The organism is Gluconobacter sp. NFX36 (assembly GCF_049887835.1).
Taxonomy (GTDB): Bacteria; Pseudomonadota; Alphaproteobacteria; order Acetobacterales; family Acetobacteraceae; genus Gluconobacter; species Gluconobacter japonicus_A.
Genome location: NZ_JAGEKJ010000014.1, coordinates 1 through 55791 on the forward strand (window position 1 = coordinate 1; position 55791 = coordinate 55791).

Here is a 55791-nt window from a genome sequence, read left to right on the forward strand (position 1 = left end):
TCTTTGGGAAAAAGGGCCGCAGACGATCCATCTGTTCATCCGTCAGCCAAAACAGGTCGCTCATCTCCAGTCTCCTCACAGAGCCTGAATCAGATTTCCTTAATCAAATCAATGGGTCCTGAGCCTAGCAGCGTGCGATGAGAGCATAATGTCACATGAGATACTCTTTTATCGGCTGAGCAGTCATGCAAGTATTTTGAATAGACTCCAGACTGCTTTACTTCGAGGATATCGATATGACGATCTCTAACCTGTCGTCGTTGGACGACATTAGTAAATTTTCACAAGGGCTGGAAAAAGCCGGCATCGACCCGTCAGAGCTTATCCGAATGTTCGATGCCGTGATGGCGCAGGAAGGAGAGAAAAAAAATGTCTCTCTAGCCGCATCTGCTCCCGCACAGGGCTCGGCTTCGCCGGTCGCATCCGTATCGGCAGCTGCGGCGCCATCGGCTACTCCTGTCGCGGTTGCGGACAAGGCTGCGGGAACGGGAGAAAATTCGGTCAGTATCTCCAATACCAGCAATCACGACGAAAAAATCGGTGAGTTCCTGAACGGTGGCTCAACGACAGCACCTGTGGCGGAAATCACGCTCAAGCCTGGCGAGACTGGAAAATTGACTTACGCGAACGGGCAGGGCGGCTTTATGGCGGAGGCAGATTCCTCCGGCGCGTACAAGCCCAGTGCATCGCGCCTCGAGTTTTATGCCGATGCCAAGGGAATAAATAATATGGATGTGAGTTATATCGACGGGCGGAACGCGGCGATTCAGGTTTCTGACGGCAAGGGAAAGAGCGCAGGCGACACGCAGAATATCGCGTCGCAGGCCCCGTCGGATATCGTCAGTCATGACAGCGGCGGCAATGCGACGGTTACTGGCTGGTATGATGGTTCGAGCGCCGCGATGCAGGCTGGGGGGAGCTTCATGGAGCAGAAACTGGGAACTGGGAACGCATATATTCATCCCGATGATGACCAGAAGAGAACGCAATCGGCAAATCCGATGACGATGGCGCAGGACAGTAGCCAGAATTATACAGCCAGTTTCGGCGATGCCTGAAGAAGCCCTGGTACGGTTAAAAAAAACGGGGACGAGAGTCCCCCGTTTTTTTTTGGACAACACAAGATTTATCGTGTGAGTGATAAGTTTTCTTTGTCACGGTGGCTTCATAAATTTTTCATATATTTCTCAATTCTGTAACGACGTATGTCGTATCTTCATTTCGACTTCATTCGTAAAAAATTTATGAAAAAACGGCAATATGTGGCCGTTTCCAGAGGATGGCGTAGGGCCGGACTGACTGCATCTCGGGTCTTTCGTGTTGTTGCGGCCCCGTGCGACACGTCAGGTTCTGATCAGCTTCGTAAAATAACAATGATGGGCAGGAGAGGGCGATATCTGGTTGTCAGGTCGGGACTTCTCTCATTGTGCAGACACTCCGACGATAAATGTCGGGTTCAGCGTTATCGATTTTGTATCGAAAGGTTTTTCTTATGAGCGGCACCACTTCCGATATGAGCAGCACACTGTCTTCGATCATGCAGCAGTCTCAGGCGATGGAAGAACAGAACCTGCAGGAACAGTTCGAGATGTCGAAGCTTTCCAACTCCCAGTCTCTCGCAAACAACTTCGAGCAGACCATGGCCAGCAATGCCAAGCAGGCATTCTCCAAGGACTGATCTGAGCTTTTGGCTTCAGGGAGTTCTGGCGAGTACCGTTCGGAAGCCTCTGGCCACTAGCTTCAGTTTTTTGCCGCTTAACGGCAGCATAAACATTATTTTTACGGAATGAAAAATGTCTGATGTGTCGTTGAGCGGTAACATGACGATTGACGTGCAGACTCTCCAGTCGATGGTGGAGCAAGGGGGCTCGGCTGGCAATCAGAATATTCAGGATTTCGCACGTGCCGTAATGCGTGAGGCGCAGCAAAAAGGGAATGGCCAGGAAGCTCAGGCCGCCTCGAATATTGCAGGCAGCCTCAGCGACGGCACATATAGTCAGGGTGCGAGCAATGATGCCCTCTACGCCAGTCTGCAGGGCCAGTCTGTTGATTCGATTGGTCTCGGGATCGAAAATACACGCAACCGCATCGTGTCCGGTGATTCGTCATCTTCAATCGTCCACGATCTAGACGCACTTGGTACCGAGATTGGCGGAGATGACGGGGCCAAGCTGAAGGCAATCGCTGCTCAGGTTTCCAATGGCACGGCAACTACTACCAGTGCAGTCTCTCTGCTCAACCAGCTGGGGCAACAGCATGGCCTATCAGATGTGACGACGGGATCGAGCTCTGGCGCGTTCACGACAACGCCGCTTTCCATCAACTTGCGGAGCGGCGTGGAGCAAGGTGAGGAAGCAGGCGCTTTCTTCGCCGCCATGTTTGGCAGCCAGCAGCTGAAATTTTCCTCAACTGATGAATTTCCGACACTTGATAAGAATGAAAAGAATGCCTGAGGAAATTGTACGGTAATCGCCAGGCGGCGATCACTGAACTCTCAGGGCATAATAATCACCGAATTACAAATGTAAGGAAATAAACCATGGAAGCTGTCAGCCACCCAACCTCTTCGCACCTCCCGGAAACTGTTCCGACGGAGACTGGGGGGAGAGCCAAGCCCGACGCCACGCATTCGTCCGGTAACAGTGCAGGCAGCGACACGACTGCGATCGAACAGTTTCTCCAACTCCTTCAGCAGGCTGAAGGTTCTGTATCGGGGTCCGGATCTGCAAATCCTAATCTTGGGCAGCTTGGAAGTGCTTTTGGTGGCGGAGACGGTACGCAATCTCCGACCAGCACGGACCCCTCAGCCAATCCTCTGGGTTATGAAGGCAGTCAGGGCGCGCAGGGTTCAACCGCAACCAATAGCACCGGCCAAGCTGACTTCGCCAATGCAGTTACGGATCTGCACAGCAAGGACCAAGAGGCATTCGATCAGTTCCAGAAAGATGCCAATGACGGTAACGGTAACGCAATGGTCAATGATATCATTGCTGACTACAAAAACGGTGACCTCACGAAAGACCAGGCCAACGCTCTGGCGTTGGATGTGCAGCAGGTGGCTAATGTCAATGGCGGTGGCAAAATCAACAAAAAAGAGCGTCATCAATTGCAGGAGGCGCTGGGAAACAATGGTGATGTCATCACGAATGGTCACACCAGGGGCGCGGACTGGTGGAAAGAGCACGGCAGCCAGTTTCTAGATGGACTTGGTCTCGCAGCCCAGGTCGGTACGGAAGTTGCGACAAAAGCCTAAGTATTTGGTCCCGTGGTTTGATGGTTTAAATTGATGATGAATCTTTCTGGCTCTGAAGTCCAGATGGAGGGATCGAAGAACTATTGGTTGATGTACCTTGGTTTTGATTTTGGGCTTTTGGCGTGCTGATTGACGCTATCTGGGGTAGCATTCGATCTGCGTTTTGAGCAGATCGAGTGTTGTCCCCTGCTGAATGACTACGCGCTGGCGTTCAATCTTTCGAGGAAGAGGAAGCGGCGCATGTTGTAGACGATATTGGCCAGGCCGATCCTCATGGTGGCCCGGGTGATACCGATAGTTCGGACGAACAAACCCATTTGCGATTTCTGATCGGCAAAGACATGCTCGACACGCGAGCGGATGACCGACTTTCCAGCATTCGATTTCTGGATATGTTGGGGCATAGGTTTGAGATGCGGCTTTTTTCTGTGAGCCTTCGAGACAAAGCCCTGCTTTTCCATGAAGTCTTCATTGGCTTTTGAGCGATACGCTGTATCAGCCCAGACGCTTGAGGCCGTATTGGCTTTATCCAGCAGCCCCTCTCTTAATCGCGCGCCATCACTGGCAGCGGCATCCGTCGTCTTCCATTTCCGGATGAACCGATACTTCCGGTCGATGGAGACGTGAGATTTGTAGCCAAAGAACGGAATGGCGAGATCACTCGACGGCATGGTTCCGTCATCCTGCCGCTTCGCCTTCGTGAACTTCAGCGTCCAGCGCGCGTGACGGTCCTTGTGCGACAACTTTGCCGGCTTGTCCTGCCAGTCTTCAGGGATACGTCCTGCCCGCAGGTCCGCTTTCTCGACGTTCGTGTTGCGCTGCTTTGGAGCAGCCACCAGTGTTGCGTCCAGGATCTGACCTGACATCGGGAGATAGCCAGCGTTCTTCAAAGTAGCGTCAAAGCGGTCGAACAGTCTTTCAATCGCACCTGCTTGGGTCAGGCGTTCACGGAACAGCCAGATTGTTTTGGCGTCAGGTACACGGTCCGACAGCCCCAATACCAGAAAGCGCATGAAGGACAGGCGGTCGTTGATCAGGTATTCCGTCCGTTCGTCGGACAGATTGTTCAGCGTCTGGATGACCAGAATTTTGAACATCAGCACCGGATCAAACGGCGGTCGCCCGCCCTTACTCCCAGCTGAATACGCCAGAGCCTTCTCCAGCTCCGGGCGAAACACCTCAAACTCCACAGTCCGGGAAAACGCTTCGAGCTGATCACCGAGCCCGCTTAGCCGAGCAAGCCGCTCTTCAACATCAAAAAATCCCGCCTGTTTCATCTTCCATATCCCAATCAACGCACGAGAAATGGAATCACAGAGCAGACCTCAAAACCAGAGGGTTTTTCGAACCCTCCAGGTTAGTGGAAACAAAAAAGGAATATTTTAACATTCACTTATTTTTCAAAAAAAACAAGAATATTAACAAATATGCAGCCAAATTTCTCCGTGTATAAGGACAAATGGGATATCTCTCGACTGTAAAATATATCGATTTTGGTCCGTCATTCACAAATTTTTTTTGAATGTATACTATTCGCGGCCCTGAAAAATAAATTCTTTCAAAGCGACAGGAAGATTATGATTTTCGTGGCCAGATCGGCAAAGCTTTACAAGCGAAAAGCGTTGCAAGGGCGTTAAGGTTGCCCATTTTTGCAGTGGTATAGAGGAAAGTTCTTTCTCCATAATCTGCTTTTGGAGGCACAGGGGCACCGACTGGCTATCCTGCCATTCAGTAGACTGTGGCTGATCAAGAAAAACAGGTTCTTCATTGGTGCGTGTGCGAATCAAGTCTTTCAGGAAACGACGATAGGTCAGCCTATCAGGATCTGATTCTGTCGGACGGTAGCAGAGTTCGTAACGATCGTTGTAACTGAAATGGCTCCATTGGCGGAGACTGAGTTTTATTCCACATTCATCGAGTTTCATGCGCACGCTCATTGGAATGCAGCGAAGCGTATCGGCGAAATCACGTTCGAATTCAAATATCTGTAAATCTGTGCTCATGGTTCTGTCTCCGGAAGATCTGTGTAGCTTAGGAAATAGGGGCCGGTGTGAGCCAGCCAAGTTCGTAAAGCCGCTTCATATTCGCAGGGGTTAACCAACCCTGTGCCTGCATGGCCCGGATCATCCAACTGATTGAAAGATCGACGTCTGAAGCCGAAAAATCGAATTGCATGGCGTTGAGGTTGTGCTGATCAGGCATGATCTTTTCTGTCGCTTCGCGTGGAAGGGCCAGGCCGCCGTTCGCCAGGGGGCTGGAAAGTTGACGAACGATCTCCGCAGAATTGCTGGGGTTCATACAGAAGCGTGTTGCTTCGCCAATGGCGGCCTGCAAAGCTTGCGTCAGCGCCGGCGCACTCTGACCCCAGCGTTGTGTCGTCACGAGAGTTTTCTCCAGATGACCGGTATGGATATTGGCGGATCCAGCTACGATGGATCCGAGACCATGCAGATCGGCTTCCGTTCCCCAAGGTGGGCCCGCACAAAAGCCGTCAATTTCCGTAGCGGCCAGAGCATCTATCATGCGGTCGGGGGGCATGATGACGATTTCCACATCCTGTTCTGGATGGGCATGCAAACTTTTGAGGAAGTCCATCAGAATGAGGAAATGGGTCGAATACAGATGTACTACTGCCAGCTTGGGGCGCCGGCTTAAACCCGTACGCCAGCTTTCAAAATTTCGGTGCTTTGTCACGTCATCCGTTCCCAGGAACGGTGGGAGGTGCTGTCCACGAAGAACAACCGTGTTGCCGCCACGGCTGATAGGGATACCCCGGTGCAGGCCGATTTCCCGACCGCGATGACCCAGCGCCGTCATGATCGCCAAAGGAGGGAAAACCAGCGCAGCGTCCAGTCCATTCCAGACAAGACCATCTGCGATATTGGCCCACGATGGCGAGACTATCAGTTCCGCATCCAGACCATGTTTTTCAAATATTCCGAGATTGCGGGCGATAATCAGAGGGGCGCTATCTGCCAGCCTCAGCAGGCCTATTCTGATGGCAGAACTCATGATGCATCATCCTTGGTGTGAACCCGGAGGTAGTCAGTGGCAACATCCACCAGCTTACGGGCCTGCTGCATGGCTCGGCGTCTGAACCAGCGATAGGCTTCTGCCTCGCTGCAGCGTTCGTTACGCATGAAGATTTTCTTTGCTGTATCGACAGTTTCCCGATCCGAAAGGACCTGTCGGGCCGCTTTCAGCTCGGCTGCTGTTTCCTGAAAGCGACGGTATAGTGCAATCGCCGACCGAAGCAGGGGTTTGACGTCCCGAGGCGGCGTATCCATCACGTTGTAGGAACAGACGCCAGCCGCAAAAGCATCTTCCATGAGCGCTTCGTCATCTTCGTCGACAAACAGGGCGACGGGGCGCTCCAACCCGGAGGAGGATAGCGCCCGCACACTGTCCAGTCCGTCGCGGTCGGCGCGGCAGATGTCCACGAGCACAATGTCAGGAACGTGAGCTTTGACCGCTGAAATCAGACTTTCGTACCCTTCAAGTCGAATGACCTCCAATGAAGAATCAGCTTTCAAAATCTCTGACAGGGCGCCAGCCCGCTGGGAGTTCTCGTCTGCGAGAAGAATTTTCATTGTCATGGAGCTATATCAGTACACATCACGGACGTATCGCCCATTTCTTACAAGGTTACTGACATACTCATCGGCCTGTTCCGTGGACATACCGCCATAGCGGGCTACGATACGGCGCAGGGCGCTATCGACGTCCCTGGCCATTCGCGCAGCATCTCCGCACACGTAGAAATATGCGCCTCCATGCAGCCATCTCCAGAGTTCTTCGCCGTTTTCTTCCATGCGGTCCTGGACATAGATCCGCTGGTCCTGATCACGGGAAAATGCCGTATGCAGATGTGTCAGGCATCCCTGTTCCATGAAGCCTTCCAGCTCCTCGCGATAGTAAAACCCGTTTTCTGCATGACGCTCTCCGAAGAAAAGCCAGTTTCGGCCCGGGCTGTTACAGGCCGCCCGCTCCTGGAGGAAAGCACGGAAGGGGGCAATTCCTGTGCCTGGCCCCACCATGATGACAGATTTGGTATGATCGTCAGGTAAACGGAACTGGGATGTGGTCTGTAGGAAAACCGGGACCTCGGAATCTTCGTGTAAACTTCCCAGCCAGTTTGAGCACAGACCAGGGTAAGGCTCATTATTGACACCCACCGTGATGTGTACGCTGTCAGGGTATGCTTTCAGCGATGATGCGATTGAATAGAGGCGAGGCTGCATCCGGCGGAAAAGGTTCGGGATATCCTGAGCCTGCACGCCGATTTTGGCTGTTGCCAGCAGCTCCGGCAGGTAGCTGGAAGACGGCGCCCCCAATTTTTCCAGCAACGCCGGAGACGGTCGGGACAGATCGAAATGTCTGGTCAGGGCGTCTGCGAGCGACACAGTTCCATGACCTCGCACTGAGACTGTTGTGCCGGAAGGTAGTCCCAGAGAGCTTAGAACGCTCTCAACAGTTGAGTCAGCATTGCAGGGCCAGACCCCCAGAGCATCCCCAGGTTCATAGTGCAATTCTGTCCCGGAGAGATCCAGAACGATCTGTCGTGTTTCCTTGTCGCTGTTCCTTCCCGTCAGGCAGTGATTAAGGCTGATGCGTGCAATCGCAGGGTTGGCTCGGGTGATGGCTGGTGCGTCCGGTAACGGAACGGCTGGGACTGGGACCGTTTTGGCACCCAGGGCAGCCAGAAATCTGTGCTGCCAAGCCTCAACGGTTTCTTCGTAATCGGGCTCACAATCCTGTCGTGGCATAAGCGGGGTTGCGCCGAGCGCGATCAGGCGATCATCAAGAGCCCGACCAAACCCGCAGAAACTGGCGTATGAAGAATCCCCAAGAGCTATCATGGCGTAACGGATATCTTCGCGCAGTTCCTGGGTATTGCGAAGCTCATCCCAGAAAGCACTGGCGCTATCAGGGGCATCTCCGTCGCCGAAGGTGGAAACGACGAAGAGGACCGTTCCGCAAAGATCGGCGGGTTTGCTGGTATCCAGACTCATGGCATCGACACCGTAGCCGCTTTCTTTCAGCCAGACAGCGAGTTCTTCAGCCAGACCTTCTGCCCGACCTGTCTGGGACGCCCACCGAAGAAGAAGCCTTGGTTGGGTACCGGTCGGACTTTCCGAAACAGCAGGATCCTTCGACACAGGGCTGCGGGCATACAGACCAGCCAGAAGGCCATTAATTCTGGCTTTCTGCTCTGTCGGCAAAGGAGCACTCGGGGGAACAAAGGGAAGCTCGTTTGCCGGTGGGGCAAGTTTCAGGCCGTCCATGAATCCCGTCAACCACTGGCGACTTTCAACGGACAGGACCAGGGGTTCCGCTCGAGCGAGGCCAAGATGCTGTGTCAGATAATCAAGCGGCATGGCAGGAGCGTTCTCCTCTGCGGGAACAGAAACAGTTTCGATGCGCGAGAGGGACACTGCGCAGTGTTTGATCCCGGGCTGAAGGGAGACGGGGTCCGTGAAATCGGCCGTGACAGCATTGATTGTCAGATTTTCGCCGAAGCGGTCGTTCCAGTGAAAGGGTGCAAAGCATGTTCCCGGCGCAACGCGGTCAGTTGGACGGGCGGGAAGGATTGCGGTGCCCCGGCGGGAACGGAGTTCGACGGGATCGTCCTTGCACAGGCCCAGCCGTTCGGCATCAGCAAGAGCGATTTCCACGAAAGGGCCGGAATTGAGCTTGTTAAGTCCATCGACCCGACCAGTTTTGGTGAGCGTGTGCCATTGATGCTGGAGGCGCCCGGTGTTGAGCAGGAAAGGGAATTCGTCGTCCGGCTGTTCTTCCAAGGGGAGATAAGGTCGGGCATGAAAAGCCGCTTTTCCGTCGTCAGTGGCGAAAACAGGCGGTTTATTCGGGTCAGGCCGGTAGCGGATCGGATGGCGGGGCAGGGCGTCTCCCGTCTGGCTAGGCCACTGGACGGGACCGGATTTCAGACGGTCGTGGCTGACTCCGGAAATATCGTAGCCTGTCCTGGGATTGGCGAAACGGCTGGCTTCGTCAAAGACTTCAGTAGAAGATGAGAAAGTGAAAGCCTCCTCAAAGCCCATCTCACAGGCGACACGTGCAATGATGTCCCAGTCTGCCATGGCTTCACCGGGCGGAGAGACAGCCTGCCGGGCCAGCGTCATGGTGCGGTCAGAGTTGACCAGCACGCCATCTCCTTCGGCCCATAACGCACCCGGCAGAAGAATATCCGCATAAGCCGCCGTTTCCGTGTCGGCGTAGGCATCCTGAACAATGACCAGATCAGCGGCTTCAAGAGCCGCGGTAACGTTGGCACGGCGTGGCACAGTCGCGACAGGGTTTGTGCAGATGATCCAGCAGGCACGGATTTCACCGCGGGTCATGGCTTCGAACATGGCTATCGCGCCATGGCCACCTGCTTTGCGAATGGTTCCTGCGGGCAGCTTCCATTGTTGCTCGACAAAGGCCCGGTCATCATCGACCAATGCCGAGCGCTGGCCGGGGAGGCCGGGGCCCATATAGCCCATTTCTCGACCACCCATGGCATTGGGCTGTCCTGTGAGGGAAAACGGTCCGGCGCCCGGGCGGCAAATGGCGCCAGTGGCAAGATGAAGATTGCAGATCGCGTTGGTATTCCAGGCTCCTGAAGTGCTCTGGTTCAGTCCCATGGTCCACAGCGTCAGCCACGCATCGGCTTCCGCAATCCATCTGGCGGCTGTTTCGATATCATCTTGTGGAAGGCCGGTAATCCCGGCAACGCGTTCGGGAGAATAATCTGCCAGAAAAGCTGGCATATCGCTCCAGTCCTTCGTTGCACTGGCGATAAAGTCCGGATCTATCGCGTCATCACGAACCAGAATGTGAAGAATGCCGTTCAGCAGGGCGAGATCGGTGCCTGGGCGGATCTGAAGGAACAGGTCCGCCTTGTCTGCCGTAGCGGTCCGTCGTGGATCAACGACGATGAGTTTAGCTCCCTGACGTTTGCGGTCCATCAGGCGCAGGAACAGGATCGGATGGCAGTCGGCCATATTGGCGCCGATCACGAAGAACAGGTCCGTGCAGTCGAAATCCTCGTAGCTTCCCGGAGGGGCATCTGCGCCCAGGGAGAGTTTGTAGCCAGCTCCCGCCGCCGCCATGCACAGACGGGAGTTGGACTCGATATGCTGGGTTCTCAGGTATCCTTTGACGAGTTTGTTCGCCAGATACTGCGCTTCCAGAGACATCTGGCCGGAGACGTAAAGGGAGATCGCATCCGGGCCGTATTCTTCCAGAATCTGCTTCAGGCGACGGGCTGTTTCTCTGATGGCTGCGTCCATTCGGGTGGGAACGGGCAGAGACGTCCTGTGCGGCCGGATCTGCGGCATATCCAGCCGTGTAGACGATGACACCGGTTTGTCGCAGGAACTTCCTTTGGTGCATAGGCGACCACCATTCGTCGGGTGCTCGGTATCTCCGCGCACCTTGACGATCTGATGGTTCTCAACCTCCAGCACGATGCCGCAGCCGACACCGCAATAGGGGCAGACAGAACGGATGTCTTCCCGTGTCATGAACAGTTAAGCAGACAGGCGTTCTGCGATGGTCTCCATAACCCTGGCGCGGATTTCAACCTTGCCTTCGGGGGTCAGACGCGTGTCCCACGTTCGCAGGGATTTGCTGGAATCTTCAAGACAGATCCCGTTTTCCAGATTGAAATGCTGTTTGTAAAGCGGGGAGGCGACAACGAGCTGCCCCCGCAGATCCCCTATGATGCCGCGTCCGATGATATTGGCCTTCGAGAATGGGTCATGGTTGTCCACGGCAAAAACGCGGGCGGATGTGTTTTCCGTTTCCGGCAGATAAAACAGGGCGATCTGCGCACCTTCATACCAGGCAACCACGCCTGATCGTGGGACCAGATCGTTCTTGTCGCACAGGGCCGTCCATTCCACCGGACCCGCGCCTTCCAAAAGGGTAGCCTGATTGGGGGCTGGTTTGACCTGATCGCGCTCGGGAACAAGCTGAACGTTTGGATCGGGGCGGCTGTCATTGACAAAAGTGCGGAAGCGCTTGAGCTTCTCGCCGTCCGTCAGGGCATCCTTCCATTCACAGTGGTATGTTTCGACCACATGCTGCATCTGCTGTTCCAGCTCTTCGGCAATGCCAAGGCTGTCCTTGATGATGACGTCTTTGAGATAATCGAGACCGCCCTCCAGACCTTCCCGCCAGACAGACGTGCGCTGGAGCTTGTCTGCGGTACGGATGTAGAACATCAGGAAGCGGTCGATGTATTTCACGAGCGTTTCTGAATCGAGATCGGTCGCGAAAAGCTCTGCATGGCGCGGACGCATCCCGCCATTGCCACAGACATACAGGTTCCAGCCGTTTTCCGTAGCGATAATGCCCACATCCTTGCTCTGGGCCTCGGCGCATTCCCGCGTACAGCCGGATACGGCGAATTTGAGCTTGTGCGGAGAGCGCAGCCCCTTATAGCGGTTCTCAAGATCCAGCGCCTTACCGACGCTATCCTGCACGCCATAACGGCACCATGTGCTGCCAACACAGGATTTTACCGTCCGTGTGGACTTTCCATAAGCATGGCCCGTCTCAAATCCTGCCTCCAGAAGCTCTCCCCAGATTTCGGGAAGCTGGTGGAGTTGAGCGCCAAACAGATCGACACGCTGGCCACCGGTGATCTTGGTGTAGAGGCCATATTTCTTTGCAACCTGCCCCAGGACAATCAGCTTGTCCGGGGTAATTTCGCCACCTGCAATGCGGGGAACAACGGAATAGGTCCCGTTCTTCTGCATATTGGCCATGAACGTGTCGTTCGTGTCCTGCAAAGGAATATAGAGCGGATCGGTGATCGGCTTGTTCCATGCCGAGGCAAGGATCGAGCCAATGGTTGGTTTGCAGATATCGCAGCCTAAACCGCCATTACCATGGCGTGTCATCAGCTCTTCAAAGCTGCGGATGCCATGGACACGAACGAGGGAGTACAACTCCTGACGTGTATGGGAAAAATGCTCGCAAAGGCTGTGATCGACCTCGATGCCCCGGGCGAAAAGTTCCGTTTCGAACACGCTCTTGAGCAGAGCCGCGCAGCCGCCGCAGCCTGTACTGGCCTTTGTGCTCTGCTTGAGCGTGGCCAGATCGGCGCAACCCGCATCAATGGCGCTACAGATCGAGCCTTTCGTAACGTTGTGGCAGGAGCAGATCATGGCCGTATCAGGCAGGGCGTCCGCGCCCAGAAGCTCTGCCCCTTCACCACGCGGCAGGATCAGTGCGGCGGGGTCAGCCGGCGGTTTGATGCCGTTCTGAACATACTGGAAGATCGTGTCGTAATAGGAATTGTCCCCAACAAGGATCGCCCCTGTCACACGCTGGCCGTCCGCGGACAGAACGAGACGCCGATAGGAGCCATCGGCCTCGCCGATGAAGCGATAGCTCGTGGCGCCGGGCTCCCGTCCGTGCGCATCGCCGATCGAACCTACATCCACACCCTGAAGCTTGAGCTTGGTGGACATGTCCGCGCCCGTAAAGGCGGCGTCTTCTCCGGCCAAAAGGGAAGCAACGGTCCGCGCCATGGTGTATCCCGGTCCGACCAGACCAAAGACCTGATCCTGCCAGAGCGCACATTCACCGATGGCGAAAATGTCCGGATCGGACGTCCGGCACTGATTGTCGATCACGAGGCCGCCCCGTGCGCCCACAGCCAGCCCGCAAGCCCTGCCAAGCTGATCGGTCGGGCGGATACCGGCAGAGAAAACAACCATATCGGTTTCAAAAGAAGGACTGTTCGCAAACACCAAGCGATGACGTTTTTGTTCGCCGGCGACAATCTCTTTGGTCGCGTGGGAGGTTCTCACATCAATCCCAAGCGTCTCAATGCGCCTGCGAAGCGCGCGACCGCCCTCTTCATCAAGCTGGGCCGACATCAGATGCGTTCCAAGCTGCACGACACTGACGTCCAGCCCCAGAAGTTTCAGGGCATGAGCGGCTTCCAGTCCCAGCAGGCCGCCACCAATGACGGTTCCATGGCTGGCTCCTTTAGCGGCAGCGCGGATGATGTCCAGGTCCTCAAGCGTGCGGTAGACAAGACCTGCACTTCCGGTATTGCCTGGTATTGACGGCACGAACGGGACGGAGCCTGTCGCTAAAATCAGTGTGCTGTAGGGAAGAATACCTTCTTCGCTTTCCACGGCCCTGGCGTCACGGTCGATCCGCAAGACAGGAACACCCAGATGCATGATGATGCCGTGAGCCGAGTGAAAATCTTCCTCATGCAAACGCAGGGCCAGCGCATCCTGACTCGTCATGTATTCCGTAAGATGAACTCGGTCATAGGCATGGTGGCGCTCAGAGCCAAAGACATGGATCTGATGCGTTTCATGCAGACCGTGCATGACGAGCTGCTCGGCACAGTAATGTCCAACCATTCCGTTGCCGATGATGATGATGTTCTCTTTCATGGTCATCTGTCCGTTCTCTGAGGCAGTCATGGTCAAAACTTGAATTCGAGAGTCTGCATGTAGAACGCGTCGCTTTTTGCGCCTGCCGTGCGCATGCTGCGAGATGCGATGAAGCCTGCGATGTCGTGAGTCCAGGTCCAATGTGGAGCAAAGTTCCAGGCAAGTTGCGTCTGGGGAGTGGCCCCAATAAAGCCGCCAGATAACCCATTGCGCCAAGAATAGATCTTGCCTGTGCCATACACCGCATCCTGTGTGCTTTCCCGCCAGAAGAAAGGCACATGCAGCTTGATGTGAAGGTTTTTCCGCAGAGCAAATGTCGCCAGAGGCCCCACACCGATCAGGTTCTGGGACGTTACGGACAATGTCACATCGTTATAGTACGGCAAGGGAAAATAAGGGGATGCAAACGTCCCGACTGCGCCATCCTTGCTATGATAGGAGCCGCCGGAAAAAAGATCGGCCTGCAGACCAGCGCTCGGCTTGGTCGCAAGATCAGGACGGTTATACAGCAGGGATGTATTAACAGCATAAGCCCGTACAGCACGGGTGGGCTGCCTTTCCTGTGCTGGCCGAAACTGGCCTCCCTGAAACACACCGCTCAGGCTCGTCGAGAAAGGGCCGATATTTCCCCATAGTCGCATGCCGACATTGTCCCGACGGCTGGAACCTGCCTCTGTACCCGTTGTCGTCGGGATAGATGCTGTGGAGCCACTGTAGAGATAGCCGATGTAAAAGACGTCTGCGAAAAGCTGACTCTTCTTTCCCATGGCTCTGAATGCAGGAAGCGCCGTGGACGTCATGGCGCCATACATCCGGGCACTGTAGTTCGTGCCATCTCCAAAGACAGCATCAGGCAGTTTGTTGGTCTGCATGAAATCAAACAGATCCACCCGAAAACGTTTCCAGATGGCATAGCCACGGATACCATCCCAGGTCTGCTGGGCATTCGTCAGGTCCCGGGCGGACTGCATGAAGACAGGCGTATCAAGGAAGACCTGTCGACCACCAATAATGCCGGCTTTGGCTCCCAGAAGATTGCCCTTCACTTCCAGAATACCCTGCTGGAGATCCAGTCGTTCCCGCTGCACCCCTGTCTGGTATCCGTAGGTATTGGAGCCTCCTGCGACGCCGTACAGGAACTCGGCATAAGCGCGGACATGCGCTCCTAGATGAAGATCGGCGCCATAAAGATTGCGCAGAAGAACCCGGTTGGCGTTGGTCTTGCCTGCCGTTCCCATCATGGGCTGGTTTTCATAGACATAACGGAGGCGTTCTTCCGCGTTCAGAGAAAGCCAGATACTTCCGCTTTCATTCAGGCGAATATATTTCAGGCGGCTGAACCAGTCATTCCTGCGCTGTTCCGGCAGGGTATTAACGATATCGCTCCAGTCTTCCGCCCAACGAACCTGACCAAAGCCCGCCATTGACCCGAAACCGGATGCGGCTCCGTTCCCCGCATTGAAAGCATCCCAGTCCGGGGAGTGCGCGGAGCGGTTTTGCTGGGTGTGAACCGGCGGAGTGACGGCTTTTGTTCTGGAGCGTTCGGACAGATGAACCCCGACATGGGGGTTGGGAGTATCGTCAGCTTTCACGGGGCTGGAGAATGCCAGCCCCCCCAAAGCAAGACCTGCCAGCACGGGCGCATAGGGAAGGGGAGAGAAGACGGAAAGACCAGTCATCAGCCGATCTCCCGCCAGCGATGGTGACACAGTATAACGGCGATGCAGGCAATCAGGCAGATCCCGGCGAAAGCGAGAAATCCCGGCCCGTAAGAATTGACGATCTGTCGGGCTTCCCCCAGTGAGAGCGCCAGGTAGAAGCCGCCGACCCCGCCGGCCATACCGACCAGCCCTGTCAGAATGCCGACCTGACGCGGGAAGCGGGCTGGAACAAGCTGAAAAACGGCGCCATTGCCCAGCCCGAGCGTTACCATCCCCAAGAGGAATACCGGGAATGCGAGATAGATCGTCGGAAGTCCAAGGGCAATGACGCAAAAGCAGCCTGCCGCGACCGCATACAGGATGGTCAGGGCTTTCGTGCCGCCCACACGGTCGGCGAAGGCTCCTCCAACTGGCCGCACAAAAGAGCCTATGAAAACGACAAATGCCGTACACGCACCAGCAACGGTGGGAGAGAGATTGTACTGGTCATTGAAATAAATGGTGAGGAACGACGCAAGACCCACAAACCCACCAAAGGTCACGCTATAGAAAAACATCAGCAGCCAGCTATCGCCGGATCCCAGAACTGGACCCCATGAGCGCAGGCCCGGAGATGCTGGCCGATTGACAGGCTCTCTGGCCAGAATAAGGAAAAGTAGCAGAACGCAGATGAGCGGAAGCGTCGCAAGGCCGATGACGTTGCGCCATCCCACCAGAACCGCCAGTCCGGGCGCAAAAAGTGAGGCCAGCGCGGTTCCTGAGTTGCCTGCGCCTGCAATGCCGAGCGCGGTTCCCTGATACTGCGGAGGATACCAGACGGAGGCAAGGGGAAGGGCAATGGCGAAAGATGCCCCAGCAACGCCAAGAATGCCCGCCAGTCCGAACATCTGACCGTAAGTATGAGGTGCAAGGTACCAGACCAGGGCAAGGCCGAAAATGACTGTAAGCTGTGCGGCAATCGCGACGCGGCGCGGGCCGAACATATCCACCAGGCCCCCAGCCAACACACGAAAGGCGGCCCCGGCCAGCACAGGCGTTGCGACTAGCAGTCCTTTCTGCCCAGCATTCAGGTGAAGGTCATGCGCAATCGCAATGCCGAGAGGACCTAACAAAACCCAGATCATGAATGAGACGTCGAAATATAGAAAAGCGGCCAGCAGGGTTGGTGCGTGCCCGGCTTTCAGGAAACCCCTGTCCACAATACATTTCCAGACGATACATCAAACAGGGATGCGTCATCGCCCATTTAGGGCCAGTGGACCGCCATTGATCCACCCTATGCGTCTCCGTCCTGACCGGACAAACCCGACTCTCCACCGGCACTGATGGAGTATCGTTACATTGTGTGTAGAGACTATATTGCAGAACGATCTGATGTCAAAATAATAAAGTATGATTGGAACGATTCCTTCTGACGGTTAAATTTCGAGTGCTGAGAAATAAATATCCCATAATATCATGCGTAATTTTGGGTTTTTTAAGAGGAAAATAAGTTTTAATGAGCATGCCTAAATTAGTACATCTATATAAAATAATTATAGAAAATATATTTTTATGAAAATACTTTGAAACACTCAAAAATAATATAAATTATCAAAATTATTTTTGTAAGTATTTTGTAATAATTTAATTATTATTTATTTAAATATGTATGAGGCGCCCCCTGCTTGATGGGTTCGACGGAAGACGGATCATCGGAGGATATGTGTGATCAGAACCTGGGGTGGGGCCTCCAGATAGAGGAGTCGAATTTCCTGGATCACCAAGCGAGTGAGCTTTTGCGACATGGCGGCAGGCGCTTTCTGAACGTAAGCGTATTGGCGTGGGAGCGCATAATGGGACATTATGTAACCTCCGTATTCGGGTATTGCTGCGGAATAGGCTACAGAGGCCGCTGTCAAAACAAAATTTTGATAAAAACAACGGTTTGTCAATCGACAATGTCATGCAGTGAGCTTCTTCACGAAACCGCTCACAAGGTGCAGGCTACATTGGCTGTGTGCCCCCGCAACCAATCCCATCATAAATCCCTACACATCGACCGCTGACGCAGATATTTCCGCGTCATATCAGTCGTCTCATTGCGGCCCGACCCTCGAAAAGAAGGCCAGGCAATCACGTACGTCTCCATCACACCAGCCGTTAAGAACATGACCTTAACTCAGAGCTCACAGGGTTCGTCGTCGGGGGGAGATAAACCTTTTTAATTCGTTTTGAGAGTTCTGAAAAACGAAGACGTACGTGACATAGAGACAGCTTCTTTGAATCTGGGCACATTGGACTGCAATTCAGTAAAGGTAAACGGCAGCATTTTCATAACCAGCACGCGAACCTTTCTATCATGCTAAGCGCAACGTATGCTGGCTAGATAAGAATAAAATCAGAACATCGCTTCTTCCAATTGAGTTAAAATTTCTGTTCTTAATTTCTGAAGGGCTGGGTTGTCTCGGTCTCGTGGTTGAGCGTCTTCAATACGGAGATCGGCGATGACGCGCGCTGGACGAGGGCTGAAGATAATCACACGTGTCGCCAGAAGAAGGGCTTCTTCAACATCATGAGTGACCATGAGCGCTGTAAAGCCCTGAGACCTCCAAAGGCGATAAAGTTCAGTTTGCATCGCAAGACGTGTCAGGCTGTCCAGCTTGCCAAGAGGTTCATCCAAAAGAAGAAGACGAGGGTTATTGATCAACGCACGCGCCAGCGCAACACGTTGCGCCATCCCACCCGAGAACGGACGGTACACACTCACGAAACAGTCTGACGGCTTGGCATCAGACAACCAGATCAAGAGTGTGCCGGCCCAGAGAATACATGAAAGACAGGTACTTAAAGAGGGCAGCAGTTTTTTTTGGAGCTCCTTTACTCAAGACCTGAAGTCCATGGATTCTCATATTCTATAAATATATCTACAGAAAAAGACTCTAATCGTTCAGCCCGATCGAAATTCCGGCAAATACGCCAAATCCATCTCCGGGTTGCATTACCGAGAGTTGTTTGCCTCCAGCAATATATCCGGGCACCACAATGGATGCATAATGCTTGTTGGTTAGGTTATTGAACGAGAGGAATACCTGACGATGTTTTCCGGGCCATTCATAACCGATGTTGGCATTGTAAATATGGTAGGATGGGGCAAAGTAGGTATCGTCATAAGACCCGGAAACTTTTGATGAAACCTGAGTATTAAAACCAGCATAAAATCCATTCTTCAGGTCGAGACGGATTTCTCCCTGATAAAAGTGAGCCGGAATGCCCGGGAGTTTATTGTGTCCGAAAACAGCATCGTTTTTGAAATGGAAATCCTGATAGGTATAAGATTGATGTAATCCCAAGGTTCCACCAGACCACTTATACAAATTTGTTTCGAGAGATGCTTCGACACCCTGATGTACGGTTGGAGACGCATTTGAATATGTCGCGTTTCCATAAAGTTGCGACAGAGGGGTCATGACAGACAGGAGTTCATTCCTCACAGAAGAATAATAGTATGTCAGGCTCCATTTATTGCGGAGCCAATCGCCTGTTGTGCCAATTTCATAGGTTGTCGCTGTTTGATTTTCCAGGCTTGCGCCTGTGGCTGTCAGACCTGCAGCAGGTCCGGTTGTATAATTTGCACCAGAAAGCAGTTGCCAGTCGTTGGGGGGCTGAAAACTACGACTTACGTTTCCATAGACAGAAACATGCGGATTAATGACATATCGAAATCCTCCGCGCGGAGTAAAGCCGACAGCCGACGTTTTAAGAGAGCTCTCTGTGGGATATGTGACAGCGGTTGAGCGCTGAACGAAGTCTAGGGCACCTGCGGCGGTTAGCCAGAAATTATGGAAGAGTTCGAAATTATCCCTGATATGGAAATAATTATCCGTGCCGCCGTAGGTGGCGTGCCGAAGTTTCGTGCCAAAAGGAATGCTCGCGTAAGTGCCTGTACTTGTTCTGGTCCGCGTCGTTTGCCAGGCGTCTAGATCGCTATAAGTGTCGATCCCGAATAAGGTATCGTTGCTATGCCCCCAAACCTTGTCTTTTCGGCTGTAACGGATCACGCCAGCAATCGTCTTGTATCCCCAGATTCCGGCGGTAGTACCATTTTCGATGTCAATCGGGGCATCCTGATAATTAATTCCCAACTCCAGTTTGGAGTGATCATCAATCCGAATGGTCGTCATGTTGCCGTACCATTTCGAACCGGGCTGGATGCGTTTGGAGTGCAGGGCGACATATGTAGATTGTGCCTGCTTGGGGTTATCAATGATCTGATCTCGGGTCAAAAAACCTGGATAACCATTCTGTGTCTGGCGATAGCGGAAGAAGAAGCGCGTGGAGACCTTGTCGTTGAAACGGTATCCATAATTTGCGTTAACACCAAAACTGCTCGCCGCTGTCTGTTGCTGATATCCGCCGCGGTATGATTTTGTAACGCTTATGTAATAGTCTGATTTTCCTATGACTTGCCCGGAACTGATCTGCTGTTTGTTGTAGTTGAAACTGCCCGCTTCGGCTCTGACCTGAAAAAGATCTGCATCATACCCTGTTTGGGTAACGTAATTGATCGCCCCACCGAGTTGTAGACCGCCATAATCAAAGGCATTGGCTCCACGGAGCACTTCTGTGTATCGCACTCCAAGCGTCTCAAAAAGTTCGTAGGGTGTTCCGGCTGGTGTTGTTACGGGAAGCCCGTCAAACATCATCAGAATGCCTGAACGGAAATAGTTTGTTCCTGTCTGGATTCCGGAACCGCGAATGGAAAGCCGCAAACCGTCGCCGCCACCGGAACTTTGTGCAAAAACACCGGGTTGGAACGCGAGGGCATCAGCGTTCGTAAAGTTACGACCTTTCAGAACCTCATGTGCATCAATTACACTGACACCGCCAGGAATAGTACTCAGAGCTGCTTTTGACTGATCCACGACGGAGCGTCTTCGAGTGGAAACCTTAATCGTTTCACTCGAGGGAGCAACAAATGGGCGAGGCGGTGATGCGTTATTCAATGCTGAGGGCGATGTCAGTTTTTTGCCAGAAGCATTTGTCCGATGATAATTTGTATGGATTTTATGCTCTGCAGCCTCGCTCATGAGCGGGGTCATAGCGACTGCGCTTAACAGGATTGAAGACAGACGCGCATGAGACATGCCAAAACGAAAATCTGTATGGGAATAAACCCGCTTTTTCTGGTTCTTCATTTCAAGCTCATTCCGGACGGGGAATTCATGCCCCGTATTACTGGTGTTTTATTTAGATCGCGGAGCGCGGAATTTGTGTGAATATTACGTGTGTCATGGCAACGAATAATAATCGGTTCCTTCTTCCTCTCACATTTGAAGGGAGAGACAGAGGGCTGATACCGTTACTTTGACTTGGATCTGACGTAATTCACTGAAAGACTTTTTCGCCGTTCAGGCGTTACCGCACTTACATCGCATTCTGATATTCCTCGTCGAAGAGAACCATAGATTATGGTTCATATGTCATATTAATTATATGAAAACTTTTCTATACAAAAAAATATAAGTATTATTCAGATGTTTCATGAGTATTTCTGAATATATTGGGTATAAAAATAAAATTTTTATCAATGATATCTGCTCGTTAAGAGATCTAACTGCGATCTGGCTCACCTCCAGATCGCTGAAGAAACTTCAACATGGGACGTTAAAAGCCCTTCTTTTAAAAATCCATCGGCAATCTGTTGTTGCTCCTGTATGACGCCCGCCTCCATCGGTTTATAGCCGAAATCTCTGGTTTTGATTGCCGAGTAGACGGTATCGTAAGGCAGTCCTGTCTGCGTCGCGAGAAGATGCGAGACTTCGGGTTTATGGCCCTGAGCCCACGCATCCGTTTGAGCGATTTGATGAAGTGCTTCCCGCAAAAGGCCCGGCTGATTGTCTGAAAATTCACGACGTGCGAGGAAAAACTCTCGATTTGCGACAATATTCTGCGCCGTTGTCAGAATGCGAGACCCACTGGAGAGCGCTCCCGACAGATAGGGGTCCCATATCGCCCAAGCATCAATTTGACCGCTTTCAAAGGCTGAACGAGCAGATGGGGGTGTAAGATAGGCCGGTTTGATGTCATGAAAAGACAGGCCAGCTTTATGGAGCGCCTGGAGCAGAAACCAGTGAACGTTAGATGCGCGATTAAGCGCGATCCGTTTGCCCTTCAGATCTCCAAGAGTTTGGATTGAACTGTCTTTCGGAACGAGAATAGCCTCGGCTAGAGGGGCAGGAGGCTCATGCCCGACATAGACAAGTGCATCAGGTGTTGCCGCCGATGCGAACACGGGAGGAGCATCGCCGGTCTGCCCTAAATCCAGCGCTCCTGCTACCAGAGCCTGCAACAATTGTGGGCCTGCGACGAATTCTGACCATACGACATTCGCTCGGTTAGCCAGAGCTTTTTCCAGCGCGCCAGATTCCTTGAGAATGACCAGAGTGCTGTAACGCTGATAGCCGATACGAATGACGGGTGTTGCTGCGTGCGCTGTGGACGCAAAAGTGAGCGCAAGACTGCCAGCCAAGAGGTTGCGGCGGTTGATAAGGCGATGTGTATCAGTCATGGCGCTGCCGTGTTGTATTGTGGTTCGGATGTTCCGAAGAGCTTTTCTCGAAGAGTCCCAGGCTGATATTCTGTTTTATACCGGCCTCGTTTCTGAAGTTCGGGGACAATATATGTCACGAAGTCCTCAAAACTGCCTGGTGTGATGGCGTAAGCGAGGTTGAGGCCGTCAATCCCGGTGTCTTCAATCCATTTTTCGATCTGATCCGCAACTTTTTGGGGACCACCGACAAACGTTACGCCCATTCCGCCGATTGCCGCATGTTCTGCGAGTTCCCTGACGGTCCAGACCCGTTTCGGATCAACAACAGTCAACGCATCAATTGCAGAGTGAATGGCATCATTACGGATATGGCGAACGGGGTCGTCCAGGTCGAACGTTGAAAAATCGACGCCTGTCCAGCCTGACATGAGCGTCAACGCACCTTCATGGCTGACATATTTTCTGTACTCCGCCCATTTTTCCAGAGCTGCCTCGTCGTTCTCGGCCGTTACAATTGTGACAAGAGAGAAGATCTTGAGTGATTTTCTGGAACGTCCGGTGCGCTGAAGTTCCGCTTCCAGTCCTGAAACGGCATGCCGGGCGACTTCTTTGGAGGGGCCGGCGATAAAGACGCATTCAGCATAATCACCAGCGAAGGCCCGGCCTTTACTGGATGTCCCTGCCTGATAGAGGACCGGCGTTCGTTGAGGCGAGGGCTCGCAGAGATGGATTGCATCGACCTCAAAATACTTTCCTTTGTGTTGCAGGCGATGAACTTTCGTCGGGTCTGTAAAGATTCCATTTTCCCGATCTCGCAGAACTGCACCGTCCTCCCAGCTTTTCTCCCATAAGCCTCTCAGAACCTGCATATAATCGCGTGCGACGTCATAGCGTTCGTCATGTGACGTCTGTTGCTGCTGACCAACGCCCTTTGCCGCGCTGTTCAGATAGCCTGTCACAATGTTCCATCCTATCCGCCCGTTGGTCAGGTGATCCAGGGTACTGATGCGGCGGGCGAAGGGGTAGGGGTGCTCGAAAGAGAGAGTTGCCGTCAGTCCGAAGCCAAGGTTTTTGGTGACAGCGGCCATGGCGGAAATCAGCATGGCCGGGTCATTGACCGGGACTTGGGAGGCATTGCGCAAGGCCGCGTCCGGGCCAGCTCCATACACATCGTAGATGCCAAGAACATCTGCGATGAAAAGCCCATCGAACAATCCCCGTTCAAGCGTCTGGGCGAGATTCGTCCAGTATCCGAGGGTGTTGTAATGCCATGACTGATCGTCCGGGTGTCGCCACAAACCGCTGGCCTGATGGGAGACGCAATTCATATCAAAAGCGTTTACGGGGATAAGAGACACATGCGCTCCTTGGAAACGATCACGGTGAGAAGACGAGGTGTGGCAATGCAGATAATATGGTTCAGGTTCACTCAGCCTTCATTGAGAAGGCCAGACTGCTGAAGGGGTTTGTTTTTCCGGGAGAGGGGCCTCAGAACAGACTTCAATGTGTCGTCTCCATCCGGGTCATAATTGAAGACGTCCCAGCGGATGATCTGATGCAATGTCAGCCCGATTAAGGGGGCAGTCAGAATGAACCAGAACAGGTTTGTGCCGAAATGTGCATAGAGTCCAGGAAGAGCCCACATGGCCATGGTGGCTCCCAGGCCAGAAATAAGCCGGTTCATACCGATGCCAACGCCTCGGATTTCTGTTGGATAGGTCAGGGTGGCGTAAATCATCTGCTGACAGCCCGGCCCGAAACCCTGACCGAAAAGATAGCCCGCAAATCCGCCGAGAACCGCTATGACGCCAGCCGTGGAATGTGGCGTTCCGACGATGGCAAGTGTTCCGATAGACGCAGCCTGCAGGATATAACCGGCGATATTGACTTTGCGGGAAGACATGTACCGTGCAAGGCGGACCCCAATCAGACCGCCTGTAAATGCAAAGACGAGGTTCAGGATGATGGATGTGATCAGAACCTGTTTGCGATCGAGGTGCAGCATTCCGGCCAGCAGGCTGGGCGCGCCGAACGCGATTGCTGCGTAGGAATAGGCACTGACAATGGAAATGACACTGACCAGAATTCCGCGCCTGAGCAGCGGCTGGCGAAACAAAGGTAGAATTCCGTGAGAGTGTGGCTGGATCGGCGGAGCTTCGATCTGAAGAACTGGATCAATGCCATGAGACGCCCGCAGAATCTCGGCAGCTTTCTCCAGATCGCCATTTCGGGCAATCCAGATAGGGGATTCACTCATGTACCGGTTACGGACAAGAATGATCAGAAGGGCAGGCAGAGCACCGAAAGCAAGTGACGCGCGCCATAGCCAATCCGGATGAGTGGCCGGAACGACGGCATCAAGGGCAAAAACAAGGAAAAAGCAGAGCGAAGACGCTGCATACCAGGTTGGGCACCATGCGGCGGCGCGGCTTGCTTTACTCCCTTTTCCGCTGAGTTTCGAAAATTCGGACAGAAAAGCCATGGCTACTGGCAGGTCCATGCCTACTCCGAACCCCATGGCGAAACGGGCAAGGATCAGGATGGTGGCTGTGGGCGCCATACCGGCCACAAGGGCTGCGATAACAAAGCAGATCATGTCCGCCATGAACACGGCGTATCGGCCTATCCGGTCCGTCAGCCAGCCGCCAGCGATACTACCAACGACCGTTCCGGCATTCATCGCTGCTGCAACCATACCAGTGGCAGATGTTGAAAGGCCGAAATGTTTTTGTACGTCTCCAATTCCGTAGGACAGAGTGGTCAGATCATACGCATCCAGAAAGACCCCGCCGAGAGCAAGAGCAACGATGATGTTGGCATGTCCTCCGCTCTGCGGTCCGGCATTGACGATGGCCGAAACATCGTCAGCATGACGGATGACAGGACGAAGCGTGCTGGATGTGACAGTTTGAGCAGACGTCATGAATCCACCTGTTCAGCGTATGTTGAGTTCTGAAGGTTATCAGCCAGTCGGGCTGCTACGGATTGAGCGTTGGCTGTCACTTCCGGCAGGCCCATAAGCTCGCCGAATGTCCCGCGGGAGAGTGGTCCGGCAACGAACAGGCTGGATACTGGCAAGCCGTCAACAAGTGCGGAGTGGTCTTCATCCGTCCAAAGCCCAAGGCCGACAGGATCTTTCTGCACAAAGCCATCCTCAGCCAGGCGGGAGAGAAAACCAGGTGTTGTCAGAATGCCTGCATGGTCGGGGCCGGTGGTATTGATCAGAATATCTGCATAGACCGTGCGCTTTCTTCCTCCACGCTCCTGAAGGTGTAGGGCAAGATTATCAGAGTGGGCTTCTGCGCTCTCAATTCGGGCAGCAAGAACTGTGAGTAATCCAGTTTCTGCCCTCAGGTTCAAAGTGTGTTCGACCTGTGGTGCGATCCGAAAACGATGGACATCCCAGAAAGGCCGAAGATGGCGGACAAGGCGCCGCTGTTCTACGACTGGCAAGGCGGTCCAGATCGTCTTGCCCTGGCGACGTACGGCATCAAGGGTGTCTTGCCATGGCCTTTCAGGGGCAGACGTGAGTGTTTTACGAATGCGTTTGAGCAGGTCTGGCGCTGTCTTCTCGGGAGTGGTGGAGAAATCTCCGAAGAGGCTGGGAACCCCGTGGGAATGTCCCCGAGATCGTAGGCCACGGCGGGAGACTGCGGTAATGGGACCGAGATGTCCCTGGGCAGCCAGGGTCGCTACAACATCCGCCATTGTGAGGCCGGTGCCGATGATGGCAATCCGTGCCCGCGGATCCAAAGTTTTGAAGGCGTCCTTCGCCCAGGGATCAGAGATCACTCGCGGGTCATGCGCGATCTCTTTGAGAGGGACCGGCAGAGCCGGGGCAGGATGCGACGTTGCAATGACAACATGCGCTGCGACATAAATCATCCCTTGAGCGGTCTGGAGACGCCACTGATCGCCATGACGCTGTACGGACACGACCGTGTCCTGAATATGCTGAAGCGTTTTGTTGATGAGGAACGGCGTTATTCTTTCAAAAAGATAGCGACCGAACTCTGAGCGGGTCGGATAAACCTCGCCCGAGGGCAAAAATGCTTCTGGGTCACAGGTTTTATGACTGTGCCATTTGAGCCAATCTGCAAAATCCTCAGGCTTGTTCGTGTCTATGCTCATCCGTGAAGCGGGCACATTGATGCGATGCTGAGGATCTTTGGTGCCATATGCGACGCCTGCTCCCAGCTTGGAGCGAGGCTCGAAAATCATAACACTGCCGGGCCCCAGGTCTCGGTGTTCGCGAAGCAGATGATACGCAATCATCGTTCCTGTCGCACCGCCACCGATAATTGCAACGGTGGCGGAAGCCGGCTGACGGCTGGTCTGAACTTCCGTTGTCATGAAGACGCTTGGGCTGGACGGTAGGAATTGGCAATCGTCTCCCCGAACGGACCCATATTGTTCTGACCGCCGGTTGCGCGTGTCGGATGGGCGGTCGGAAGCAGCGGAAGGACCAGTTCGCCAAAGCTGTAAGCCTCTTCCAGATGAGGATAACCGGAGAGGATAAAGCTGTCACAGCCTGCGCGTCTGTACTCATCAATCCGTTCGGCAATGGTGGCTGGATCTCCGACCAGAGCCGTCCCCGCACCGCCGCGGACCAGCCCGACGCCCGCCCAGAGGTTGGGGCTGACTTCCAGTTTGTCGCGGCGTCCTCCATGCAGAGCGCTCATGCGGGACTGACCGACGGAGTCCAGCCTTGAAAATACAGACTGCGCCTGGGCAATTGTTGCGTCATCCAGGCGTGAAATCAGGCGATTAGCCGCAGCCCAGGCTTCATCGGTTGTTTCACGGGCAATAACATGAAAGCGGATTCCGAAGCTGACCTCTCGCCCCTCACGGGCGGCAGCCTCACGAACACGAGCAATTTTTTCTTTTACGAGTTCCGGCGGCTCGCCCCAGGTCAGATATTTATCGATCCGTTTTGCCGCAACCTGAATGCCTGCATCAGACGAACCTCCAAAATAGAGAGGAGGCCCACCCGCCTGATGCGGCGGATAAAGGATCTGGCCACCTGCAATATGGAAGTGCTTCCCTTCGTAATCGACGATTTCTCCCTTAAGAAGGCGGGAGTAAATCGACAGGAATTCGTCCGTGATTTCATAGCGGGTTGCATGATCGAGAAAGAGGCCATCTCCCTCGTTTTCTTTTGGATCTCCGCCCGTCACAACATTGATCAGAAGACGACCACCGGACAGGCGGTCCAAAGTTGCTGTCATACGTGCCGCAAAGGTTGGCGATTGCAACCCAGGGCGTACAGCCACCAGAAATTTCAGCCTTTCAGTGGACGTAATGAGAGACGACGCAACAATCCAGGAATCTTCGCAGCTTCGACCTGTGGGAAGGAGAACACCATAATATCCAAGACTGTCAGCGGCCCGTGCAACTTGCTGGAGATAAGGCAGGTCAACGCTGCGGCCCCCTTCCTGTGTTCCCAGATATCGGCTGTCCCCATGAGTAGGGAGGAACCAAAGAACGTTGATTTTCTCGGGGACACCCCCGATGACGGTATTTGTGCTCATGAGAAACTCGCTATCTGGGCTTGTACGGGAAGGGAGAGCTGGCGGGCCGGATGGCTTGTCGGAAGACGGTCAAAACCGAAGAGGCGATGACGGAGCGTCTCCGGAGGGCTGTTCTGCTCTGGTAGACGACCACGCTTACGAAGTTCAGGAGCTATCAGCTCTCCGAAATCTCTGGCCGTCTCAAACGTATGGTATTGGCGAAGATTAATGCCGTCGATGCCATCAATATCGAGCCAGTCTTCAACGGCATCTGCGATCTGGGAAGGTGTTCCCGCGACGAAAAAGCGGCCTTGTTCAAAACTGGCAATCTGATCCAGCGCGCTGCCCACCGTTTGATCAGGACCAAATCGACGTCCCATGTTGCCAAAAGGACGCCCTGACTGCTCAAGGGCTTCTCCGATGGTCAGGAAGCGGTCAAAATGCCGCAAATCGATTTCAGCCTGCGCATGCACATGAGCGGCTTCGACACTGTACCGCTCACGGTAACGCTTCAGCTTCTCATGAGCTTCGGCCTCTGTCTTCCCGGCGATAAGTCCAGCCATGACGTAGAATTTCAGATCATTGGGGTCTCGACCGTTTATGGCTGCCTGTTCGCGTGTCCGGGTAATGTTGTGGCGGATTTCCTCGCGGGTCCGGCCACCAATGAAAACAGCTTCCGCATGACGGGCCGCAAATTCAAGGCCACGCTTGGAACCGGTTGCCTGAAATAAAACAGGCGTGCGTTGACGTGTGGGCTGCACAAGGTGCGGTCCCTCAACCTGATGATGTTTTCCTTTGTGATTGATGTAATGAACGCGATCAGGATGTGTGAAGACGTCGTTCTCGCGATCAATGACGAGAGCGTCTTCGTCCCAGCTCTGCTCCCAGAGCTTGTAGAGAACTTCCAGATATTCTTCTGCGCGTTCGTACCGCTCATCGTGCTCGATTTCGTCTGCAAGGCCGAAGTTCCGAGCCGCATTCGGGAGGTAGGAGGTCACAATGTTCCAGCCAACGCGCCCTTCTGTAAGAAGATCGAGTGTGCTCATGCGTCGTGCAAAGGCAAAGGGCGGCTCGTAGGTTGTTGAGAACGTTGCAGCAAAACCCAGACGCGTGGTGACAGCCGCCATGGCCGGGATCAGGGAAAGCGGATCAAGGTTTGGAATCTGCACACCAAGGCGAAGAGCAGGATCAAGCCCATTGAAACGGTCATAGACACCAATGACATCGGCAAGAAAAATTGCGTCGAAACCCGCGTCTTCCGCCAGACGCGCCTGTTCCAGCCAGAACCCCATTTCTCCAAACCGATGCCGATTGTTGTCAGGCGCCGTCCACATGCCGTGGACGATGTGACTCACGCACGCCATTTCGAAGAGATTTACTTTTAACTGTTTAGGAGCCGACGCCTTGCTCATGCCGGCTCCTTGGAGAGATTTTTCTTCAGACCTTCCCGGTAGGGCGTCCAAAGAGGAGTATTGTTCAAGGCCAGATCGCCGAGTTCCCGACGGCGCTGTGCCGCAGGATTGTGTGAGGACAGAACGCGGGCATTGCGCCAGTGGCGGTCCAGATTTCTGGTCTGGCTGGTGGCTGATGCGCCGCCAACTTCAAAAAGCAGGTTTGCGGCTTCAAGTGTCTGATCGATAACGATCTGCTGCGCCTTGAATGCGGCCTCTTCGGCTTCGCTAAACGTCACGCTTTCGGTGTCGCCTCTCAGCCAGGCAGGCTCGGCTTCCGCCAACGCATCTGAAACGCGATCGACCAGAGCCGAGGTCGAGAAGGCAAGGGCAGACAGTCGTCCCACAACCCCTTGCACAACAGAGTCTTCTCGTTGGACAACTTTTCCGGGAACACCGAAGGTTCGCGTTCTGGGGCGTACAAAGTCAACGGCATCACGCAGCACGGCGGCCGAAATGCCGGCTAAAGCTGCCAGATGAAACTGCTGATAATAAGCGGCGAGATAGGAGTGTGCAGGAATATTCCCGGGCTCAGAACGATCCAGAATCTGTGTCGGAGGAATTAAAACGCTCTCAAAAACAGTAGTTCCGCTTCCGGTAAGACGCTGGCCAAAGCCATCCCAGTCGTCAAGGCGTGTGACACCGGCAGCGTCTGAAGGAACCAGAACATGCGCGCGCTGCTCTCCCTCTGCGGCCCAGACAATGATCCAGTCAGCATAGAGAGTGCCAGTCGAATAGTACTTTGTACCATTCAGGCGAGACTCATTCCCGTCTGAACTCAGTTGGGTCGATACACCTGTTTCGTCTGAGCGTTCTGCCATCGCCGCACCAAAAAGAGCGCCCTCACGGATGCGATCAAACCATTCGGCTGATTTGTGGGCGTGACGGAGTCTGCCTTCAATAAAGGCAAAATGGGCACGGAAAATCTGTGGCAGGTTGGAATCTGCTGTCGCCAGATCTTTCAGCAGACTGAAGCTCTGCTTCAGGGAGGCTCCGTACCCACCCAATTCGTTCGGAAGGCGGACGCGTCCCAGCCCCGCAGCTTTCAACTCCTGCACAATATTTCTCACAAGCGCAGGGTCGTGTTCGAATTCCCGTGAGGCGCGCGTTATCGTTTCGATGATCGGCTGAAAACGTTCTTTGGCAGAGGCAAAATTGGCAGAAGAGGACATACAACGACACCTAACGAATATAAGGTGAAATTAACTAGTTTTCGTCGTTTATGATGCGCACCAAACCGGCGGGAGCATAATTTTTAATTCGTCATTCCTCGTATTAATTATTTCAATGGAAACTCATGAAATGGCGTTTTTCCTAGGTTTTATGAGGATAAAAAGCGACTTCCAGATATAACATTAAAAATGCGTTGTTATTAACGTTCATACATTTGGATATGTGAATAAAGGAATCGCCTGTGGGGATGTGTCTCCTCAAGGTCGATTTTTATGTTCCGAGATATCACCCAAATGTTGAGAAACGAGTCATGAAAGCCTTTCACGAGCGGCACACACGTATTCTTCTCCTTGGCATGACCGTTCTTTCAACATGCGCCATGATTCCCGCTGCGTTTGCTCAAGACGCTGAACGAATCAAGCGCACTGGTTCACGCGCGTCTCACATCCGGCCAGTGGTCAACCCTGCGCCATCTCACGCCACAACGGCGCGCTCAAAAAATGGCCCGGTTCCTCCTTCCAGGAGTGAGGATATCAATGTCACTGGGTCGAATGGTGTTCGCGCGGCCGAAACGCGTATGAGGAAAGTGCCAGGAACCTTTACCGTCATCAGTAGCAAGGAGGTTGAGAAGGGAAGGTCAGCCACACTTGAGGATACTCTGGCATTCCAACCTGGTATTTTTGCGCAGGCCACAAGTGGAAGCACCGGAAACAAGATCTCCATCAGAGGGTCAGGAGCCGGTGTGTTCTACGGAGGTTACAGTCTGGGAATGAAATACCTGATCGATGGATTGACTGTCAGCGGCGTGGGCGGATTCCAGGAAGACCGCCTCAACAATACCGGATACCAGCGAACCGAAGTACTCTATGGAGCCAACGCATTTGATTATGCGGCTACGGCTCTCGGCGGAGGTATCAATTTCGTAACCCATACGGGGGTCTCCGCGCCTGGGTTTATGGCTCATTTCGAAGCCGGAAGTTATGGCACACTGAAAGAGCAGGTGAGCCAGGGAGGGACATTCAGCAACAAGAAAGGTGATTATTACGTCACTGTCGCGCGCACCAATCGTCAGGGATTCCAGAGCTATACGGCGATGCACCGTACGGATGTTGTCGCAAATCTTGGCTATCGTTTTACCGACAAGCTGTCTGCGCGGCTTATTTTTAAATGGGATGAAGGGTTCGGCCATTATGGCGGCTTGCTGACACTGGCCCAGCTTCGCAAAAATCCAAGCATCAATCCAAACGATTGGGGAGGGCGCCCGACCAGGAGCACGATGTTGGGGTTCAAGACCAACTATATCTTTGATGATGATTCCAGGCTGGAATACGGCATAACGTGGAATGACTACCCGCTGTTTAATGGAACGGGGACGCAGCAATTCAATCTGTGGCGTTCCACGGATATTAACAATTCTATCAAATATAACCGGAGCGATCGCCTTCTCGGACGTAAAATCGAGAGTAATATTATTCTAAGCGACGTACATATGGTTTCTGGAGATTCTCGATATTATACGTCTTCAGTTCCATCAACAACTTATAATAGCGAAGACTGGACACTTCATCAGCGTGTAAAATACGGCGGGTCACACGATCTGGTTTTCGCTGCGGGGAATAATTTTAATATTTTTAATCATCTTTGGCTGACCAGCGGTTTTTCAGTCATCTGGATTGACCGTAATATTCGTCTTGTTGATCGCCTGGTCCCGAATTCAACTCTTCAGAGCCGGGAGCATTATAATAATGTCTTCATTACGCCACGCGTCGGCCTGCGGTATGAAATCAATCCAGATATCGATGTCTTTGCCAACTTCAGTCGCCTGATAGACCCGCCAGTGACCTGGAATTACCACGATGTCAAAGGAGGCAGCCCCTATAATGACACAGGAACTGTAGGGCCACTAAAGGCTCAGAGAGCCAATTCGGCTGAAATTGGTATTCGAGGACATGCGGGTATATTTGACGGAAACCTGACTCTTTATCGCAGTTGGGTCAGAGACGAATTGCTATCCGTTGTCGTTACGCGCGCTACAAATACTACAGCCGAAATCACCAGAACGTCTAATGCAAGTCCAACAATCCACCAGGGTATTGAGGCTGGTCTCTCGGCAAAGCTCTTTAATCTACATCAATATGGCGCTTTGACGTTTCGTCAGGCTCTTACGGTCAATGATTTTTATTACAGGCATGACCCACTTCTTGGGCAGAACAAACTCCCATCGATCCCGACATGGCAGTATCAGGCTGAGCTTCAGTATAATAATCCGCTGGGATTCTATGCGAACTTCGATTTCAGATCGTCTTCCAGCTATTATGTTGATTACGCAAATACATTGAAGGCACCCAGATATGGAATCTTCGGTCTAAAACTGGGGTATGAAGCAAAAAGCAAGCTCTGGAGCACTTTTCTTGATTTCCGCAATCTTGGAAACAAGCATTATGCAACGGCCGCTTATACTGCTTACAACCTGAATCATACAGACTCCGCAATGTTTTATCCGGGCGACGGGTTTAGTGTTTTTGGCGGCGTGACGGTACACCTCAGTGATCTGGGGAGGCATCTCTGATGGTGTCGTACGGGTTTCTGCGTCAAAGGATTTATGGACAAGACCTTGGCCAGCGCATGGTGATGTTCGCAGCATGACCAATTCTTCTTACCGCAAGATAGTTTTGGCACTTGTTCCTGTAGTAGCGTTTCTTGCTGTCCTGTTTTATCTGCATGATGCAGGCAGCAAGACGCATCATACAGCTACACAGTATGGAACTGTTCCTCGAGGCGGTGGAACCCTTGTCTTCGCAACAGAGCGAGAGCCTCTATGCCTTGATCCTCATGTTTACGGCGATATGCCGCAAGTCTATATCGCCGAGCAGTATCTGGACCGGCTCGTCTCCATGGACGAGCAGGGCATGCTTCATCCCTGGCTTGCAACGTCTTGGGAGGTAGCCGATGGCGGGTTGACGTATATCTTTCATCTCCGGCACGATGTGACCTTCACCGATGGAACAAGGTTCGACGCGACTGCTGTAAAAAGCAATCTGGACCATATGGTGGACCCAGCCACACAGTCTGGTACGGCGGGGGGGTATATCCGCCAATATACCCGGACCGACATACTCGATCCGTATACCGCAGCAGTTCATCTGTCTTCGCCGTATTCGGCCTTTCTGAATGTTCTGGCCCAGGGTTTTCTTGGGATTGAGTCACCCAAAGCTTTGTCGCGCCCCCGTGACGTAAACTGCCAGAGCCCTGTAGGATCAGGCCCCTTCATTATCACGCACTGGGATCACCAGAGCGAGGTCGTTCTCAAGAAAAACCCAGCTTATGCATGGGCTCCTCCCACGTCACGTCATCAGGGGCCTGCTTGGCTTGACGGGATCGTCTGGCGCTTCGTTTCCGAACCGTCAGTTCGTTTTGCCATGCTTCAGGCTGGCGAGGTTGGGGTCATTGACAGTGTGCCGCCTGAGAGCGAAACCCCGGCGAAGTCCAATCCGGACGTGTCATTGCTGATGGCGGACCGACCAGGAAACCCGACCAACGGAACTCTGAACACGCTTCGGTCACCATTCAATGACATTCGTGTTCGTGAAGCATTCATTCGATCCGCAGATATTGATGGTGCTTTAGGGAGCATATTTTTCCATCACTATGCACGTGCTGGAGGCCCTCTGAGCCCTTCCACACCCGATTACAGCCCTGATTTTGAACATACCAAGGATTACGATCCGAAACGGGCTAATGAACTTTTGGATGAAGCAGGCTGGCAAGACAGAGATCCTGAGGGATATCGCGTCCGTGAGGGTAAAAGACTGATTGTTCACATCCCGATTTCCACGGTTCTTGCACCCGCAGATCGTACCCTTTGGGAGCAGGTGCAGGCGACTGCGCGCCAAACAGGCTTCGATGTTCGAATGGAGCCTTTAAGCGAAACGGCTAATATCGCGCGGAGTGACGCCTGGGATTACGATGTCCGCATCGGATATTGGAATACAAATACTCCAGACGTTCTTCGTATCGTCTTCGGATCTGCATTCACTAACCATTTTCAGCACGGCATTCATCAGAATGCTTCAGGGTATAGTAGCCCGGCTTTCGATAAGGTCGTGGCGCAGGCATTGGCGACGCAGGATGCCCGGCAGCGCAAAGCACTTTATCGACAAGCTCAAGAGATTATTGCCAAAGCACACCTCCAAATCACGACTTATTCTCAAACTACGCGTCTGGGAGTGTTCAGCAATGTTCATGATGTACGTATTGAACCTTCATTACGAGTCATCAACTTTCACGATGCCTGGATGATACCATGATGCAACGCCTGATTTCCCGTCGCCTGATCAGTCGGGTTGGCTTGAGCGCCGGGATGCTTTTCGCATCCGCAACGCTGACATTTCTCGCGGTACGCATGATGCCTGGTGATCCGGCAACCATCATTCTTGGTGGAGCTATGGCCAATCCCACACCCGGTGCAGTCGAGGCGATTACAAAAGAATATGGCCTCGATCGTCCTCTTGTCGTGCAGTATGGCTTTTATATATGGCGGCTTTTGCATGGGGATTTAGGCGTTTCCTTCAGTCAGCATCTACGGGTTGCGGAGGTTTTGCGCCAACAAATGCTGCCTACATTGGCGCTCGCAACCATTTCACTGCTCTTCGCTTGGGTAATCGCACTGACTTCAGTCTTCTTCACGGTGCGGCGCGGGCGGATACTCTCGAGCGTTGGAGCCTCTTTTGATATTTCTGCGGCAGCGCTTCCGTCATTCTGGCTTGGAATTGTGCTACTTTGGATACTCGCATTCAGGCTGCATTTGCTACCGCCCGCTGGTAGCTCTTCTCTGTCATCACTCATTATGCCAGCACTTTCCCTTGCCATTCCTTTGGGGGGATTTCTAGCTCAGGTTACGCGTGAATCTCTGGAGATTGCTCTCGATCAGCCGTTTATTCTGAGTGCAAGAATGCGAGGCCTGAGTATGGGGCAGGTTCTGCGACGGCATGCTCTGCGTCATGCCCTTCTTCCGGGAATCGCGCTTTCAGCCTGGGCTTTAGGTGCACTTCTCGGCGAAACAGCAGTCGTAGAAGCTATTTTTTCAAGAAAAGGCCTTGGGCGGACGCTCGTTTATGCCGTTTCCGCGCAGGATATGCCTCTAACAACTGGCATCGTGCTCTTTGTCACAGTCGCATACATATTTGCGAGCCTGATTATCGAAATCATCCATGAAATGGTCGACCCGCGTCTTGCAACATTTCGCGTGCGGAGTGCTTCTCTATGAGTGCCGGGTCGAAAAAACTCATTGTGTGGACGCAGTTGCCCATTGCGCTCTTTCCAGCCACAGCTTTTCTGGCTTTTCTTCTTGCTTCCGCCATCATTCCAAGTGCGATCAGCGTGACTGACCCTTACGCCATCGCGCCACGGCATGCTTTTCTGTCTCCTAACTGGAGCCACCCTTTCGGAACGGATCAGTCCGGTCGCGATATTCTGACACGCGTTATTCATGGCACCCGCCAGTCTCTTCTTGTAGGAGCAGGGGCCGTCGCCGTCAGTTTTTCGGGGGGAATTATCCTTGGACTGGCAGGCGGTCTTGGTCCTCATTGGCTTCAAAGAGGCATTGGAGCTGTTATAGATGTGCTGTTTTCGTTTCCTGCATTGATATTGGCGCTTCTTTTCTCCGCCAGTCTGGGGACGGGGGCGGGACCACTGGCTTTGGCTATCGGGATCGCTGCTATGCCAGGTTATGGTAAGATGATCTTCAGTCAGGTTCTGTCGGTCAGGAATTCGGGCTATGTGGAAGCGGCCCGCGCCCTCGGCCACACGCCATTTTCCATTATTCGACGGCATGTTCTACCTAATGCACTTCGTCCGCTCGTTGTGACTGCGACCATGGGGGTTGGTCAGACGATTGTCTGGGCAGCTGGGCTGTCCTTTCTCGGGCTCGGAGCGCCACCTCCGACACCGGAGTGGGGCACCATGATGTCCATGGGTCGTGATTTTATTGCTGATGCCTGGTGGCTTACCCTGTTTCCAGGTCTTTTCATCGTACTGACTGTGCTTTCCACAACAATCGTAGGTCGCTTTTTGCAACGTCATTTCGAAAGCAGGCCCTTATGAGGTACGTGCTATGATCGGACAGGAACTTACAGTCGAAAACCTCTCCATATCTTTTGAGGGAAAGCAGGTCGTAAAAGACCTTTCGTTTCAGATAAAACCCGGTTCAATCGTGGCTATGGTCGGTGAATCCGGCTCAGGAAAAAGCGTCACTGCGCGTAGTCTGGTTGGGTTGGCTGGAGAAAGAGCGCAGATTACGGCACGAAGCTTGAAATTGGGCGATCAAGATCTTCTCGGGCTGGATGAGAAGGGGTGGAGCTTAATCCGAGGGCAGAAGATTGGCTTTGTGCTGCAGGACGCATTAACGTCTCTGGATCCTTTGAGAACCGTTGGGCAGGAAATAGAGGAATTCCTGACGGCTCATCGTCAGTGGCGAGGGTGGCGTAATCGCCTGGCGCGACGGAAGCGAGTGCTGCAACTCTTGGAAAATAGCGCTATCTCTGAACCCGAAACACGTGTGCAACAACGTGCGGACGAGTTGTCTGGAGGGCTGCGCCAAAGGGCGCTTATTGCTTCTGCGATAGCACTCAACCCCGGAATAGTCATTGCAGATGAACCAACTACGGCTTTAGACGCCAGCGCTGTTTCACGTGTTCTTTCTCTGTTTCGTGGTTTGCGGGATGCGGGACATGGGATTCTGCTGATCAGCCACGACATCGCGGCAGTGTCTCAGGTCGCTGACACACTTATCGTGGTTAAAGACGGGCGAATGATAGAGCAGGGGAAGGCTGCCAGGATTTTACAGTCCCCTGCTCAGGATTATACCCGCGTGCTTTTGAATTCGATTCCAGGACAACAGTACAAGCCTCAGCGCGTTACAGTTTCACAAAAAAAAGATGCTCCTCCTCTGCTCGTCGTGAAAGACATCGTCAAGCATTATCCTGGTTCACAGGGGTCATCACGGCTTGCTGTCGATCATGTCAGCTTTACCCTCCGAAGAGGGCAGACACTTGGTATTTTAGGTGAATCAGGATCTGGAAAGACGACGACAGCAAAGATTGTGACAGGTTTTCTCAAGCCTGATGCAGGCAATGTATGGTTTGATGAAAAAATGTGGAATGGAATACGGGAGGGCACTCATCAGAGCGTTAAAGAACGAGAGCGCCGACCATACCGACGTGGAATGGGGATCGTTTATCAAGACCCTCTTGGTTCTTTCGATCCACGCTGGACAGTTTGGCGGATTATTGCTGATGCGCTTGAAGCCAGTGGTGTCCCATATCAAGAGTTTCCAGACCGGATTACGTCCCTCTTGGAATTGGTACGATTACCATTAGATGTTTCTCGCCGTCTTCCCCTCTCTCTCTCGGGAGGCCAGCGTCAGCGGATTGCCATCGCTCGTGCTATTGCAGGCAGTCCCAAACTGATTGTCTGTGACGAACCTGTCTCAGCACTGGATGTTTCTGTGCAGGCACAAATATTGGAATTGCTAAAGGAACTACAGGATCGTCTTCAAATATCCTATCTGTTTATTTCTCATGATTTAGGGGTCATAAAAGAAATGAGCGATGAGGTTGTTGTGATGTATAAGAGTAAAATAGTAGACTGCGGCGAAGTCAGGGATGTTTTTCAAAATCCCCGTCATGAATTTACTCAGAATCTTCTTAAAAGTCTAACGCACTAATCGCATCTGTATATTATCACGATGTAGAAAAGGAGATGAAATTTTCGATATTTGGAGAAATTCAAATTCGAAATGCGAGTGTATATATAGGTATCATTAGTTTTGAAATAAAAATATTTATGAAAAACAGATCCAGGAAGTTTTCTCCCTGGATCTGGTAACTAAAATATTTTCGTCTGATTTTATGGAAGCGTGTAAGCCATGACGTAATCACCGCGGTTTGCGTTGGTGCCCGTGCGGGTAGCACCACCGACGACGACGACGACATATTACTTTCCGTCCTGGCCAATGTAGGACATCGGAGCGCCTTGGCCACCAACCGGAAGTCGGTTACGCCACAACTCCTTGCCAGTGTCGTTGTCCAGAGCGCGGATATAATAATCAAGCGTGCCGTGGAAGAAGGTCAGTCCAGCTTTGGTGACCAGTGGTCCGCCCATCGTCGGCATTCCCAATGGGATACGCACACCCGGAACAATACCATGCACCGGAGCATCCTGAATGCTGCCCATCGGGACCTGCCATTTCGTTTTTCCGGTGGTCAGATCAATAGCGGTCATGGTGCCAAATGGTGGCTTAAAACAGGGAACTCCCAGAGGAGAAACAAACATTGAACGCTCGACACCCCACGGCGTGCCAGTCTGCTCTGAATATTCACCTTCTGCGCTCGGCTTCAGGCCGATACGCTTTGCTTCGTCCTGTTTGATGAACCGGCCCCACTGCGCCATGCGAATATCATTGACGATCAGCGTACCTGTTGAAGCGTCAATTGCGCCACCGCCCCAGTTGGAACCACCGTAATAGCTCGGATAGATCAGAGTGCGCTGCTTGTCGGACAGTGGTGTGAATTCCCCCTGCCAACGCATCTGCTTGAACAGGATCCGGCAGTATAGTTGATCGAGGATCGTGCCGCCCCACATGTCGGATTCCTTGAACGGCGTCGTACCGATCGAAATTGCGGAGAAAGGTTGTGTTGGAGCAATACGCATGCCCGGCATACCATCCGTTGGTACCTTTCTGTATTCTACCGGAACAACAGGTTTCCCATCACGACGATCCAGGACGAAGACTTCACCACGCTTGGTCAACTGGATAATGACTGGGGTCGTGGTGCCATCCTTGCCAGGAAGATCATAAAGGATCGGCTGGGATGTGACGTCATAGTCGAACTGGTCATTATTGGCCGTGCGGAAATGCCAGTGCTCCTTGCCGGTTTTGATTTCGACCGCAACGATGGCGTCCGTGTACTCATCAGAATATGGGAAGCGGTCACCATTCCAGAAGTCCGGTGTCTGGTTGCCGGTCGGGAAATAAGCGAGCCCTAGCTTTGGGTCATAAGCGGCTGTACCCCAGAAATTCGGCGTCTGTGGCGCATAATGTTCGCCCGGAGGAAGAGGGGTACTGTCCTTGGCGCCACGAGAAGCGTCCCAAGCCCAGAGAATTTTTCCAGTCCGGACATCGAAGCCACGGACCACGCCAGAAGGTTCTCCAACAGAAATATTATCGTTGATCTTTCCTCCGACCATGATGACGCCATCTGCAACCAACGGTGCAGCGGTTAAATAATACGATCCGTTTTCTGGGGCATCAGTCAGTCCCTCAAGCAGATTAACAAAGCCATGATCACCAAAGTCTTCACAGGGCTTGCCGGTCTCTGCATCCACCTCAAAGAGACGTGCATCGTTGGTGGTGGAAACGATGCGTTTACGACATGCGGTTGGCAGATCTGCAGCGGACTGCGCATTATTCTGATCTGTTACGGGCTGAATATCTTCAGCAGGAAGTGTGGAGGTATCTGCATACCCTACACCACGGCAGCGCTTCCAGCCTCTGTTGCTATCCGTAATCCTCAACTTGGGATCAAAGCGCCACCGTTCTTTTCCCGTGACAGGGTCAAGGGCAATCACCTTGTTCAAAGGTGTGCAAAGATACATTGTGTTATCGATCTTGAGCGGCGTAACCTGATATTCAGAACCATCAATGGCCAAATCTCCGGCACGATAAGTCCAGGCCAATTTCAAATCTTTGACGTTCGATTTGGTGATCTGATCAAACTGGGCGAAACGGTTTCCTGCCGTGTTGCGTCCCCAGGCTGGCCAATCATTTCCACTATCCTGCCCCGCTTGTGGCTGAATAACAGGTGCAGGCCCTGAAGAATCAGCCACGATAGTAGGGTGCGGAAAAAACATTCCAGCAATGAACGCACCGAGAGAGCCGATCAGGACAATCCCCAGACTGTTGGCGACACTTCGAGGAAGTGCTGGACGACCATCTTTTTGGGATAGTCGACGTGCAAGGGCTGTAACGATCAGCGCAACAACGATGAATGCAAGAAGTCTGGGCACAAGCTGCCAGAAGTCAAATCCCACTTCCCAAAGCGCCCAAATTACGCTGACTGCAAGCAACCCAAGAGCCGTATAAAGAGCGAAAGCAGCACGTTTGAAAAGGCCAAAACTAATGGCAATAATGGCGGCGCCTGCTAGTAAATAGAATGGTGATCCTCCAAGGAAGAGCAACCAAAGGCCGCCAAAAACCAATGTTAAGCCTAGAACTACGCCTAAAAACTCGACAATCCAGAAGGCTGTCTTTTCCAAGGTGAGCATCAGGAAATTCTCCCAGCCCGTTTTTGAACGGGATCAACGACAATCAATCTTCATAGAGTCTCGCTTAGAAACGCCACCACGAGACGTGTTGTGTCTGTGGGCGCGGAGACGCCCATGGAAAACGAACGTTTTTGTGTTTTACCCTCGGAGATAAAGGGATGAGTGGGTAAAGATCTTAACCATTCAGTGATCATTATCTGTATCACTCAGTGGTCAAATATCAATCAAATCCTGCTCGAATGAGGGGGTGGGGAAATCACAGTATGGAGAGCATGCATTGAAGAGCGATGAAAACAGTATGCAGGGCGTGAGCCGGGCAGCAGCAATCCTGAGGGTTTTATCAAGCACGCATGTCAGCCTGGGGCATATCGCTAAAGCAACAGGCTTGCCCCGGTCCACCGTTCAGCGCTTGGTTAACGCGCTGGCCGTGGAGGAACTGGTGGAAGTCACCAATGACGGAGTGGCTCTCTCATGGGGAATCATGCGGCTTGCGGAAGCAGCGCAATCTAGTCTGTTAACCAAATTCAGAGCGGCTCTTGAAACCCTGTTTCAGGAAACACACGAGACTGTTGACCTGAGTACAATTTATGGAAAGGAAGTCGCATTTGTAGAGAAAATCCACTCTGATCAGGAAATTCGCGTTGTCCCGAAAACGGGTCGCTCTATGCCTTTGCATGCGATGTCAAATGGCAAGGCCATGCTGTCGGTGATGTCAAAGCCTGAAATACGGTCTCTTATTGGTACGAGGCCAATTAAAATGACGGCTCACACGAAAACACATATTCCAGATATTCTTGCTGAAATCGCAACTGTTAGGATCACGGGCTTTGCTTATGACTTCGAAGAGCACAGCGACGGCGTGTGCTGTATCGCCTCTCCTGTCCATCTTCCAGGACACAAGCCTTACGCAATCTCAATCACAGTTCCCTTTTTCCGCTTTGAAGAAAATCTTCCCGTGTTCCGGGATGCCCTGACACGATGCAAAAACAAGATAGAGAAACTCTTCAATGAAGAGAAAAAAAATCGTCCTTCTTAGGTGCTTAGTCTTGGGTTTTGACGGTTTATTTGTCCTATCAACGATCGTCTGTCTTGCACGTGCTTTCTGGGAGCGTGATGTAGACGCGATGATTTGCTCCCTTAAGGTCATAATAACTTAACTTTCAAACGCTGGCGTTCCCATGAAAAATTCTCATGGATCGAAAGGTCACTGAGAGGCCTTTGTAAAAAGGAGGACGCCTTGTCTGACATAGCGGTATTGCGTACGCGCTTTGCGCGTCCTCGTATGAGTGACGGGCAGAAGCCTGCTGTCAAAATGCTCTTTTCATGGTGGGAATGATGGCCAGAAAGGAATGGGGCTCATCATGCTTATTCTGATCAGTGCAGCGCCCACCGCCTATGCGCTCAATCGGGCAATGCCCGAAACGGCCATGCCAGTCCTTTCGGATCCTCGGGTTTATGGCGCGTTGGCCGTGTTTTCACAGGACATCACGGGGGCGTTTGAGGGCTGCCAATCCCTCAATGCCATTCCTGTCGCGCAGGTCCCAAACGTTTGTACGGATATGTATCTGGTTTCGGATGCGATCCGCACACTGAACCAGTCTTCCGATTTCAGTGGTGTTGAGGTCGGTCACCTCAAGCGGTTTATGGGGCAACTTAACGCGGGAACGCGTTTTATTCCGACCTGGGTGAAGATTGCAGTTGCCGCCGCGCTAGGGATAGGCACGATGGACGGATGGAAACGCATTGTAGTGACGGTTGGAGAGAATATCGGCAAGATACACCTCAACTACGCGCAGGGCACATTGGCCGGGACGATGACGGCTGCGGGTTCGAGTCTGCAATGGCGCATGCTCCGGACCATGGCCATGGAGTGGGTGGTGACGTTGCCAGCTGCAATGCTGATCAGCGGTGTGCTGTTCTTTTTCCTGCGACACATCTTCTGAGCAGTTCGCTTCAACGCCCGATATCTGGTGCTGCACGAAGGGTAGCAGGTGTTGTGACCTTGCTGTTTTTCTGCATCCTTCAGGTGCAGGCGGCTTGGTCAGAGACGCGCCCGCTCGTCACTGATGTCTTGCCCTCTGGTGTGCCGCTTCCGGCACCAGCACCAGCTTTCGAACCACCCCTTGAAGACCCGAATGCGGAACTGCTCGGAGACGCATACGGTGTCCGTCCATGGCTGCGACATTATGGTGTTCATCTGAACATTCAGGACGTCGAGGAACTCTGGGGCCTTGCCGCCGGAGGACTTCACCCCGGCCCGACCTATGATGGCATTACGGCGGTTACGCTCCAGATCGAGACAGATCCACTCTTTGGGTGGCAGAACGGACTGCTGAATGTCAGCGCCCTCCAGATCCGGGGGCGCTCGTTTACCGGAGAGCGGCTGCAGGCGCTGAATAGCGTCAGTGGTTACGATGTTGGCCGTTCAACGCGACTTTTCGAGATATGGTACGGGCAGGGCTTTTTGTCCAACAGTCTTGACCTGCGCGTTGGCTCCATAGATCTGGATACCGAATTTCTTGTCAGTTCGAGTGCGTCCTTCTTCCTTAACGCCAGTTTCGGCTGGCCGCTCTCGACGTCGAGCAATTTATATTCCGGCGGTCCGTCCTGGCCTTTTTCAGCGGTTGGTGGACGCGTGAAATGGAGTCCGGCTTCACCGTTTGTGTTGATGGGAGCCGTCACCAACGACAACCCGACGCACGGTCCGTTCTATAGCGATATCGCAGCGACGCAGCGGGATCCGTCAGGTACATCGTTTTCAACGGCGGGAGGCGCCCTGTTCATGGGAGAGGCACAATACCAGCTGGACATGGCGCCGCGCCGGGCGAGCGGAAAGGAAGCGGGCCTGCCGGGGACGTGGAAGATTGGTGGCCTCTATGATACGGGCCATTTCCCCGATCAACGGTATGGTAGCCACAGAGTCCCGCTTGCCAGCCCGGAGAGTTCAGGCACGCCGCTTTATCATCGGGGAAATTGGTTGGCCTATGCCGTGGTTGATCAGATGATCTGGCGGGACAGTCGTGATGCACGCAAGACAATCAACATATTCATGCGTGCTACAACGAGCGATACTGTTCGCAATATCTTTGCACATGAAATTCAGGCCGGTGTAACGTTCGACGGCATGATCCGTGGTCATCGTGACGATACAATTGGCGTGGCCTGGGGGACCAGCTTCTACACGACTTCTGCCGAGGCGCATGCCCGTGATGCCATTCGTTTCGGCACCAGCACGACGGGGCAACTCCGGCAGGAACATCATGTCGAAATAACGTACCAGGCCGCCATGACACCATGGCTCATTCTCCAGCCTGATTTCCAGTATTTCCGGAATGTTGGCGGTACTTCATTAAGTTCAGAAACTGGCCGACCGGTCCGTGATGGCTTTGTGCTGGGCCTGAACATGACGACCACGCTCTGATGCGCTCCCGGAAGGGAGAGTCTGTTGTGATGTCATCTAAATTTCAAGCCGCCATGAGCCAGCATTGGCTATGTCAGGTAGGGGCGTGCTGCGCCTCATAGGGAAATGGAAGAGAGAGCGATGAACGACGCCATTACGGACGGGTTTTCAGCGGAAGAGCTGGCGCGGATACAGATGCGCCAGGAGATCATTGACGATCTTGACGAGGAATTCGAACTTTCGCTTGAAGAAGAAGCTGTCGGCGGCCCGATTGACGCGACAGATCGCGCTTTTCGCCGTGTCTACTTCCGCGAACTCATCCGATTGCAAGGCGAATTGATTAAGGTGCAGGACTGGGTGCAGGCGACTGGTCATCGTCTTGTCGTGCTTTTCGAGGGGCGCGATGCCGCAGGTAAGGGCGGAGCCATCAAACGCATTACCCAGCGCCTTAATCCACGTATCTGCCGTGTGGCCGCACTGCCTGCGCCGAATAATCGTGAGAAGACGCAATGGTATTTTCAACGCTACGTCTCTCATCTGCCCGCGGCAGGAGAAATGGTCCTGTTTGACCGGAGTTGGTACAACCGCGCAGGTGTCGAGCGGGTTATGGGCTTCTGCACAGATGAAGAATACGAAGAATTCTATCGTTCGGTTCCTGAATTCGAGCGCATGCTTGTCCGGAGCGGTATTCAGGTTGTAAAATTCTGGTTTTCCATCACCGATGACGAGCAGGAAGCCCGGTTTCGTGCGCGGATAGAAGACCCGATGAAGCAGTGGAAACTCAGCCCGATGGACCTTGAAAGCCGCCGCCGCTGGGAGGACTACACGCGGGCCAAGGAAACGATGCTGGAGCGGTCGAGCATTCCGGAAGCGCCCTGGTGGGTCGTGCAAGGGGTGGACAAGAAGCGCGCGCGACTGAATTGCATAACGCACCTTCTTTCCATGATTCCCTATGAACCCGTACCCCGCCCCGAGGTGATTTTGCCGCCGCGTGTTCACCACCCTGACTATGAACGCCAGCCAACACCAGAATCCATGATTGTACCCGAGTATTTCTGAGGCGGCTGTCTGCTTCGGGTTGGTTATCCAAAAAGTCTCCGTCATGTCAGTCGCAACGGGGTCTGTGCCCCTATTTTCGTGACGGAAGCCGGATTGAAGCAGCCGGACTTCTTTTTATGTTGAAGCGCTTCTGGCTCGCCTGAACTGGGTTATTCGAGACTTTCGGGTTTTCGAGGTGTTCCGGGCTGATCTGCAGAAGGCTGCCGCTTAAGGGCGGATGTCTTTCTTCAGATCAGTCCTGACTTTACATACTGAGGCCAAATGCTTTTGTCGGAGTGTCATACGACTGGGACAAAGCTCTCCCCTCTTTTGTAGTGAAGGAGGATCACGATGTCTTTCATTGCTTTCTCGAGATCGCTGATATTGGAAATACTTCCCAAGGAAAGCCGAACATTTGCTGGAGAAGGACCGCTTACGGCAAAGACACTACTCGGGACGAGTGCCAGACCTCTGTGATGCGCGTAGGCGACAAAGTCAGAACTGTTCCACCATGGTGGAAGATGTAACCAGATATGCGGACCGTTTGGATCCATGCCTGGACGATCCCCCAGGATGGTTCGGGCAATGGATTGGCGCAGACGTAACTCATGTTTAATAGCTGCAAGGATCTTTGCTGCTTGCCCGGACTGCATCCATTTAAGAGTGAGGGCGCTGAGCAGGCCTGCGTTGGTCAAGGAAAAGGCCCGGACTGCTGCAACAAAACGTTGGTGAATTTCTGCATTGGGAAGTGCAACGTAGGCTGTTCTCAGCCCTGGGCTGAGAACTTTTGCAAGAGTGGCAATATAGATAACCCGCTTGCGTTCAAGTGAAGATAAAGCGGGAATGGGGTTGTCGAGAAGCAGGCTATAGGGGTCGTCTTCAATGACATAAATACCCGCGTTATGTGCAATTCTCATAAGAGACTGACGGCGGGACAGCGGCAAGGTTACTGTTGTCGGATTTTGGAGTGTAGGCGTGCAATATATCGCTTTGGGACGATATGTCTGGCATGCGTCTTCAAGAGCAGATGGAAGAAAACCATTTTCGTCTCCTTCGACTCCTACAAGAAGAATACCAAGCTGGTTCGCGACAGTTCTTAGCCCAGGATACGTCATTTTTTCAGTGAGAATAATGTCGCCTGGTGACGTTAAAATACTGATCGTAGCCGCCAGCGCGGTCTGCGCTCCTGGTGTAACCACAATGTCGTCAGGTCGTCTGGAGCCTATGAGCGGCTCAATCCATTTCGCACCCTGATAACGTTCGTCATGTGTCCCACCAGTCACGCGGTAGGACATGAGACTGTTGATGCTCTGACTTTTGAGCAGGCTTTGGAAGTCAGTCTGTATTAATGTCGTCAGGGAAGGCAGGCTGGGCACAGGAGGCAAATTCATCGTCATATCGACGATACTGGCCCTTGACGTTTGCCATTGGCCGGTAGTTGCTCCAATCCGTACAAATGTACCGCGACCGACAGTCGCATCAATCAACCCGATCTGATGAGCCTCCCGAAAAGCGCGGGTCACGGTCGTTAGATTGGTTCCGAGAGAGGATGCTATCAGTCTCTGGGTGGGAAGACGATCACCCTCGCGCAACACGCCTTGTTGGACTGATAAGGCCAGAGCCTGAACAATACCTTTATAAAGTGGTCCTGTATTCTGTTTTACAAGTTCCTGCCAACTTCGCAAAAGTTCATGCTCTTCCATCATGTTTTCTCCGGAAAAAGATCGTAAAAGCAGTTTTGATTGCGAAGAACAGCCTGGCTGTACTGAGTGCGCCTGCTCATGGCGATTGCAGATTTTGGGCTCTTGGCGGTGGATGTCGTGAAGAATTCGCTTCTCGGATCTGTGCCAATTATTGTGGTAATCTCGCGCTCGCAAATATTTTTCATAAACTCTGGTCGGGTTAGATTTACATGAATGTTTGAGCGGGAGATTAGATGCACGCTGATATTATTTTCCTCTTAAAGTCTGAACACGCATCAATCACTATGATATCGCGGGTATCTGCCAGAGAATAGGGAAGCCAGAAACAGCAGCAATTTGAAAGGATGCTGTGTTGGCTTGATCCCATATTCTCTTTTGGTAAGGCTTGAGAAAAATGCCGGACAGTGTTCGTCCAGCTCTGTCATGCTCTTCTAGAGAGTTTCCCAAGAGCTACAAACATTTTGTCTAACGCAGGTCCAATAAAATAACCGATCAAGATAGAAGCGAAAGCCAGAGGCCATGCCCATGCACTGTATTGTACGAACCAGGGCTGCCATTGGAAAATGGAGAGGGCGGCAATGACGATCAGAACGAACCCCCACAATGAAGGAGAAATCAGAGGGGCCAGATACCGGCCGTAAATGCCGTTATTCTTCTCGGAAATCACTTTCGAAATGCCAATATGATAGCAAAAAATCATAGAGCAGATAAAAGTTCCGAAAAGAGCAAGCCAACTGGTATGAAAATGCCCCTTATCGTCAATTGATGTATAATACAGAGCCAGAGCGACATAAACGTGAGCGAAGAAGAGGCCAAAAACCATTCCGATGAGCCGGTTTTTCAGGATACTCTCTGCTTCTTCGTTCGTGTTGATGTAGATTTCTTCTGGTTTTATTTCATCTCGCGTCATGTCAGTACTCTTCTTAAGGTGGATCTTTAAACGGAGATCTGAGGTCGCCGAGATCACAGGAAACTCACTTCATACGGTATTGTCTTCTCATTTGATGGCATATTCAAATTTATTGGCCCATACAAAGATAGGATATTGCTTTATAAAAAGGTTCAATCCTCAAAATTATCCCCCATAAAGCCATACAATTGTAAGCTTTTCATCAAAGAATTTTTGGTAATTTATGTAAGGTATTGAGATTGCTAAATATTTTATATAAAATATAAGTAATATTATAATTGCTTTGTTGGTCTTATAAAGATCCGTCAGGGTAAGATCTCACAAATATATATATCAAAAATAGAAAATTTATCTAGGTTAAAGCAATCAGGCCGTGCAATTCCCTGTACTCTGGTCTAGCCACGCGTGTTGAGCACACTCATTTTTTAAACGAAAAGTAAGATCTTGTAATAGTTGGCTTTTTACTCTTGGTGTAACCCAGTAGAGATCGACAGAAAGACGACGACCGGGAACGATTTCGATCAGATCGCCTTGAGATAAATACTTTTCTACGAGGGCGAGCGGCTGTAACCCCCATCCAACACTCTTGAGTGTAAAATCAAGGAAGCCTTGCGTAGAGGGAATATAGTGGGTTTTTCGAGGTAGCTGTGTCTTGTGTAGGGCATACAACCATCGTGCTTCCAGCTCATCGTTTCTGTCAAAGCATATACAGGGAGCATTTTGAAACTCAGTCGCGCTCGCTCCGGAACTGAAGTATTTTGCTATAAAATCAGGAGTAGCGCAGGCAATATACTGCATTGCCCCTAACCGAACGGACCTGCATCCTGGGACTGGCTCTGTCTGGGCGGTAATCGCAGCTGTAACCTTGCCTGAACGGAGACGATCGGCTGTACAGGTTTCGTCCTCAACGAGAAGATCCAGGCAAATGGCTGCTTCTGTGGCAAAGCGCGCGATGGCATCTGGAAACCATGTTGCAAGACTGTCGGCGTTCACGGCTATTCTCAGAGTCACATTTGGCTGAGACAAGAGGCCGGAGGCATGAGAAAGGTGAGGGATCTCGGCTTCGAGCAGATGAACTTTATCAAGATGTGTCACCAGAGCCTGCCCCAGGTCCGTGGGTCTGCAGGGTTGTCCGCGAACAATCAGAAGCGCACCCAGTCTGTCTTCGTACCCTCTGACACGTTGAGAGACAGCAGAGGCCGTAATGTTCAATTTCCTGGCGGCACCGTCAAAGGAGCCTTCTCGGACAACAGCGCTGACGGCTGTAAGAGCGTTATAATCCAACATCAATTAAGGATTGCTTTAGTGCGATAAGAAAAACAAGTTTTCCTTCATTGACTGAACTGCGTAAGAAGACTGGATGATGCCTTTCATTATCAGTTTTTTATCCGGATTTGCGCTCTCCGCTTCCCTGATTGTGGCGATCGGGGCCCAAAATCTGTTCGTTCTTCGGCAGGGTTTGAAGAGGGAGCATGTCGGTGCAATTGTCTTGTTCTGTGGCTTTTCCGACGCGATCCTTATTATCGCAGGGGTGAGTGGGATGGGGGCGTTACTGAGTGCGCTCCCACAGGTTGCAAAAGGATTTACGCTTGCTGGGGCAGGATTTCTGTTTTGGTATGGCGTGAGAACGCTGCGGCAAGCCACGCAGTCTGAGAGTATGACAGTTACCGAAGCCGCTTCTGTCTCTTTACCCAAGGCCTTGGCTTCAGTGGCTGCATTTACCTGGCTCAATCCGCACGTCTATCTAGATACGGTTCTTTTGATGGGTACAGCATCAACAGCGCAACCGCTCCATCTTAGACCCTTTTTTGCCGCGGGTGCTGCATCGGCCAGTTTTTCATGGTTTGGGACGCTGGGATATGGCGCGCGCTTTTTGCAGCCGATTTTTGCAACGCCCCGATCTTGGAAAATTCTGGATATTGTTATCGGATGTGTGATGCTTCTCCTTGCTGTACTGCTGTTGCGACAAACCTTCTGAAGTTTTTGAGACTACTGGAAGACTTTGATGAACTGGGTCGCTCTTATTGTTGCTGGTGTCTTTGAGGTAATCTGGGCCTCGGCCATGAAGCAGTCAGAAGGATTTTCGAAGTTATACCCTTCTATAATTACGTTTTTAGGGATGTTGATCAGCTTCGGCCTTCTTTCTCTGGCCATGAAATCTTTGCCTATGGGAACGGCTTATACTGTTTGGACGGGAATAGGAGCGATCGGGGCATTTCTGGTTGGAGTAATCTTCTTGGGAGAAGCGTTTACTCTGGCCAGGGCTATAGCTGCGACTTTTATAGTTTGTGGCCTCATTCTAATAAAGTTTTCTAGTCACGAATAATATTTTATCATAAGTTTAGATAATAGAAATATTTTTAATAAATTATTATTCCAATATCGGAATGTAATTTAAAATTAATAGTGATTGTTTGACATGAATCATTTACATGATTGTTTTGGGAATATATTTTTAGAGAAATAAAATTCCGGGAAATCAAATCGTGCAAGCGCTTACTACTTTTTTGTCTAATTTTTTTAGTGCGTGCCCGGAAATTGCCCTGTTCCTTGCTCTTGTCCTTGGGTGCTGGATAGGGCGTTTTCGTTTCGGTTCATTTCAACTCGGTGGCGTAGCTGGCTCGCTTCTCGCTGCCGTCCTTATCAGCCAGATTGGTGTACATATTGACTCTGGTATTAAGGCCGTTCTGTTTGCTCTCTTCATTTACGCCGTTGGTTACCAAAGCGGTCCCCAGTTTTTTCGTTCTTTAGGGCGGCAGTCTCTAAAAGAAATTTTGATGGCTGTGGTTCTGGCGGTTACAGGATTAATCACAGTCGTTGCTGTCGCGCGTGTTTTCCATCTTGATAAAGGGCTTGCAGCCGGGCTGGCTGCAGGCGGTCTTACCCAATCGGCTATTATTGGGACCGCCGGATCATCGCTGGAAAAAATTGGTTTGCCTCTTGCGCAGGTGCAGCAGCTTCAGGGGAATGTCGCGGTCGGATATGCGGTAACTTACATTTTTGGCTCTATTGGCCCCATTCTTCTGTGCATCAATGTTTTGCCATGGCTTATGAAACGTAGCATCCGCGAAGATGCTATTCGTGCTGAGGCGGAGCAGGCTGGAGGAGTGCACGTTATGGGAGAGGGGGAGATTCCTGCTTTTCCCCGTTTGGTTGGACGTGCCTACTGCGTGACACAGCCCGATCTGACCATTGAACGCCTTGAAGGAATGGCAGCAGGCATCACGGTCGAAAAAATGCTTCGTGAGGGAAAGTCGATTGCGATAGAGCCTTCCTTGGAACTGGTCTCAGGAGACCAGATTCTGCTGGTTGGTCAGCGTCCAGAGGTGTTGATAACGGGGCAGAAAATTGGCCAAGAAATTGGCACATCGCCTGATCTGGAACTGTCTCTTATCCGTCGGGATGTTGTTCTGTCTCACAAAGATTTTGTGGGACAAACAGTTTCACAATGCGTGCAGTCCCTTTCGACTGCTGTGCGGCATGGGGTTTATCTTGTTGCTCTTTCCCGTGCGGGCAAAACTGTTCCTGTCGTAGGTTCCATGAAGGTTATGGCAGGAGACGTTGTGACGTTACTGGGAACGTCCACGGATGTGGATCGAGCTGTGGCCCAGATCGGTACTGCTCTCCTTCCCAGCTTCAAAACCGACCTGGTTTTCCATGCTCTGGGTGTCGCAGTCGGGTTGTTGATCGGTCTGGGTGTGGTGCATCTGGGGTCAATTCCACTTACACTCGGTAGCGGAGGTGGTGCCCTGCTCTCCGGGCTGCTGTTTGGCTGGTATCAAAGTCGCCATCCTGTTACGGGCAATATGCCCCAAGGTGCTTCAACATTTCTGGTTGACTTTGGTTTGGCTGGTTTTGTGGCTGTAACGGGCTTGCAAACAGGTCAGCAAGCCATTGCCACAATCATGCAGCACGGCATTACGCTCTTTCTTCTGGGGGTAGTTGTGACGCTGGTGCCGCTTATTCTCACAATGCTCTTTGGCCGTTATGTGCTGCGTTATGACAATACGGCGATCTTCGCGGGTGCGCTGGCTGGATCACGGAGTGCTAATCCGGCCTTTGGCGAGGTTTTGAACAAGGCAGGAAATGCCGTTCCTACGACACCGTTCGCCATTACATACGCAGTTGCAAATGTTCTTCTTACCCTTCTTGGCCCCCTTGTGGTCGCATTTTCCTGAGCTTTCAAAAAGGATAGTCAATCATGTCTTTCGATTATTCCAAATTCCGCAATCTCAGTCCTTTTGAACTCAAGGATACGCTTATCGAACTTGCCTCATCCAAGGCAGATCGGGTGATGTTGAACGCTGGGCGCGGTAATCCCAACTTTCTGGCAACGCTTCCGCGCGCAGCATTTTTTCTGCTGGGACAGTATGCCTTGTCGGAAGCGCGTCTGTCTCTCTCCTATCTCTCACCTGATCTCGGTGGTACGGTGCGGATTGAGGGCATTGAAGGCCGATTTGATCATTTTGTTGCCAGCAATCAAAGCCAAAAGGAAGCTCGGTTTCTGGGACAGGCGGTGAGTTATGTCCGGGATCAGATGGGGCTTCCTGCCGATAAATTTCTTGTTGAAATGGTTGAAGGTATTCTCGGCTGCTATTATCCAACACCACCACGTATGCTTGCGTTGAGTGAAAAAATCGTCGGTCAATATGTGCTGCGTGAAATGGTCGGAGGTAGGGTTGCTCTGGACTCCACAGACTTTTTTGCGACCGAAGGTGGCACGGCAGCCATGGCTTACGTGTTCAATTCATTCAAGCAGAACAGGCTGATCAAAAAAGGAGACAAGGTGGCGATCGGTATGCCGATCTTCTCTCCTTATATTGAAATTCCACAGCTTGAAGAATACGGCCTGGAGGTCGTTTCAATACAGGCGGATCCAGCTCTGGATTGGCAGTATCCAGATAGCGAGCTGGAAAAGCTGCGTGATCCGGAAGTAAAAATATTTTTCTGTGTAAATCCCAGTAATCCGCCTTCAGTTAAAATGAACGATGCATCGCTGGAAAAAATTTCTTCTATCGTACAGGAACGTCCGGACCTGATGATTCTTACGGATGACGTTTATGGTACATTTGCGGACGGTTTCCGTTCCCTTTATGCTGTTTGTCCCCGTAATACGATCCTTGTTTATTCCTTCTCAAAGTACTTTGGGGCAACAGGATGGCGTCTCGGCGTCATTGGCATGCACAAGGATAACGCAATCGATGCACAACTCAGGAAGTTACCGGTTGATGCAAAAGAAGCTCTGACAACGCGTTATTCCAGTCTGACAACAGATACTGCCGATCTTAAGTTTATTGACAGGCTGGTCGCGGACAGTCGTGCTGTGGCACTGAATCATACTGCTGGACTGTCTACGCCACAGCAGGTGCAGATGGTGCTCTTTTCTCTCTTTGCCCTGATGGATCATGAGGGGCGTTACAAAGCGACACTCAAAAGCCTTATCCGTCGCCGTGAAGCTGCTCTTTACCATGAATTGGGTGTTGCTCCTTCGGAAGACGCGAATGCCGTAGATTATTACACATTGATTGATTTGGAAGACACAAGTCGCGCGCTTTATGGTGAAGACTTTACACACTGGATGCTCAAGCGCGCCAGTACCGGGGAAGTCCTGTTCCGTATTGCAGATGAGACCGGTATTGTATTGCTTCCTGGGGCCGGCTTTGGAACTACTCGACCATCCGCGCGGGCGTCTCTCGCCAATCTTAATGAGTTTCAGTATGCGGCAATTGGTCGTTCATTGCGCATGATGCTCGATGAATATCATTCTGAATTTCTGAAGTCTCAAGGCTGAATTCTGACTGAACCCGAAAAGGGGTATATCTTCTTTTTCGGGAGTGCAGGTTTTGGTGTTATGGCATGCAGAAGCACGACAATCCGTCTAGATCGAAATATCAAAAAGGTGTTTATGTCTATGATTTTCGCGCGTGCCCTGTTTGTTTGTGCGGTAATTGGGGGAGTATTTTTGGTGGCGCCTGTTGTTTCTCACGCTGAAGGGCACGATGCATCTTCCTCTCTCCATAAGGATGCATTGCCTCGTGTGCTCATTTTAGCCACAGGCGGCACAATATCCGGTAAAGCGGATGCGCGTTCTGCTATCGGCTATGATGCTGGCGCGGCAACTGGTGAGCAATTAATCGACAGCGTTCCAGGCGTTGAGAAACTCGCACAATTAAAGGTGGAGCAGGTTTCGAATATTGCTTCGCAAAATATCAATATTCGGATCTGGTTCATATTGACCGAGCGTATCCGGAAGGCTTTTGACAACAATGAAGCAGATGCTGTTGTGATCACCCACGGGACAGACACAATGGAAGAAACAGCTTTTTTTCTGGATAACGTGATCGGGGACGCGCACCCGGTTGTTTTAACAGGGGCAATGCGACCGAGTACTGCAATCAGTGCGGATGGTCCGGCCAATATTTATGAAGCCGTAAAAGTGGCAGCCGATCCTGGTACTCAGGGACGAGGTGTTTTGGTGGTGTTTAACGATGAAGTACATTCAGCCCGCGGTGTAAGCAAAACGCATACAACTGCTCTTCAAACATTCCATTCACCTAATCTTGGCCTCGTTGGTTATGTCGATCCGGCCAGTGTGCGTTTTGTAAGTCCACCGAAAGTCCATAAATATTTTTCTCTTCCAGAAAATCATCAGCTGCCGCGCGTGGAGATTATATACGCGTATGCAGGTATGGATGCGCAACAGATCGATGATGCTATCAGAGCTGGTGCGAAAGGGATTGTTCTTGCAGGTATGGGGGATGGAAATATTTCTGCAGAAGCCTTGGCGGGAATAGAGCGGGCTACAAAATCTGGCATTATTGTTGTGCGGTCTACTCGCGTTGGAAGCGGCTTTGTCAACCGTGATGTGGAAGTCGATGATGACAGGTACGGACTTGTCGCGTCAATGGATTTGAACCCACAAAAAGCGCGGATACTTCTTCAGCTTGTCTTGTCTAATAGTGAGACTACGCCTGCTGAGGTTCAGAAAGAGTTTTCTTCGGCACTTTAAACAAAAACAAGGTAAACCAAGGGATGATAGGCGGCATTAAGCCCCGTGGGGGAAGCATGTTATCTGTAATAGTGGCATGTTTCTTCCTTATTCTGGCTGCGGAGTTTTTTGCTTCACCTGCATATGCAGGTCAATGGTATACAGGCTCGCTGGTTTCTCCGTCGGGGACTACGCGAGAAGGCATATTTAATGTTGAGCCTTATTCTTCCTATAGCCAGCCTCTGGGGCGGTTCGGTCCACATGGTCGGACATTACCTGCCGCACATCCAGTACAGCGTATGTTTTCCAATTCGACGCTCTGGAAATATGGTGTTTCCCAGGATTTTAGTATTCAGGTCCATACTATTGTTGATTACGGATGGAAGCATAAAGATGGGCATTCTCATGGCCCAAAAACAGGGGATATTCCTGTTGATTTACTCTATCGTCTCGTTCGGCCCGATCCTGAACACTATATTCCTGCTTTTAATCTGATTGTGGGCATGATTTTTCCTACGGGCGATTATACGAGACTAGGCAACGCTCAGGATGGCGTTGGAAGCGGCGCGTATGTTTTCCGTTTTGCGTTGACTGAGCAGTCGACTTATACTCTGCCAGGTAATCACGAACTACGTCTCCGGGTCTGGAACTGGTTTCGGCGCGCTGTTACTTCGGCCAAACTTGTTGATATGACGAGTTACGGAACTACTGAAGGATTTCGTGGCTACGGTAAGCCCGGTATGAGTGGGCAGACGGGATTTTCATTGGAATATGGGCTAAATCAAAAATGGGTTCTGGCCATGGATCTTGCACGGGATTGGTCCAATGGTTCTACGCTGCATGGACATGATAATAACGGAGCTTACGTTTACAAGGTAGGGACTTCTGCAACGGATTGGCAGATTGCTCCTGCAGTCGAATACAATTGGAGTCGACGCTGGGGAGTGATCATTGGGTCAGCTTTTTATTTTTCCGGTCATAACAAAAATATTCAGGTTTCACCGCAATTTGCTGTTAATGCCATGTTTTAATTCGGGAATGATATTTTGATTTCCTCATTTGAGGATGCGCAGGTTCTTTAGATAACTGTCAGGATTATCGACTGATTCATGAGAGTTCGTAAAGTAAGCTCGATGGTTTTCTAATCGTTTCTTTCTCAGGGAAAGGTGTTGATGACTTTCAATTCATCGTCATTAAAAAAAGTCAGCCCTGCACCAATCATAGCTTGTTCATTGACGATAGACAGATGGAGGGATCGAAGAACTGTTTGTTGATGCGCTTGTCTGATGATTTGGAGGGATCGAAGAACTGTTTGTTGATGCGCTTGTCTGATGATTTTAGTTTTTTGGCGCTTTGATTGAGGGTTTCCGGGGTGACTTTCGCTCTGCGTTTTGAGCAGATCACGGTCCATCGCCGGTG

The 55791-nt window shown here is 52.1% G+C and carries 38 protein-coding genes and 3 pseudogenes; 19 read left to right on the forward strand and 22 right to left on the reverse strand.

What is annotated here, in order from left to right; genetic code table 11:
• The first annotated feature begins 236 nt into the window (after positions 1-236).
• The 4 genes from J4P41_RS12820 to J4P41_RS12835 all read left to right on the forward strand — a co-directional run bounded on the left by J4P41_RS12820 (position 237) and on the right by J4P41_RS12835 (position 3253).
• Complete coding sequence (locus J4P41_RS12820) at positions 237-1058, forward strand: hypothetical protein (RefSeq protein WP_426067434.1); 822 nt, start codon at positions 237-239, stop codon at positions 1056-1058.
• 434 nt (positions 1059-1492) lie between these two features.
• Positions 1493-1678 carry a hypothetical protein gene (locus J4P41_RS12825; protein ID WP_010505115.1) on the forward strand — a complete coding sequence of 62 codons (186 nt, stop codon included), beginning with the start codon at positions 1493-1495 and terminating at the stop codon, positions 1676-1678.
• Positions 1679-1793: 115 nt separating this feature from the next.
• Positions 1794-2453 carry a hypothetical protein gene (locus J4P41_RS12830; protein WP_426067435.1) on the forward strand — a complete coding sequence of 220 codons (660 nt, stop codon included), beginning with the start codon at positions 1794-1796 and terminating at the stop codon, positions 2451-2453.
• A gap of 86 nt (positions 2454-2539) precedes the next feature.
• Complete coding sequence (locus tag J4P41_RS12835; protein WP_426067436.1) at positions 2540-3253, forward strand: hypothetical protein; 714 nt, start codon at positions 2540-2542, stop codon at positions 3251-3253.
• A 197-nt stretch (positions 3254-3450) separates the two neighbouring features.
• Here J4P41_RS12835 and J4P41_RS12840 read toward each other — a convergent pair whose 3' ends face one another.
• The 17 genes and pseudogenes from J4P41_RS12840 to J4P41_RS12920 form a co-directional block, all read right to left on the reverse strand.
• Positions 3451-4530: an IS5 family transposase gene (locus J4P41_RS12840; RefSeq protein WP_426067437.1), complete on the reverse strand. Its 1080-nt coding sequence runs from the start codon at positions 4528-4530 to the stop codon at positions 3451-3453.
• A gap of 252 nt (positions 4531-4782) precedes the next feature.
• Positions 4783-5256: a nitrate reductase associated protein gene (locus J4P41_RS12845; protein WP_153431054.1), complete on the reverse strand. Its 474-nt coding sequence runs from the start codon at positions 5254-5256 to the stop codon at positions 4783-4785.
• Positions 5257-5284: 28 nt separating this feature from the next.
• The gene (locus J4P41_RS12850; protein ID WP_426067438.1) at positions 5285-6265 is read right to left on the reverse strand and encodes a CmpA/NrtA family ABC transporter substrate-binding protein; all 981 of its coding nucleotides are present in this window, start codon (positions 6263-6265) and stop codon (positions 5285-5287) included.
• Positions 6262-6843, reverse strand: coding sequence for an ANTAR domain-containing response regulator (locus J4P41_RS12855; protein ID WP_034881312.1), 582 nt, complete (start codon positions 6841-6843; stop codon positions 6262-6264). The genes J4P41_RS12850 and J4P41_RS12855 overlap by 4 nt, the downstream gene beginning before the upstream one ends.
• Before the next feature lie 15 nt (positions 6844-6858).
• The gene (locus tag J4P41_RS12860; protein ID WP_426067439.1) at positions 6859-10782 is read right to left on the reverse strand and encodes a molybdopterin-dependent oxidoreductase; all 3924 of its coding nucleotides are present in this window, start codon (positions 10780-10782) and stop codon (positions 6859-6861) included.
• Between the two features lie 6 nt (positions 10783-10788).
• Positions 10789-13689: a nitrite reductase large subunit NirB gene (nirB, locus tag J4P41_RS12865; protein WP_426067440.1), complete on the reverse strand. Its 2901-nt coding sequence runs from the start codon at positions 13687-13689 to the stop codon at positions 10789-10791.
• Positions 13690-13715: 26 nt separating this feature from the next.
• Complete coding sequence (locus J4P41_RS12870; RefSeq protein WP_426067441.1) at positions 13716-15362, reverse strand: alginate export family protein; 1647 nt, start codon at positions 15360-15362, stop codon at positions 13716-13718.
• A complete protein-coding gene (locus tag J4P41_RS12875; protein ID WP_426067442.1) occupies positions 15362-16543 on the reverse strand; it encodes a nitrate/nitrite transporter in 1182 nt (393 codons plus the stop codon). Before J4P41_RS12875 ends, J4P41_RS12870 begins: the two co-directional genes overlap by 1 nt.
• A gap of 1181 nt (positions 16544-17724) precedes the next feature.
• Positions 17725-18072, reverse strand: a pseudogene (locus J4P41_RS12880) (ATP-binding cassette domain-containing protein); the annotation flags it as partial.
• Between the two features lie 193 nt (positions 18073-18265).
• Positions 18266-20470: a TonB-dependent receptor family protein gene (locus J4P41_RS12885; RefSeq protein WP_426067463.1), complete on the reverse strand. Its 2205-nt coding sequence runs from the start codon at positions 20468-20470 to the stop codon at positions 18266-18268.
• Between the two features lie 482 nt (positions 20471-20952).
• On the reverse strand, positions 20953-21894 hold the full coding sequence (locus J4P41_RS12890; RefSeq protein ID WP_426067443.1) for an aliphatic sulfonate ABC transporter substrate-binding protein: 942 nt from the start codon (positions 21892-21894) through the stop codon (positions 20953-20955).
• Positions 21891-23204, reverse strand: coding sequence for an LLM class flavin-dependent oxidoreductase (locus J4P41_RS12895; protein WP_426067464.1), 1314 nt, complete (start codon positions 23202-23204; stop codon positions 21891-21893). The genes J4P41_RS12890 and J4P41_RS12895 overlap by 4 nt, the downstream gene beginning before the upstream one ends.
• Positions 23205-23305: 101 nt before the next feature.
• On the reverse strand, positions 23306-24799 hold the full coding sequence (locus J4P41_RS12900) for an MFS transporter (RefSeq protein ID WP_211568312.1): 1494 nt from the start codon (positions 24797-24799) through the stop codon (positions 23306-23308).
• Complete coding sequence (locus tag J4P41_RS12905) at positions 24796-26229, reverse strand: FAD/NAD(P)-binding protein (RefSeq protein WP_426067444.1); 1434 nt, start codon at positions 26227-26229, stop codon at positions 24796-24798. Before J4P41_RS12905 ends, J4P41_RS12900 begins: the two co-directional genes overlap by 4 nt.
• Positions 26226-27407 carry an FMNH2-dependent alkanesulfonate monooxygenase gene (gene ssuD, locus J4P41_RS12910; protein ID WP_023943475.1) on the reverse strand — a complete coding sequence of 394 codons (1182 nt, stop codon included), beginning with the start codon at positions 27405-27407 and terminating at the stop codon, positions 26226-26228. The genes J4P41_RS12905 and ssuD overlap by 4 nt, the downstream gene beginning before the upstream one ends.
• Positions 27404-28798, reverse strand: a complete 1395-nt coding sequence (locus J4P41_RS12915; RefSeq protein WP_426067445.1) for an NtaA/DmoA family FMN-dependent monooxygenase — start codon at positions 28796-28798, stop codon at positions 27404-27406. The genes ssuD and J4P41_RS12915 overlap by 4 nt, the downstream gene beginning before the upstream one ends.
• Positions 28795-30009 (reverse strand): acyl-CoA dehydrogenase family protein, encoded by a 1215-nt coding sequence (locus J4P41_RS12920; RefSeq protein ID WP_426067446.1) that lies wholly within the window; start codon positions 30007-30009, stop codon positions 28795-28797. The genes J4P41_RS12915 and J4P41_RS12920 overlap by 4 nt, the downstream gene beginning before the upstream one ends.
• A gap of 311 nt (positions 30010-30320) precedes the next feature.
• Here J4P41_RS12920 and J4P41_RS12925 point away from each other — a divergent pair, with 311 nt between their 5' ends.
• The 5 genes from J4P41_RS12925 (at position 30321) to J4P41_RS12945 (ending at position 37733) form a co-directional block, all read left to right on the forward strand.
• A complete protein-coding gene (locus J4P41_RS12925; RefSeq protein ID WP_211568314.1) occupies positions 30321-32579 on the forward strand; it encodes a TonB-dependent receptor family protein in 2259 nt (752 codons plus the stop codon).
• A gap of 73 nt (positions 32580-32652) precedes the next feature.
• On the forward strand, positions 32653-34317 hold the full coding sequence (locus J4P41_RS12930) for an ABC transporter substrate-binding protein (protein ID WP_426067448.1): 1665 nt from the start codon (positions 32653-32655) through the stop codon (positions 34315-34317).
• A complete protein-coding gene (locus tag J4P41_RS12935) occupies positions 34314-35276 on the forward strand; it encodes an ABC transporter permease (protein WP_211568315.1) in 963 nt (320 codons plus the stop codon). Before J4P41_RS12930 ends, J4P41_RS12935 begins: the two co-directional genes overlap by 4 nt.
• A complete protein-coding gene (locus tag J4P41_RS12940; protein ID WP_426067449.1) occupies positions 35273-36112 on the forward strand; it encodes an ABC transporter permease in 840 nt (279 codons plus the stop codon). The genes J4P41_RS12935 and J4P41_RS12940 overlap by 4 nt, the downstream gene beginning before the upstream one ends.
• 10 nt (positions 36113-36122) lie before the next feature.
• Positions 36123-37733, forward strand: a complete 1611-nt coding sequence (locus J4P41_RS12945) for an ATP-binding cassette domain-containing protein (RefSeq protein ID WP_426067450.1) — start codon at positions 36123-36125, stop codon at positions 37731-37733.
• A gap of 269 nt (positions 37734-38002) precedes the next feature.
• On the opposite strand, the gene J4P41_RS12950 is transcribed toward J4P41_RS12945, so the two are convergent.
• Entirely contained in the window at positions 38003-40333 is a 2331-nt protein-coding gene (locus tag J4P41_RS12950) for a membrane-bound PQQ-dependent dehydrogenase, glucose/quinate/shikimate family (protein ID WP_426067451.1), read from the reverse strand.
• Between the two features lie 277 nt (positions 40334-40610).
• On the opposite strand from J4P41_RS12950, the gene J4P41_RS12955 reads away from it, so the two are divergent.
• The 4 genes and pseudogenes from J4P41_RS12955 to ppk2 all read left to right on the forward strand — a co-directional run bounded on the left by J4P41_RS12955 (position 40611) and on the right by ppk2 (position 44792).
• Complete coding sequence (locus tag J4P41_RS12955; RefSeq protein WP_426067452.1) at positions 40611-41369, forward strand: IclR family transcriptional regulator; 759 nt, start codon at positions 40611-40613, stop codon at positions 41367-41369.
• Positions 41370-41652: 283 nt separating this feature from the next.
• Positions 41653-42276: pseudogene (locus tag J4P41_RS12960) on the forward strand (inorganic phosphate transporter); the annotation flags it as partial.
• Between the two features lie 53 nt (positions 42277-42329).
• On the forward strand, positions 42330-43754 hold the full coding sequence (locus J4P41_RS12965) for a carbohydrate porin (protein WP_426067453.1): 1425 nt from the start codon (positions 42330-42332) through the stop codon (positions 43752-43754).
• 120 nt (positions 43755-43874) lie between these two features.
• Complete coding sequence (gene ppk2 / locus J4P41_RS12970) at positions 43875-44792, forward strand: polyphosphate kinase 2 (protein WP_211568321.1); 918 nt, start codon at positions 43875-43877, stop codon at positions 44790-44792.
• A gap of 278 nt (positions 44793-45070) precedes the next feature.
• On the opposite strand, the gene J4P41_RS12975 is transcribed toward ppk2, so the two are convergent.
• The 3 genes from J4P41_RS12975 to J4P41_RS12985 all read right to left on the reverse strand — a co-directional run bounded on the left by J4P41_RS12975 (position 45071) and on the right by J4P41_RS12985 (position 48671).
• Complete coding sequence (locus J4P41_RS12975; RefSeq protein WP_426067466.1) at positions 45071-46474, reverse strand: PLP-dependent aminotransferase family protein; 1404 nt, start codon at positions 46472-46474, stop codon at positions 45071-45073.
• Positions 46475-46895: 421 nt separating this feature from the next.
• Complete coding sequence (locus tag J4P41_RS12980; RefSeq protein WP_426067454.1) at positions 46896-47441, reverse strand: hypothetical protein; 546 nt, start codon at positions 47439-47441, stop codon at positions 46896-46898.
• A gap of 309 nt (positions 47442-47750) precedes the next feature.
• A complete protein-coding gene (locus J4P41_RS12985; protein ID WP_426067456.1) occupies positions 47751-48671 on the reverse strand; it encodes a LysR family transcriptional regulator ArgP in 921 nt (306 codons plus the stop codon).
• A gap of 73 nt (positions 48672-48744) precedes the next feature.
• Here J4P41_RS12985 and J4P41_RS12990 point away from each other — a divergent pair, with 73 nt between their 5' ends.
• From J4P41_RS12990 to J4P41_RS13015, 6 genes are all read left to right on the forward strand, one after another.
• Positions 48745-49362: a LysE/ArgO family amino acid transporter gene (locus J4P41_RS12990; RefSeq protein ID WP_426067458.1), complete on the forward strand. Its 618-nt coding sequence runs from the start codon at positions 48745-48747 to the stop codon at positions 49360-49362.
• 27 nt (positions 49363-49389) lie between these two features.
• On the forward strand, positions 49390-49710 hold the full coding sequence (locus J4P41_RS12995; protein WP_426067459.1) for a DMT family transporter: 321 nt from the start codon (positions 49390-49392) through the stop codon (positions 49708-49710).
• Positions 49711-49891: 181 nt separating this feature from the next.
• The gene (aspT, locus tag J4P41_RS13000; protein ID WP_426067460.1) at positions 49892-51562 is read left to right on the forward strand and encodes an aspartate-alanine antiporter; all 1671 of its coding nucleotides are present in this window, start codon (positions 49892-49894) and stop codon (positions 51560-51562) included.
• A 23-nt stretch (positions 51563-51585) separates the two neighbouring features.
• Positions 51586-53175: a bifunctional aspartate transaminase/aspartate 4-decarboxylase gene (locus J4P41_RS13005; protein ID WP_426067461.1), complete on the forward strand. Its 1590-nt coding sequence runs from the start codon at positions 51586-51588 to the stop codon at positions 53173-53175.
• 114 nt (positions 53176-53289) lie between these two features.
• The gene (locus tag J4P41_RS13010) at positions 53290-54393 is read left to right on the forward strand and encodes an asparaginase (protein WP_426067462.1); all 1104 of its coding nucleotides are present in this window, start codon (positions 53290-53292) and stop codon (positions 54391-54393) included.
• Positions 54394-54449: 56 nt separating this feature from the next.
• Entirely contained in the window at positions 54450-55403 is a 954-nt protein-coding gene (locus J4P41_RS13015; protein WP_426067467.1) for a hypothetical protein, read from the forward strand.
• A gap of 125 nt (positions 55404-55528) precedes the next feature.
• Here J4P41_RS13015 and J4P41_RS13020 read toward each other — a convergent pair.
• A pseudogene (locus J4P41_RS13020) lies at positions 55529-55791 on the reverse strand (hypothetical protein); the annotation flags it as partial.

Excerpts from the sequence above, each read along its gene's own strand:
- J4P41_RS12930 (WP_426067448.1), top strand. The coding sequence starts at position 32,653 with ATGACCAATTCTTCTTACCGCAAGATAGTTTTGGCACTTGTTCCTGTA.
- J4P41_RS12905 (WP_426067444.1), bottom strand. The coding sequence starts at position 26,229 with ATGACAACGGAAGTTCAGACCAGCCGTCAGCCGGCTTCCGCCACCGTT.
- J4P41_RS12860 (WP_426067439.1), bottom strand. The coding sequence starts at position 10,782 with ATGACACGGGAAGACATCCGTTCTGTCTGCCCCTATTGCGGTGTCGGC.
- J4P41_RS12945 (WP_426067450.1), top strand. The coding sequence starts at position 36,123 with ATGATCGGACAGGAACTTACAGTCGAAAACCTCTCCATATCTTTTGAG.
- J4P41_RS12920 (WP_426067446.1), bottom strand. The coding sequence starts at position 30,009 with ATGTCCTCTTCTGCCAATTTTGCCTCTGCCAAAGAACGTTTTCAGCCG.
- J4P41_RS12935 (WP_211568315.1), top strand. The coding sequence starts at position 34,314 with ATGATGCAACGCCTGATTTCCCGTCGCCTGATCAGTCGGGTTGGCTTG.
- J4P41_RS12995 (WP_426067459.1), top strand. The coding sequence starts at position 49,390 with ATGAACTGGGTCGCTCTTATTGTTGCTGGTGTCTTTGAGGTAATCTGG.
- J4P41_RS12820 (WP_426067434.1), top strand. The coding sequence starts at position 237 with ATGACGATCTCTAACCTGTCGTCGTTGGACGACATTAGTAAATTTTCA.
- J4P41_RS12840 (WP_426067437.1), bottom strand. The coding sequence starts at position 4,530 with ATGAAACAGGCGGGATTTTTTGATGTTGAAGAGCGGCTTGCTCGGCTA.
- J4P41_RS12925 (WP_211568314.1), top strand. The coding sequence starts at position 30,321 with ATGAAAGCCTTTCACGAGCGGCACACACGTATTCTTCTCCTTGGCATG.
- J4P41_RS12830 (WP_426067435.1), top strand. The coding sequence starts at position 1,794 with ATGTCTGATGTGTCGTTGAGCGGTAACATGACGATTGACGTGCAGACT.
- J4P41_RS12900 (WP_211568312.1), bottom strand. The coding sequence starts at position 24,799 with ATGACGTCTGCTCAAACTGTCACATCCAGCACGCTTCGTCCTGTCATC.
- J4P41_RS12990 (WP_426067458.1), top strand. The coding sequence starts at position 48,745 with ATGATGCCTTTCATTATCAGTTTTTTATCCGGATTTGCGCTCTCCGCT.
- ppk2 (WP_211568321.1), top strand. The coding sequence starts at position 43,875 with ATGAACGACGCCATTACGGACGGGTTTTCAGCGGAAGAGCTGGCGCGG.
- J4P41_RS12985 (WP_426067456.1), bottom strand. The coding sequence starts at position 48,671 with ATGTTGGATTATAACGCTCTTACAGCCGTCAGCGCTGTTGTCCGAGAA.
- J4P41_RS12940 (WP_426067449.1), top strand. The coding sequence starts at position 35,273 with ATGAGTGCCGGGTCGAAAAAACTCATTGTGTGGACGCAGTTGCCCATT.
- J4P41_RS12950 (WP_426067451.1), bottom strand. The coding sequence starts at position 40,333 with ATGCTCACCTTGGAAAAGACAGCCTTCTGGATTGTCGAGTTTTTAGGC.
- J4P41_RS13005 (WP_426067461.1), top strand. The coding sequence starts at position 51,586 with ATGTCTTTCGATTATTCCAAATTCCGCAATCTCAGTCCTTTTGAACTC.
- nirB (WP_426067440.1), bottom strand. The coding sequence starts at position 13,689 with ATGACCATGAAAGAGAACATCATCATCATCGGCAACGGAATGGTTGGA.
- ssuD (WP_023943475.1), bottom strand. The coding sequence starts at position 27,407 with ATGAGCACAAATACCGTCATCGGGGGTGTCCCCGAGAAAATCAACGTT.
- J4P41_RS12915 (WP_426067445.1), bottom strand. The coding sequence starts at position 28,798 with ATGAGCAAGGCGTCGGCTCCTAAACAGTTAAAAGTAAATCTCTTCGAA.
- J4P41_RS12890 (WP_426067443.1), bottom strand. The coding sequence starts at position 21,894 with ATGACTGATACACATCGCCTTATCAACCGCCGCAACCTCTTGGCTGGC.
- J4P41_RS12850 (WP_426067438.1), bottom strand. The coding sequence starts at position 6,265 with ATGAGTTCTGCCATCAGAATAGGCCTGCTGAGGCTGGCAGATAGCGCC.
- J4P41_RS12845 (WP_153431054.1), bottom strand. The coding sequence starts at position 5,256 with ATGAGCACAGATTTACAGATATTTGAATTCGAACGTGATTTCGCCGAT.
- J4P41_RS12835 (WP_426067436.1), top strand. The coding sequence starts at position 2,540 with ATGGAAGCTGTCAGCCACCCAACCTCTTCGCACCTCCCGGAAACTGTT.
- J4P41_RS12975 (WP_426067466.1), bottom strand. The coding sequence starts at position 46,474 with ATGGAAGAGCATGAACTTTTGCGAAGTTGGCAGGAACTTGTAAAACAG.
- J4P41_RS12885 (WP_426067463.1), bottom strand. The coding sequence starts at position 20,470 with ATGTCTCATGCGCGTCTGTCTTCAATCCTGTTAAGCGCAGTCGCTATG.
- J4P41_RS13015 (WP_426067467.1), top strand. The coding sequence starts at position 54,450 with ATGTTATCTGTAATAGTGGCATGTTTCTTCCTTATTCTGGCTGCGGAG.
- J4P41_RS12870 (WP_426067441.1), bottom strand. The coding sequence starts at position 15,362 with ATGACTGGTCTTTCCGTCTTCTCTCCCCTTCCCTATGCGCCCGTGCTG.
- J4P41_RS13010 (WP_426067462.1), top strand. The coding sequence starts at position 53,290 with ATGTCTATGATTTTCGCGCGTGCCCTGTTTGTTTGTGCGGTAATTGGG.
- J4P41_RS12855 (WP_034881312.1), bottom strand. The coding sequence starts at position 6,843 with ATGAAAATTCTTCTCGCAGACGAGAACTCCCAGCGGGCTGGCGCCCTG.
- J4P41_RS12825 (WP_010505115.1), top strand. The coding sequence starts at position 1,493 with ATGAGCGGCACCACTTCCGATATGAGCAGCACACTGTCTTCGATCATG.
- J4P41_RS12895 (WP_426067464.1), bottom strand. The coding sequence starts at position 23,204 with ATGAATTGCGTCTCCCATCAGGCCAGCGGTTTGTGGCGACACCCGGAC.